Genomic DNA, 57,671 nt, shown 5'->3' with positions numbered 1-57,671 from the left:
CTCCAGCGTGCGTGCGTTGACCGAGGTGTGGACTGGCGACCGCACACCAAGGGAGGTTCTTCAGTCGCGAGAGCTGCGTGTGGACGGCGCTGTGCAGGATGCGGAAAACCTGTGGCGCTGGCTTGGCACGAGTGCATTCGCCGGTACCCGGAGCGCTGCAATCCAGCCTTTGCAATAGCCATCTCGAAATTGCGATAGAGCATCAGCAGCTTGTCCGCCTCCGGATGGCCCGGCGCCAGGGGATGAGCTTCCAGTTCGCCGAATGGCGCGGCGAAGTGCTGTTGCTGCAGGGGGCTCGCAGGCTGCAGTGCTCAGGCAGTCTGCATCAGGCTGCGCAATTGGAGAATCGCCTGCGCAATCGGGGAGGTTGGCAGGCAGGGCAATCGCTAGCTTAGGGCCCATCCAACAACAAGACCTCGCTTAAGGAAGGCTTATGCAATTCAGGCTTGCCATCTCCCATCGTGTGCTCTGCGCCTTTGAGTCGACTAAGGGAAACCTTTAGCCGGGTTGAAGTTTTCCCCCCAACGGATGCTGTTCATCTCGATATCGGCGCGGCGCCTACTCACTTACCTTGGGTAGACAAGAGGCGTGTCGTCTTGGCTGGCTGTTCCACTGAGCCCGCCTGGCGCTTTACCCCATAACAACAATAGGTCTGACAATGCTCGAACCCATCGTTCTTTATATCCCTGATGCAATCCGCCTTCCTGTGCAAGAAGGCTCGGTGTTCGGCTGCCGGCATTTTTAGTTTTTAGTTCGAATCTGCTCCTATAAATACAGTGCCCAGCACATACAGATGTGGAGAAGTTAGATGTATCAGGTAAAGCAATGTTGCCGTGGGCTCGGTATTGCCGGCGTGTTGGGAATTATCTGTTCGCCATTGACAGCCTATGCCGATGTTGTTGATGACAGTCACTTGAAAGTGGATACGCGAAACTTCTACTTGCATCGTAACTACACCAATACCAATGCGCCGGTTTCTGAAGTGCATAGTTGGTCCCAGGGTTTCGATGCGCAGTTTACCTCCGGTTACACCGACACGGCCCTGGCAATCGGCCTTGATGTGGATGCGCAGTACGCCGTGCGCCTGGATTCGTCGGGCAATGACGGTTCGCTGCCGTACAGCGTCCGCGACCAGCAGACGGCCGATGACTACAGTCGCGCCGGTGCAACTTTCAAGATGCGCTACAGCAAGACCGAGTTGAAGGTCGGTGACCTTCGTCCACAACTGCCGGTGGCGTCCGATGACCCCAGTCGGCAACTGGATACGATCTATCAAGGGGCCGTGGTCGAGTCCAGGGAAGTCGATGGGTTGACGATGACCGGTGGCCGGTTCTGGTCCGCCGTGACACGGGAATCTTCCAACCACGAGAAGCTATACAAGTTTGGTTCCACCGATAATCTCGACAGTGACGGCCTGGACTTCGGCGGCGCAACTTACGACATTACCAAAAACTTGCAAGCCAGTTATTTCTACGGCGTGTTGCACGATATTTATCAGCAACACTATTTCGGCCTGATGCATATGGCTGACCTGGGTAGTGGCTACAAACTTAAAACCGACTTGCGCTACTTCAATAACAATGAAGATGGCAATGCGTTGAACGGTGAGATCGACAACCGTTCCTACGGTGCCTTGTTCACCTTGCTCAAAGGCGCCCACATGTTTGGCCTCAGTTACCAGCGCATGCTCGGTGACAGCGTGTTCCCAACGATGAACGGTTTTATCCCGCAACCTTACCTGGTGCACTGGTCGTCCCTGGGGTTTGTCCGCCCGGATGAAAAGTCCTGGGGGGCGCGCTACAGCTATGACTTTGCCGGAATGGGCGTGCCGGGGCTGAAGCTCTACACCCGCTATATCAAGGGTACCAACTGGGACCGTGGCAACAACCTGAGCGACAACCAGGAAAGCGAACGCTTTCTGGGGCTCAGCTACGTGGTCCAGAGCGGGGCGCTGCAAGGCCTGGGGCTGGACCTGCGCAACATCGACGTGAAACAGAAGTACGGCTACGACTACAACGAATTCCGTGTCGCCACGACCTACACCTGGAAGTTCTGGTAAGCCGCGTCCACCCGGGATTTGCCCCCATAACAATAAGAGGCCTGACCATGTTCGAACCCTTTGTCCTTTGCATCTGCCCCGCAACTTTCCAGTCGTTGTTCTGCGCACCGCTGCGCGCATGAGCGGATTCCAAGAGGAGCAAACACTAGTGAATATCCAGGTCGATAACGCGGTCCTGCAGAAGAAGAAAACCTACATTTACGAGTGGTATGTGGTCGGCCTGTGCATGATCGCCTACATCTTTTCATTTGTGGATCGGCAGATCCTGGCGCTGATGATCGAGCCGATCAAAGCCGACCTGCAGATCAGCGACACCCAGTTCAGCCTGCTGCACGGGCTGGCCTTTTCGTTGTTCTACGCGTTCATGGGCATGCCCATCGCCTATCTGGCCGACCGCTTCTCGCGACCGAAGATCATCGCCGTCGGCGTGGTGTTCTGGAGCCTGGCGACGGCGGCCTGCGGTCTGAGCAAGAACTTCCTGCACATGTTCCTCGCCCGCATTGGCGTCGGTGTCGGCGAGGCAGCCCTGTCGCCCTCGGCCTACTCGATGTTCAGCGACATGTTCCCCAAGGAGAAACTCGGCCGCGCGGTGGGCATCTACTCGATCGGCTCGTTCGTCGGTGGTGGTCTGGCCTTCCTGGTGGGCGGCTATGTGATCGCGATGCTCAAGGACATGAACACCATCGAGGTCGCCTTTCTCGGTGCGATGAAGGCCTGGCAGCTGGCGTTCTTCATTGTCGGCCTGCCCGGCATCGTGGTCGGCCTGTTGATCTGGCTTACCGTGCGCGATCCGGCGCGCAAAGGCCTGCAGGTGGATGCGCAGGGTCGGGCCAGGAAGGTCGGGATGGGTGATGGCTTGCGCTTCCTCGGCCGCCATCGCGCCACCTTCACCTGTCATTACCTGGGCTTTTCATTTTACGCCATGGCCCTGTTCTGCTTGATGAGCTGGAGCCCGGCGCTGTACATCCGCAAGTTCGGCCTGTCGCCGATGGAGGCGGGCTACATGCTTGGCACCGTGCTGTTGGTGGCCAACACAGGCGGGGTGCTGTTCGGTGGATGGCTCACCGATTATCTGGCCAAGAAAGGTCATCAGGACGCTGCCATGCGCACTGGCGTCATCGGTGCCCTCGGCATGGCGGTGCCGGCCGTGCTGTTCTCTCAAGTCGATCAACTGTGGCTGTCGGTGACCCTGTTGGTGCCAGCGATGTTCTTCGCCTCGTTCCCGATGCCGGCGTCCACGGCGGCGATGCAGATCCTCGCACCGAACCAGGTGCGCGCACAGGTCTCGGCCGTGTTCCTGCTGATCAGCAATCTGCTGGGGTTGGGCCTGGGCACCACGCTGGTGGCGCTGTTGACCGACCGCTATTTCGGATCGCCCGCGGCGGTAGGGTCGTCGATGTCGCTGGTGATCGCCGGTGCATCGGCGTTGACCGTGCTGCTGCTCTGGCGTGGTTGCCGTCGTTTTCGCGAAAGTTATGCCCGGGAGTATCCGACCCGGGCTTGATTGGTCATAGTCCACGATCGGCGCCCCGGCCTCGCTCCTGTCAAAGGGAGCGGGGCCGAGACGCTCCACGTCAGGAGAACCCTTGATGTTGAATGACGTACACCTGCTGGAACGGCATAGCCTGCTCAGTTCGGCCGACTACCGCGAGATCAAGGACAAGGTCAGCCAATACCTGTGCCCCCACAGTTTCAATGTGCTGCGTGACGAGCCGATCTACACCCGGCTCAATGGCGTATTCTTCGGCGATTCGGCGCTGCTCGACCTGCGTTATGGCGCGCCGGTGGAGATCACCATCGGCGACATCGCCGATCAGTACCTGTTTCGCATCACCTTGCAGGGACATTGCGAAGTGGCCCACGGGCGGCGCAGCGCGGCGATGCAGTCGGGCTACCTGAGCGTTTCCTCGCCGTTCGCGCAAAGCCGCATCGTCACCGATGGCGAGTGCCGCAACCTGATCCTGCGTGTCGACCGTGATGCCCTGGAGACGCAGCTGCAACGCCTGCTCGGCCGCAGCCTGCGCCAGTCGGTGATCTTTGATGTCAGCGTCGACCACCTGGGCGCCGGCGTCGTCAGCCTCTATCACACCCTGGACTACATCTGCCGGCTCTACGGCAGCGGCGTTGACGGTTCGCGCCTCGCCAGCGGCCTGTCCGAATACCTGATGCAGTTGCTGCTCACGCAGCTGCCGCATAACTACTCCGCGGATCTGTTGATCGATTCGCGCGTGCCGCTGCCACACCACGTGAAAAAGGCCCGTGACTACATCGAGGAACACCTCGACGAACCGATCAGCCTGACGACCCTGAGCGAACTGTGTGGTGTCTCGGTGCGCACCTTGCAGAACGGTTTCAACCAGTTCCTCCGGCAGGCGCCGGTCGAGTACATCCGCGACCGTCGCCTGGCGGTCATCCACGAGTCGCTCAAGCAGGGCAGGGCCGGCGAAACCGTCACCGATATCCTGTTGCGTCATGGCATCAACAGCTTCGGGCATTTCTCCAGCGCTTATCGGCAACGCTATGATTGCCTGCCGTCGGACACCCTGCGGCGGCGGAAGCATTGAGACACCTGCGCAATCGGTCATTCGGCTGCGCAATCGGAGGAGTCTGTGGCGGTGCGGCTCGATAGGATCGAGTCTCTGACAAAAAGGAGTATCTGCATGAATATTACCGTGCTGGGTGGTGGTCACGGCTGTTACGCCGCTGCTGTCGAAATGGCTGAAAAGGGGCACCAGACCCGCCTGTGGCGTCGAGATTCCACAGCGCTCAAAGAGCTGCTGGCCATCGGCAGGCTGACCATCAAGGACTACCGGGGCACTCGCCAGTTGTCAGTCGGCCAGAAGGGCGACAAGTTGTCGTTCACCGACGACCTGGCCGAAGCCCTGGGCGACGCGCAACTGGTGATCATCCCGCTGCCGTCGACCTCCCACGAAGACCTGGCCAGACATGTTGCGCCGCACCTGCACGACGGTCAGGTGGTGTTCCTGCCGCCGGGCACCTTTGGCAGTTTCGTGTTTGCCAAGGCCATGGCCGATGCGGGCAACCGGAGCAAGGTCGCCTTCGCTGAAACCGGTACGCTGCCGTACCTGGTACGCAAACATGGCGCCAGCGACCTGGTGATCAGCGGCTATGCCACCCGCCTGCCGACCGGTGTATTCCCCAGCAACCTGTCCGAGCATGCTTTTGCGGTGCTGCGTGAAGCCTACCCGAGCGTCGAACCGATTGAAGACGCCCTGAGCGGTGCGTTGATGAACGCAGGCCCTATCATCCACCCGCCGCTGATCATGATGAACGCCGGGCCGCTGGAGCATTTCGAGGCCTGGGACATTCACAACGAAGGCACCCAACCGTCGATTCGTCGCGTGACCAACCAGCTTGATGCCGAGCGCATGGCCGTGCGTGAAGCGCTGACCTACGGCGCGCCGCACTTTCCTCTCGCCGACCACTACAACACCACCGAAGGTGATGAGTGGATGTACGGTCGCGGTGCCCATGGCAAGTTGACCGACAGCGGTGACTGGCGCGAGGACATCGACCTGCAGAAGCATCGCTACATGCTCGAAGACACCCGCCTGGGCCTGTCCTTCCTGGTGTCCGTCGGCCGCTGGGCCGGTGTGCCGACGCCGGTCGCGCAGGGCCTGCTGAGCATTGCCTCGGTCGTCGCTGCACGGGATCTCTACGCCGAAGGCCGCACCCTGGAAAACCTCGGTCTGGCCACGCTGAGTCGGGTGCAGATGACCGAACTGCTGACCAGGGGCTACAACTGATGAACGCCGCGCTGCCCCAAGTCAGCGTGGTCGGCGCCGGCCGGATGGGTGAGGGCATTGCCCTGGCGTTCATTCATGCGGGCCTGCCGGTCACCCTGATCGATATCAAGGATCGCGCCGAGGATGAGCGGTACGGCTACTTCGAACGTGTGCGCAACAACATCCGCAGCGAATTGCAGATGCTGGTACGCCTCGGCATGCTCCGGCTGGAACAGGCCGACATCGCGATAGCCCGGTTGACGCTGCAATCCAGATCCCAGGCCACAGAGGTATTGCGCAGGTGCGACCTGGTGTTCGAGGCGGTGCCGGAAGTCATCGCGGTCAAGCAAGAGACCTTCGCCTGGGTCAGCGAGCATGTGCCGGTGTCGACCATCATCGCGTCGACCACCTCGACTTTCCTGGTCACCGAACTGAGCGAAATGGTCAGCACGCCTGCGCGCTTCGTGAACGCGCACTGGCTCAATCCCGCGTACCTGATGCCGCTGGTGGAAGTCAGTCGCAGCGAAGCGACCTGCCCGCAGGTGGTCGAACGGCTGCTGCAACTGCTCAAGCGCATCGGCAAGGTGCCTGTGGTGTGCAACCCGGTGGCTGGCTACATCGTGCCGCGCATTCAGGCATTGGTGATGAACGAAGCGGCACGGATGGTGGAAGAGGGCGTGGCCAGCGCAGAAGATATCGACACGGCGGTACGCGTCGGCTTTGGTTTGCGCTTCTCGGTGCTGGGCCTGCTTGAGTTCATCGACTGGGGCGGCGGCGACATTTTGTACTACGCCTCGCGTTACCTGAGTGGAGCGCTGTCACCGCGTTTCGAGTCACCACAAGTGATCGCCGACAACATGCAAAACGGCCGCAATGGCTTGCGCGATGGCCAGGGTTTCTACGACTACCGTGGCATGGACGTGGACGCCTACAAGCAGCAGCGTCTGGGCGACTTTGTCCGCAAGCTGGAGTTGTCGGGGCTGACGCCTGCGTTCGATGGCGCCTTGAAGCAGGCCTGAGCATCAGGGCCCGGATGCCGGGCCCTGACACGCTTGACGATTTTCCGGTCCTACAGGCAGTACTGGCTGGTGGGCAGCACGTCGATCTTGTCGAAATCGATGAAGCGGCTGCAGCTGTCCATCATCGCCGCCAGGTTGCGCTGGAATTTCGCTTCGTCGCCCGCCGCATCGAAAAAGGCCATGGGATCGGTCATGGCCGCTGGCGGAAAACATTCTTCGACGATGGCATCGATCCGTGGCGCGCCGTGGGTCAGTGCCGACAACACCAGGTTTTGCACGTACTGGAAGTTGGCTTGGGTGTCCACGGCCACCGTCGTGTGATGGTTGCGCCAGATGTCCAGCCAGGCCTCGGGAGTCAGGCGTGGAGGGCGGGTCAGCAGGGCCAGTTGGGCAAACCCGTGGGTACGCTCACCGGGTGTTGCAGGGAAGCGGATATTGGCGATGGCGACCGACTCACAGACCAGGTAGGCGGCCATGCGCGCCGTTGCCGCGCTGATCAGGTTATCGAAAGGGCGACGAGCTGGCCCGTTGGCACTGTCCAGCCACAGCGACAGGCTGCCATCGGGCAATGGTCGGTTGTTTTCCTGGCGCAGGCCGGCGGCGGGTTGCACATCGGCATCGGCCAGGTTCAATTGCACACCACGGGCACCGAGTGCCTGCAATTGCCCGGCGACCTCACTGCGCAAGCGATGGGCGAAGGTATCAGGACTGACTTGGGTATCACGCCACAGCAGATAGATGACTTTTTCCATAGCTATCAAGCTCCTCGTTGCGGTTGATGGATGGAGCGGCGGTCGTGCTGCCTGGTCCATCCGGATGACCGAAAATCCCTGGCGTCATAGTCAATCAAGGTCAGCTTTGGGTAATACCTCAAACAGACTACTGACCCACGCTATGAGGGCAACGGCTGACGCTTCTGGTTCGGGCTCGGCGCCGGGCAGGTCCGCAGAACAGCAGCTAAGCTCTCTTGCGCTGGGGCGGCGCTGGAAGTGTTGCCTCGGGATGTCCATTTCCGGCAAGGGAGCCATCCGCCATGAGTGCCGAACAGAGTCATTACAGTCCGCCGACCCTGCTGGTGGTCGATGACACGCCCGACAACCTGATGCTGATGACGGATCTGCTCAAGGATCGCTACCGGGTCAAGGCTGCCAATAGCGGTGAAAAGGCTTTGCGCGTACTACAGGGCGACGCACTCCCTGACCTGATCCTGCTGGACGTGATGATGCCCGGGCTGTCCGGCCATGAAGTGGCGCAGCAGCTCAAGCGCGACCCGCGTACCCGTGACATTCCCATCATCTTTCTGACGGCCATGGCCGACACCGAAGACGAGATCCATGGCCTGGAACTGGGGGCTGTCGACTACATCACCAAACCAATCAGAGCGGCGCTGGTCCTGGCGCGGGTGGATACCCAGCTCAAGCTCAAGGCGGCTGCAGACTTCCTGCGCGATCACAACGACTATCTGGAGAAGGAAGTGGCGCGTCGGACCCGCGAGGTGATTGCGATCCAGGATGTGGCCATCCAGGCCATGGCTTCACTGGCCGAGACTCGCGATAACGAAACGGGCAACCATATCCGGCGGACCCAGCATTACATCAAGGTGCTGGCCGAGCATCTGCGTGCTCATCCGCGCTTCAGTCACTTTCTCACCGAGGACACCATCGAGTTATTGTTCAAGTCGGCGCCGCTGCACGACATCGGCAAGATCGGCATCCCCGACCATATTCTCCTCAAGCCGGGACGCTATACCGAGGAAGAATTCGAGATCATGAAGACTCATACGACGCTGGGGCGTGACGCCATCCAGCATGCCGAGGATCAGCTCGGCATTCGCGCCGAGTTCCTCAGCCTGGCCAAGGAGATTGCCTACAGTCACCAGGAAAAATGGGACGGAAGTGGGTATCCGCAAGGGCTGGCGGGTGACGACATCCCCGTCAGCGCCCGGTTGATGGCAGTGGCGGACGTCTATGACGCATTGATCAGTCGTCGGGTCTATAAAGCGGGGATGCCCCACGCGCAGGCCGTCGAGATTATTCGTCAGGGGCGAGGCACGCACTTCGACCCCGATATCTGCGATGCCTTCCTCGATTGCCTCGAACAGTTCCAGACCATCGCCGAGCGCTTCGCCGATACCGACCAGGATATGGCCGGCAAGCGGGCTGCCCTGGAGCGTATCGGCCAGGCTCCGTGAACCCGCAATTGCCCCTTCGTCAGTGTTTTCATCAGGTCCACGAGGATAGTCATGGCCGGATTGCGTACCCTGCTTGAGCGCCTCGCGCTGCTTCACAAACTGATCCTGGGGTTCTCGGCGCTGCTGCTGTTGGTGCTGGTGCTCGGCGTGCAAAGCCTGCGCACCCAGCAATCGCTGAAGCAGGACATGCAGAACCTCTATCTGCAGGAACTGGTCGGCATGGAGCACTTGCAGGAAGCCCGTGTGCAATTGCCCCATATGATGCAAGCACTGCAGCGTGCGGTGGGCACCGACAGCGCGCAGATTCGCGTCGAATCCCTGCAGCAACTGCATGATATCCGCGAAGGCCTGCAGCAGGCCGTGGCCCGCGCCAAAGTGACCTTAAGGCGCGCGGACAATCTGGCGCGCCTCGCCGAGCTCGACCTGCTGCTGCAACAGTTGCAGCGTCATAGCGACCAGGCCTTTCTATCGATCGACCAGGGCCAGCAGAACAAGGCGTTGGTGCTGCTCAATAGCAGTGAATTCCAGCAACTTGCCCGGCAGGCCGACGGCCTTTTGTACGCGATCGTCCAGATCAAGGAAGCCTCGATTCGCGACACGGCCAAGGACATTGCCGAGTTTGCCGAACACAGCACCAGGCTGACCTACGTACTGTTGTTCGGTGGTTTGTCGCTGGCGTTGCTGTTGTCCTGGGTCGTCAGCCAGTCGATCCGCAATCCACTGAACCGGGTGCGGGTGGCGGTAGACCAATTGGCCGCGGGGCAGCTCGATCAACCGATTCCCCACACCGACCTGAACAACGAAACCGGCGATCTGGCGCGGGCCATCGCCAAACTGCAGACCGAATCCCAACAACTTGAGCGTCAGCGCTGGATCAAGGCGCATACCGCCCAATTGCAGGTCGATCTGCAGCAGGCAGAAACCCCGGCCGAACTGGCGCAGGTGTTCCTGCAATGCATGGCCAGCCTGCACGGAATCTGCCAGGGGGTGCTGTACAGCGCGCAGGAGGATTCCGGCACGCTGCTGTTGATGGGGCGTTATGCCACCGATTCCGAGCGTCCACCCGAGGCGCAAGTCATGTTCGGCGATGGCCTGTTGGGGCAGTGCGCGGTGGATCGCGTGCCGCGTCAGTTTCAGGCGATGCCGGAGCAATACTGGCGTTTGCGCTCGCCCCTTGGCGAGGTCCCGGCCCGTTGCCTGCTGCTGCAACCCATTGTCCGTGGCGAGCGGTTGCTGGGGGTGCTCGAACTGGCCGGGCTGGAGCCCCTGGGCGAGCGTGAACTGCTGCTGTTGCAGGAAGCCACCCCACGTTTGGCCGCAGCCATGGCGATTCTGGAGCGCAATCAGGCGGTCAAGACCCTGTTGGCGGAAACCCGTCGCCAGGCCAATGAAATGGCGGAACAGGCGCTGCAACTGGAGCAGCAGGCGCAGGCACTGGAAACCCAGCAATCGGCGTTGCGCGCCACCGAGGCCTGGTATCGCGGGATTATCGAAGCGGCGCCGGACGGCATGCTGGTGGTCGATGCCCAAGGACAGATCCTGCGCACCAATCGCCAACTGGATCAGCTGTTCGGCTATAGCGCCGGTGAGCTGCTCGGCGAGTCCATCGATCGTTTGGTGCCGTTGGCCAGCAGAGGGCGCCACGAGGCGCTGCGCAAGGGCTTCATGGCCCACGGCGCCACTCGCCAGATGGGGGCCAACCTGGACGATCTGCAAGGCGTGCGCAAAGACGGAAGTCTGTTCTCGGCAGAGATCAGCCTGTCGCATCTGCCGAGCCTGGAAGGTGACGGCGTATGCGTGTGCGCTTCGGTGCGCGACGTGAGCGAACGGCGTCAGCTGCAGGCGGCACTCAAGACCAGCGAGGCACAGTTGCGCGCAGTACTCGACAGCAGCCCGGTGGCCATGGTGATCAGGGACGTCGATGGCCGTCCAACCTACTGCAATCCGCAGTTCGACAGTCTGTTCGGGACTCGTCTGGCTGAACTCGAAGGTGCGGATCCGGCGCAGTTCTGGGTCGACCCGCAGGCACACCAGCGCTTTCTCGAAGCGGCGGCGCAAGGTGCGGTGCTGAACTTCGAGACCACCCTGCAGCGCGCTGGAGGCGAGCGCTTCGACGTACTGGTTTCGGCCGTCACGATGACGCTGGGGGAGCGGGGCATGGGGGCCAACTGGTACTTTGACATCACCGACCGCAAGACCGCCGAGGCCGAGGTGCAGCGTGCACGGGAGGCCGCAGAAGAGGCGACCCGGGCCAAGAGCAACTTCCTGGCCACCATGAGCCACGAGATCCGCACACCGATGAACGCCATCATCGGCATGAGCTACCTGGCATTGCGAACCGAGCTCGACCACCGCCAGCGCAATTACATCGAAAAGGTCCACCGCTCGGCGGAATACCTGTTGGTGATCATCAACGACATCCTCGACTTCTCCAGGATCGAGGCCGGGAAAATGCACCTGGAGAACATTCCCTTCCACCTCGAGGCCGTGCTCGACGGCTTTGCCAGCATGATCGGCCTCAAAGCCGAGGACAAAGGCCTGGAATTGCTGTTCAACACCGATGCCGAGCTGCCGACCGCCTTGATCGGCGACCCGTTGCGCCTTGGCCAGGTGCTGATCAACCTGGGCAACAATGCGACGAAGTTCACCGAGCAGGGCGAGATCGTGCTCGGCGTAGAGCACCGGGGCGCGGCAGGAGAGCAGGCGCAGCTGCATTTCTGGGTGCGCGACACCGGGATCGGCATGAACGCCGAGCAATGCTCGCGCCTGTTTCAGCCCTTCAGCCAGGCCGATAGCACCACCACCCGCAAATACGGTGGCACCGGGTTGGGCCTGGCCATCTCTCGGCATCTGGTGGAATTGATGGGCGGGCGCATTTGGGTAGAGAGCGAGCCGGGCCTTGGTTCCACTTTCCATTTCGAGGTGAGCCTGGGGGTGCAGCGCGACAGCCATTTACGGCGCATGGTGACCGCCGACGAATTGCTGGGCAACCGTGTGTTGGTGGTCGATGACAACGCCAGCGCGCGCGAGATCCTGTCCAGCATGGCGCGCAGTTTTGGCGTGGAGGTGGACGTCGCGCAAAGCGGCCGGGCCGCACTGGCCATGCTGGTGGACGCCGAAGCGAAGGTGCTGCCCTATGATCTGGTGCTGATGGATTGGCGTATGCCTGGCATGGACGGTGTGGAAACGGTGCGGCAGATGCAGGCCGCCAAACTGGCGCAAACGCCGTCGGTGATCATGGTCACGGCGTTCGGTCGCGAGGAAGCCCGCGAAGAGGCCAGTCGGTATGGCATTCATTTGCCGGTGGTACTGACCAAACCGGTGACGCCGTCCACTTTGCTTGAGGCGCTGGGCACGGTGCTCGGCAAGATCCCCCAGGCCAATACCCGGGCCAGCTCGCGACTCGGCCAGAGTGCCAGCGCCATGGCCAGCCTGCGTGGCGCGCGACTGCTGTTGGTCGAAGACAATGAGCTGAACCGCGAGCTGGCCTGTGAACTGCTGGAGAGCGCCGGGATCGAGCTGTGCCTGGCCGTTCACGGCGCAGAAGCGCTCGACCAACTGGAGCGTGACGCAGACTTCGATGGTGTGTTGATGGACTGCCAGATGCCGGTGATGGACGGTTACACCGCGACCCGCAAGATACGTGAGCAGCCACGCTGGGCGAATCTGCCGGTGATCGCCATGACTGCCGACGCCATGGCGGGGGACCGCGAGCGGGCGCTGGCCTGCGGCATGAACGACCACATCTCCAAACCCTTGAACGTCGACGACATGTTTGCCACGTTGGCCAAGTGGATACATCCGCGAGCTGACCGAGGCGCGATGTCGGCCGACGTTTCGCCGGTCACCACGGAGTCAGCGGCGAGCCTGCCAGCCAGCCTTCCCGGCATTGATTTGAAAGCGGGCCTGGGCACCTGCATGGGCAAGGTCGAGCTCTATCTGCGGCTGCTGCGCAAGTTTCGCTCCAGCCACCAGGCTTTTTGCGCCGAGTTCCTGGCTGCCCGAGGCCAGGACGATACTTCGGCGACTATCAGGCTGGCCCATACCCTGCGCGGAACGGCGGGCAACATTGGTGCCGTTGAAGTGGCGAATGCAGCCGCCGCACTGGAACAGGCGTGTCTGAACGATGGGACGAGCGATGGGGCGGAGCAGGACCTGGCTGACCGGCTGGTGGAGGTCGAGCGTTGCCTGACAACGGTGCTGGAAGGCTTATCGGTGCTCGGCGAGCCGACATCGTCCGCAGACCCATCAAGCGTGCCACCGGGCAGCGAATGGCATGCGCAATTGGCCCACGTCCGATCTTTGCTGGCCGAGAGCGACACCCAGGCGCTGACGGCCTTGCTCAAACTGCAGGGGCTGGCTTCAGACCCGCGGATGACCGAGCAATTGCTTCGGGTTGTGCGGCAAGCGGAGTGCTTCGATTTTGATCAGGCGCTGGAGCTGCTTGAAAACCTGTCCTGAGGAATCAACGCAACTTCAGCGGATCGACCATCTGCGCCGCGATGGCCATGCCCACCAGGTCCGGCAGCGTGTTGGCCTGCATGCGTTTCATGACGCGCGCGCGATACAGATCAACGGTTTTTGCACTTACGCCCAGTTGCTCCGCGATTTCGCGGGTGGTGTAACCCTGCACCAGTGGCAACAGGATATCGCGCTCGCGCGGGGTCAGGGTCAACAAGCGCGCCTGCAAGGCTTCGTGGCCCTGGTTGCCCGAACGGTTGGCGGCACAGTTGCTGAGCGCCTGTTGCACGCTGTCCAGCAACAGCTGTTCGTTGTAGGGCTTCTCGATAAAGTCATGGGCACCGGCCTTGAACGCGCGCACCACGATCGGCACATCCGCATGCCCGCTGACGAAGATGATGGGCAGGTTCAGTTGGCGCACACGCATTTCTTCCTGCACGTTCAACCCGCCCATACCGGGCATGCGAACGTCCAGCAGCACACAAGCATCGAGGCTTGCATCGCAGGCATCGAGGAACGCGACGCCACTGGTAAACGGCAAGGCCTTGAGCCCGACCGACTCCAGTAACCAGACCGTCGATTCGAGCATGCCCTGGTCATCATCGACCACGTACACAACGTGCTCCGTTACACCTGCCATTACCTGATTCCTATTGTTGTTTTGTTGGGCCGGCAAGCGGCAAGCGGCAACACATCAGCAGCCCGACAGGCTGGCGCCGGGCATTCAATTCGCCACCGAAACCTTCGATGATGCTGCGGCTCATGGACAGACCGAGCCCCAGGCCATCGGCCTTGCTGGTGTAAAACGGGGTAAATATCTGTTCCAGTTCCGGCTCGCTGACGCCCGGCCCCTGGTCTCGCACACTGATTTCCACGCAGGCGCCACTGCCATGCTCCACGGCCATCACGATCACAGAGGGTTGCCCGGGATGTTGCTCACGGTTGGCATCGATGGCATTGCGCAACAAATTGAGCAGCACCTGTTCCAGCAACACGCGGTCGGCATAAACGGGTGGCAGATTATCCGGCAGTCGATCCTCGATTGTCACTTGGCAATTACTCGCCTCCCAGGCACACAAACGCACGGCTTCGCGAGCGACGTCGGTCAAGTTCAGCGCCTGCATGCGACGCTGTCCCTTGCGCAAAAAGGAGCGTAACCGTCGGATCACTTCGGAGGCGTGGGTGGCGTGATGGGTAATGCGTTCCAGGCCCTGGGTCACTCTGGCAGCGGCCTGGGGATTGGAATCCAGCGTTTGCAGATAGCGCTGGCTTGCATTCGCATAGTTGACCACGGCAGCCAGCGGCTGGTTGATTTCGTGGGCGATCCCCGAGGCCAGTTCACCGAGAGTGACCAGCCGTGCGGTGTGTGCCAGTTCGTCCTGATGACGGCGCTGTTGCACTTCCCGCAGCTCGCGCTCGGTCATGTCGCGCGCGACCAATGAGTAATAACGCTCACCGCCGGCGGAACGGTGCGCCAGCAGTACCAGCGACACCGGCACCGATGTGCCCCCGCCCGGTGGTTGCAAACGCGCATCGGTGCTCCAGACACCGTCGCGCTCGGCGCGCCTCCAGCCATCGCGTTGCAGGCGCGCAAGGTCGCCGCTTGCGAACAACGTGGCCAGGGCCGGCATGGGTTGTTGCTCATCAATCCCGAGGATGCGTCGCGCGGCTGGATTGAGGTAAGTGACCTGGCCCTCGGGAGCGATGAACAACACCGGGTCAATGTTGGCCTCGACCACTTCGGCCAGGCGTCGCTTGTTCTCCTCGGCCTGCACCCGGGCCGTGATGTCCCGGGATATGCTGACGATTTCGACCACCGCCCCGGTGTAGGTTTCGCGGATCGCCCGGCTGGCGGTTTCGAACCACAGGTAGTGGCCGTCGCGATGGCGAATGCGATAGGTCATGGTGTGATAGCCATCCTGCTCCAGCGCATCGCGCGCGCGCTGCACCAGAGCGGCCAGGTCCTGGCTATGAAACAGGCCCTGGGCCATTTGCCCGCGCAACTCTTCGGGCCAGTAACCGAGCAGGGTCCAGGACGCCGGTGATGCATCGATAACGCGACCTTCGGGAGTGTGACGGGATATCAGGTCAGTCGTGTTTTCGATGATCAGCCGGTACAGCCGTCGTGCGGTGGCCGCTTCACGCTCCGCCAGCACTTGCGCCGTGGCGTCGCGGCAACGGGCGAGCACTCGGTTGTCCTGGGGATCGGGAATGAACGTCCAGATCAGGATCTGCGTTTCAAACTGAGCCTCGACACCTTCGACGGCGCGTTGCTGGTCCAGGCAGGCACGCACCAGCACCCGATGATTGACCGGTAAAAAGCCCAATACATCGGTCAGTGACTTCTCGGCGAGCAGCGCCATCAGTGCCGCGTTGAACTCCAGCGGTCGACCTTGCGCATCGAGCAACAGGCTCGGTTGCGGATCGTGACCCAACAGTGGCGAACCACGCAGCAGGCCGTTGACGCTGCTCAGCAGCGTCGTCAGCAAATCCTGCACCCAGCCCAGCCAATCGAGACTCACGCCCTCGCGCACTTCCACCAGCAACAAGCCCGGCTGCCCCGGCTGCAAGGCCAGATCAAATACCTGGCCATGGCTGATCGCGGCCCGGCGCAACCGGCCGGACAACCAGCAATCGAGTTGACGGACTTGAGCCAGGTCCAGGCGGCCTGCCTCGAGCAGATGCTCGAAGAGCAACTGGTCGCTGGCCAGCGCCGGGTCGCCAAGTCCCGGCGGTAAATGCTGGGCGGCGCCCTCATGGCTGTAGATCCGTGCATTGGGCTGCCAGCTCAGGTAAACCGCCCGCTGCACCTCAGGGCAATCCTGCAGCGCCCGACACAACGCATCGGCCCGGGTGGCCAGAGACACACCCTCGCGCTGCAGGCGCAACCAACTGTGCAATCGAACGGGCGTCAGGGTCATTGCGGGTCCACTTTCTCAGGGAAACCAAGCATATACCAGCCTTGGAGCGTTGGCGGCATTGATTCGGACTTAATAGAAATATGTATAGTACAAATACTATACGACGTAGGTTCTACTTCCATATCAATGACGCAGTGTTATATAAAATCATCCGGACTTTGAAGGTGACTGCGGCGACTACGCTGCAAGGTCAACCATAGAGCTAACAATCAGCCATCGAGTACCCGCACATGTCTATCTATGACCAAGGCCTAGGCCCTTCGGCTGTCAACCACATTGCCTTGTCTCCGCTGAGTTTCATCGAGCGCACTGCCAGCACTTATCCCGATCACCTCGCCGTCATCCACGGTTCGATTCGCCGCACCTGGGCGCAGACCTACACCCGTTGCCGACGCCTGGCCTCGGCGCTGGCCGGTCGCGGTATCGGCAAGGACGACACGGTGGCGGTGATGCTGCCCAACATTCCCGAGATGCTTGAAGTGCATTTCGGTGTGCCGATGATCGGCGCCGTGCTCAACCCGCTCAACGTGCGCCTCGATGCCGAGGCGATCGCATTCATGCTGCAGCATGGCGAAGCCAAGGTGTTGATTACCGACCGCGAGTTCCATGATGTGATCCAGGCAGCGCTTGGCATGCTGGATCACCCGCCTTTGGTGATCGACGTCAATGACCCGGAATACGGTGAAGGTCAGGCCGCGAGCGACCTTGACTACGAAGCGCTGTTGGCCGAAGGCGACCCGGCATTCGACTGGCAATGGCCGGGCGACGAGTGGCAGGCCATTTCGCTGAATTACACTTCAGGCACCACCGGCAACCCCAAGGGCGTGGTCTACCACCATCGCGGCGCTTACCTGAGCGCATTGGGCAACCAGATGACCTGGGCCATAGGCAACCATCCGGTGTACCTCTGGACCCTGCCGATGTTCCATTGCAATGGCTGGTGCTATCCATGGACCATCACCGCCCTGGCGGGTGTGCACGTTTTCCTGCGCCGGGTCGATCCACAAAAAATCCTCACGCTGATCCGCGAGCATCAGGTCACTCACCTGTGCGGTGCGCCGATCGTGCTCAATGCACTGGTGAACATGCCCGAATCAGCGAAAGCGGCCATCGATCACCCGGTCAATGCCTTGGTCGCGGGCGCTGCGCCACCGGCCAAAGTCATCGGTGCCGTCGAAGAGATGGGCATCAAGGTCACCCATGTGTTTGGCCTGACCGAAACCTATGGCCCGGTGACGGTCTGCGCCTGGCACGCCGAATGGGATGAGTTTTCCCTGGAGGAGAGGGCGCAGATCAAGTCGCGACAGGGCGTGCGCTACCCGACGCTGGAAGGCTTGATGGTCGGCGATAGCACAACGCTGGAGCCAACCCCGCGTGACGGCCAGACGATCGGTGAGATCTTCATACGCGGTAACACCGTCATGAAGGGCTACCTGAAGAACCCGAGCGCCACTGCCGAAGCGTTCGAAGGCGGCTGGTTCCACACCGGTGACCTGGCCGTCTGGCATCCTGACGGTTACGTCGAAATCAAGGACCGGCTCAAGGACATCATCATCTCGGGCGGCGAGAACATTTCCACCATCGAGCTTGAAGGGGTGCTCTATCGCCACCCGGGTGTGATGGAAGCAGCCGTGGTCGCCCGTCCCGATGAGAAATGGGGCGAAACGCCCTGCGCCTTCGTCACCTTGAAGGCTGATCACCAGGACGTTCGCGAGGCTGACATCATCAGTTTCTGTCGTGAGCATCTGGCCGGATTCAAAGTACCGCGCACAGTGGTCTTCACGCTCTTGCCAAAGACTTCCACAGGCAAGATCCAGAAGTATGTGTTGCGCGAGCGGGCCAAGGCGCTCTGACCCGATCTGACATTGCATCCATCTGGCAGCAGGTGTTTGACCTGCTGCTGCGGGTTCGTGCAGGCCGAATTCGGCTGTGCCCTGCCCATGACACAACCGTGCCAACGAGGTTTACGTTATGCCCGAATTCAAAGTCCCGCTGCGCGACATGCGCTTTGTGCTGCACGAAGTGTTCGATGCTCCGGCCATGTGGGCGCGTCTGCCGGCCTTGACCGACAGCATCGACACCGATACGGCAGACGCCATTCTTGAGGAGGCGGCAAAAGTCACCTCGCACCTGATTGCGCCCCTCAATCGCAGTGGCGACGAAGAAGGCGCGCAGTGGCATGAGGGCCGGGTCACCACCCCCATCGGTTTCAAACAGGCTTACGCAACCTACATCGAAGGCGGTTGGGTGGGACTGTCCGGCAACCCCGGGTTTGGTGGCATGGGCATGCCGAAAATGCTGGCCGTGCAGTTCGAAGAGATGCTCTACGGCGCCAACTCAAGTTTTGCGCTGTATTCCGCATTGAGTTCCGGTGCCTGCCTGGCGCTGGACGCCCATGCCAGCGACGCCCTGAAAAACCTCTATCTGCCGCCGATGTATGAAGGCCGCTGGGCCGGCTCCATGTGCCTCACCGAGGCCCATGCCGGTACCGACCTGGGGCTGATCCGCACCCGCGCCGAATCTCAGACTGACGGCAGCTACAGGATCACCGGCAGCAAGATTTTCATCACCGGGGGCGATCAGGACCTGACTGAAAACATCGTTCATCTGGTACTGGCCAAACTGCCGAACGCGCCTGCTGGCCCGAAAGGCATTTCGCTGTTTGTCGTACCTAAAGTCCTGGTCCATGCCGACGGTTCCCTCGGCGCGGCCAACGCCGTGAGTTGCGGTTCGATCGAACACAAGATGGGCATCAAGGCCTCGGCCACCTGCGTGATGAACTTCGACGGCGCCAGTGGCTGGCTGGTCGGTGAAGAGAACAAAGGCTTGGCGGCGATGTTCACCATGATGAATTACGAACGCCTGTCGATTGGCATTCAGGGCATCGGCTGCGCCGAGGCGTCCTACCAGAGCGCCGTCACCTATGCTCGCGAACGCGTTCAAGGTCGGGCGCCCACCGGTGTCTTGGCCCCGGACAAACCGGCCGACCCGATCATCGCTCACCCGGATGTGCGGCGCATGCTGCTGGGCATGAAAGCCATGACCGAAGGCGGTCGCGCATTCGCCTGCTATGTCGGGCAACAACTGGATCTGTCGAAGTTTTCCGACGATGCCAGCGAGCGCGATTGCGCGCAGATCCTGGTTGCGCTGCTGACGCCAGTGGCCAAGGCGTTTTTTACCGACACCGGCCTGGAAAGCTGCATCAACGGCCAGCAGGTCTTTGGCGGCCATGGCTACATCCGCGAATGGGGTCAGGAACAATTGGTCCGTGATGTGCGCATTGCACAGATCTACGAAGGCACCAATGGCATCCAGGCATTGGACCTGCTCGGACGCAAAGTGCTGGCCAACGATGGCGTCGCGCTACGCCTGTTCGCTCGGGAAGTGCGCCACTTCGCGCTGCACCACGAAAGCGCGTATGGCAGCGAACTGCTGAAGGCCCTGGAGCGTCTGGAGGGCCTCAGCAACTGGCTGCTGGAGCGGGCCAAAGCCAACGGCAACGAAGTCGGCGCAGCCTCCGTGGAGTACCTGCACCTGTTCGGCTATGTCGCCTACGCCTACATGTGGTCGCGCATGGCCGCCGTGGCCCGGTCCAGACTTGACCGGGACCCGCCGTTCTACGCTGCCAAACTGGCCACCGCCGAGTTCTACTTCGCCCGCCTGCTGCCACGGACGCTGAGCCTGGAAGCCAGCATCCGCGCCGGCAGTGCGCCCCTGTACGGCCTTGCAGACGAACAGTTCTGACGATTGAGCGTTGCGCGGCGCCTTGCCACTCCCCAGGCCCGCGCTTTTTATTCACTGGCCCTCTCAAAGTACGGCAGGAAAGCCTGATGAATATGCAAACAAGTACAACGCAAGGTCACTTGAACTGGGACGACATGCGCTTCTTTCTCGAGGTCGCTCGTGCCCGCACCGCCAGCGGTGCAGCCCGCCGCCTGGGGGTGGACTACACCACGGTAGCGCGACGCATCCGCGCCCTGGAGCAGAGCCTGGGCGCCATGTTGTTCGAGAAATCGCGAACCGCAGGCTTCGTGCTGACCGTGGAGGGGCAGCGCCTGGTCTGCCACGCCGAAACCCTGGAAAGTACACTGCTGGTAGCCTGCGAACAGGTTTTCGGCACCACCGGAGGGCTTGCCGGGCACCTGCGCATCGGCTGTACCGAAGCCTTCGGGTCCTGTTTCATCGCAGCGCAGATGAGCCACTTCCTCGAGCACTATCCGAATATCTCGGCGGATATTTTGCCGGTCCCGCACTTCGTCAACCTGTCACGGCGCGAGGCGGACATCGCCATCACCCTGGAACGGCCCGAGCGCGGTCCGTACGTGTGCTCGCGGCTGTGCGATTACCGCCTGCGTGTGTATGCGACGCCGGAGTACCTGGCCAGTCATCCGCCGATTGGCTGCCGCGAGGATCTGGCCGGTCACCCGTTCGTGACCTACGTCGATGATCTGGCCTTCAGCTTCAAGCTGCTCTACCTGAACGACCTGATGCTCGGCGCGCGCAGCCGCCTGCGCAGCACCAGCGTGGTCGCCCAGTACCATGCGGCTCTGGAAGGGCGCGCGCTGGCGATCCTGCCTTGCTTCCTCGCCGGTCCCGACCCGCGCCTGTGCGAGGTGCTGCCGGATCAGGTGGAGGTCACGCGACAGTTCTGGATGTACTACTGTGAGGACCTGCGCAACCTCAAGAGGATTACCCTGGTGGCCGACTACCTGCGCACTTGCGCGAAGCTCAATCGTCCGCTGCTGATGGGCGAGTCACACCAGATGGTCTACCCGCCGTTGCTCTGAGTTGCAGGTCTGGGCATCGATTGGACCCTAAAAAAATAAAAATCAGGTGTCTTTATGCTTCTCGAACATGCGTTGTTAACCGATGCCAGCGGCAAGCCGATTCACCAGCATCACAAAAGTTTTTCAACCGAGTGGGATGAAATCAGCGACTGGTCGGATCGCATGTATATGCCCTACCGTGTGGCACCCAAAGGGCAGGCCATCAAGCCGCACGCCACCATGCATTCGTCCAGGATTGGCGAGTTGACGCTGACTCGTTTTGCCTATGGCGTGCCGGTGAGCGTCGATGAATTTTCGCCCGAAGCGGGGAATGCGCTACTGCTCACCACTATTCGCGGCAATGCCCGGCACTGGACCCGGCGTTCCGTCACCGAGGATACGGCAATGGGTGAATCATTCGTTGCCGATTGCAGTCGTGTCGAGTACCGGATCGACCTCGACCCTGATCACCTGCAACTGAATCTGACCATTCCTCATGCCGTTTTGGAGCGGATGGCGCTGCAGTGGTTTGGGTTCGTGCCCGATGATCAGTTCTGGAGACACAAGTGCGTCATCGGCGGAGTCGGGTCGAGCTGGCTGAGTTTGCTGGAGTACACGGTTCGTTGTATTGCCGAAGCTCCCGCACACATGGCTGAAGGGCGTATGGGTACTCACCTGGAGCAAAGTCTTTGCGTTCATATGCTGCAAGAATGGGCTGGCCGCGCCGGGCAGGCAGGGCTTGATTTGAATAGTCCACTGAACCGGATTGCACCCCGTTATGTCAGGGCTGCCGAAGAGTTCATGAGTGCCAATGCTGCGAGCCTGCCGACGATGGGTGAGATTGCCAGTGCGGTAGGGACCAGTGTGCGGACATTGAGTGGTGCCTTCGCGCGTTTTCGCGGCATGACGCCCGGTGCGTTCCTGCGTGAGCAGCGATTGCAAGGGGCGCACCGCGATTTGCTGGCGGCGGACCCGCAATCGGGAACCACCGTTTCGGCCATCGCCTTTCGCTGGGGTTATCTGAACCTGGGTGAATTTGCGGGGATCTATCGCAAGCGTTTCAGTGAATTACCCTCCCAGACCTTGCAGCGCCGGCTGCGCTAGCGATTCGAGGCGGTACGAGGGCACCGAGAGCGGTGTCCAGCCCGCTCTCGGTGCCATTCACTGTGGGTCAGAACACCCACAACAGCCTTAGGTTAACCCGCTGGTTTTCCTTGAAACCGTTGTCGACCGAGACGTCCTGGCCGTAGTTGAGCAGGGCCTGGAAGGAGGGGGTTATCCAGTATGACGAGCCGACACGGTATTTGCTGGTGTCGGGTTCATCGTTCTGATCCTGACCGTCAATGCGCGTCTCACCACCCCAGAGTCGAGACGCACCGACATGCACCGAAAGCTTTGGTGTCACGGCGTACCTCAGGTAGGTCTGGGCTTGCCACTGCGGCTTCTGGCGCAACGTCAGGTCTTGACTCGTGAGGTCGTCATTTTTGCCAAAGAAGGTCACATCCGCGGTGAGGTCCAGGGAAAGTTTTTCAGTGAGACCGGTCACATAGCCTGTCTGCAATGTCATCTTCCAACGGTTTTCGCCAAGGTTGAGTGCATCGTTGCGGTCATAGTTACCGGTCGGCACGTACAGGTAGGGTGCAATACCCCAGTAACGATTTTTCGCCGGGTCATTCACGAGCCATAGAGTGGACGCCAGAATCAGATCGCCCATGCCACTGGTTTGTCCCAGCGAGTCGTTATCGCGTGTTCCTTCCAGGCGGCCGAAGGGCAACAGGAACTGTGTATTGATCGTGTAGTCGCCCAACTGCTGGTAATGCGCGGCGCGCAGTATGCCGATATCCGAGTCGAGCCCCGCTTTGATCGCAACCTTGTGACCATCACTGTAAAGCGACCGCCGCTGCGCATGCTGCAGGTAAAGCAAGCCGATATTGCTGCCGGCTGGAAGCGCAGCGGTGTATTCGCCGGCGTCCACATCGATGGCCTGGGCGTTGCCCGCCAGAATCGCCAGCACGAGGCCGGCACCGATCGTTGAAGTGTCAAGTGCGCGCACCAAGGGCCGAACGCGCGCAGGGGTACGTGTGGAGATCTCCATGAATCACCTGTTTTGTTTTTGTTGGTTTTTGGAGAGGAATTTTTTTCGTGCAGCATCGCCTGGAGCCCCGGGGGGCTCTCATGCGATCTGCATCGAATCAGTGCCGGGTCAGCGGGTCAGATAGCGGTAGGCCGCCGTTTCGAAATCCAGATAGGCATTGACCGAAACGGAATCGGCGAACGGCAATATCTGAGTGGCCCAAAAACCGCCGATGCCGTTCTTGCGGTCGATCCAATAGAAAAGATTGGCCAATCCGGCCCACGCCAAAGAACCAGCAGGGCGACCGGTGGGGGCGTCTTGATCGTTGATCATGAAACTCATCGCCCACGACTTGGGCATGCCCGGGAAGAACTCTGCGGTATTGGTGAGACTGGGGATAACGCCGGGGAGGGCTTTTACTTTCAGGTTTTCGAGACCATTTTTTTCAGCGAAACGAATCGTTTCCGGTTTGAGAATCCGTCCGTGATCCCCCTGTCCATCGTTAAGCCAGGCACGGATAAACTGACAGTAATCCTTCACGGTCGAATACAGGCCATGGCCTCCCATGTGCACTTCGGGAGCCTGTGGCAGGATGAAATCCTCAAGTGCGCAAAGCGATCCATCCTCTGCGCGTTGGTGCAGGCTGGCTCGCCGCTGGAGCATCGACGGGGTCATGGTAAAGGCGGTATCGGTCATGCCCAGCGGCTCGAAAATACGCTGCTGCATGACTTCACCCAGACGCTTGCCGGTGATGGCCTCGACCACCAGGCCGGCCCAATCCATGTTGGAGCCGTATTCCCACTGTTCACCAGGCTCAAACAGCAAGGGTGTTTGAAGCGCCGCCAACGACCCGCTGATGATGCTGGGTTGTCCTTGTTCCTGGGCTAGTCGGTTGTAGTTTTCGTTGAAGAACTCATAACCCAGACCTGCCGTATGAAGCAGAAGCATTCGAGTGGTGATGTGTTTTCTGGGGGCGCGAAGGCGAGGCGTTCCGTCGCTATCAAACCCCTCGAGCACCTTCAGTTCGCCGATCATCGGCACATAGTTCCTGGCAGGCGCATCGAGATCCAGTCGGCCCTCTTCGAACAACTGCAGCACCGCCGTGGCGGTTATCGCTTTGGTCGTGGAAAACATGGCGAAAACGCTGTCGGTCGTCATGGCAGGGGCTTGACCGAGCGTCCGTTGACCTGATGCACCCTCATAGACCAGACCGTCACGCCCGACTATTGCCGCGACTACGCCTGGGACGCGCTGCGATCCAGCCGTGGCAGCATCGAGCAAGTGGTTGAGTGATGATGTAAAACCTGGATTCATTATTTTTATTCTCCTTACACCCGACCCATAGCCCGCTGGGCTGGAGCTTATGGTGGGGTGTGCAGTGGCAGGACTGATTGGCCCGACGTGATGCGATGAACATCGGGGCCAGTGGAGAGTAAGAAAATAAAATCCGAGGGTTTGTCGGCTGCCGGCAGAGGGTGTCGGAATCAGGTACTTATTTAAGTGCTTGGGAGGAGGGCGATGCGTGAATGACGGCCGCCTCAGTTGCCCGCAATGCACCCTGCAGGGTACTCATCACCATCTCATGCAGCAGCTTGCGGCGTGCTCCAATGCCGGCCTTGGGCTGCCCAACCCAGGCCGGTAGTTGATTGAGCAAGGACACGATGCCGCTTACGGTCGCGCGTCGGGTGACGCTAGCCGGTTTACCGGTGAGTTGGTCTATGGTCTCCACCAGATGCTGCTCGTAGCGTCGGCGCAGGGTCAGAATCGAGGCTTGCTGTTCGCAGCTCAAACAATGGAGGTCGTACTCAGCCAGGCGGAAATGCGCGGCCATACGCTCGTGGAGCCGCAGGTGCGCCTCAAGCAGGCCGTGCAGTCGTACAGTGGGGGCGGATTTGCGACGGGTCACCAGGCTGGCGCCGTCAAGCAACGCTTCGTAGAGCTCCTCGATCAACTCAAACAGCAGTTCCTCTTTGCTATCGATGTGGTTGTAGAGGGAGCCAGCGGTGATCCCCAGGCAAGTGGCCAGGTCGCGCATGCTGACTCGGCTGAAACCATGCCTGGCGAACAGTTCGACAGCCTTGTGCCGGGTTTCCAGGTAACGCGTGTTGCGTTCTTCGTCGACAGGCACGGCAAAAAGGGTTTTGGAGGGCTGCATGTGACTCATCGACCTCATACGCGAAACTGTCCCAATAGCCGATTGAGCTGACCCGCAAGTTGGCCCAGTTCCTGGCTCGCCTCGTTGGACCGGTCTGCTGCCTGGGCACTTTCGTGGGCCAGGGAGGCTGCGCGGGTCACGTTCTGGTTGATGTCCTCGACCACGTGTGACTGCTCCAGGGTGGCGCTGGCGATCGAGGCGTTCAGTTCAGTGACATTGCGCAGTGCACCGAGTACCTGGTGCAGGCTTTCAGCCGTTTGGTGGGCCTGTTCCACGGTTTGTCGAGCGGCTTGGCTGCTGGCATTGATGACATCTACTGCAGCTTGCGAGTTGCCGTGCAGGCGTTCGATCATGTCCTGGATTTGCGCGGTGGACTGCTGGGTGCGCTGGGCCAGCAGGCGCACTTCGTCTGCTACCACAGCGAAGCCACGACCCTGTTCGCCAGCGCGCGCCGCCTCGATGGCGCGGATCACTTCCAGCACGCTGCCGATCTGGGTGCTTTCCCGGGCCAGGCTCTGGATCACCTCGACGGCCTGGCCGATGGTATCGGACAACTGGTCGATCTGGAGCAGGCTGATGTCGATGTTGTGCTGGCCCCGACGTGCCTGTTCTTCGGCCTGGCGAACTTCGTTGGCAGCGTGCTCGGCGTTCTTCGCCACTTCCTGCACGGCGTAGGAGACCTCGTGGATGGCGGCGGCCACCAGTTCCATCTGCTGCGATTGCTGCTGGCTGTGGTTCTGGCTATCGGCGGCGATTTCGCCGAGCGACTTCGAAGCCTGGTCCAGGCTGTCAGCGGACTGTATGGACTGACCGATCACGCCACGCAGCTTGTTGGTGAACACGTTGAAATGGCCGCTCAAGTCTGTCAGTTCATCGCGCCAGCGGTTATCCAGATTGCGGGTCAGGTCGGCTTCGCCGCTGGCGATGTTCTCCATCGCATCGACCACCCGCGCCAGTGGCGAGGCGATACTGCGGGCAATCAGCAGGATCAGCGCACTGAGCAGCAGGGCGATCGTCAGCAATATGACGCAGGCCTGAATCAGCTGGCGGCGGAACTCGACTTGCACGTCGTCTATGTAGATCCCCGAGCCGACAATCCAACCCCAGGGCTTGAACAATTCGACGTAGGAAACCTTTTCCACCGGCGCGTCGGAACCCGGTTTGGGCCAGCGGTAGTGCACCAGGCCGGCGCCATCGCGTTTGGCCGTGGCGACCATTTCGTCGAACAGCGCCTTGCCGTCCGGATCGAGTGTACCGGCCATGCGCTTGCCCTCGAGCCCGGCATTGGGGTGCATGACCATTCGCGTGTCGAGGTCTTCGAGCCAGAAGTAATCCTCGCGGTCGTAGCGCAAGTCGCGCATGACCGCGATGGCCTGCTGCTGCGCCTGCTCACGACTGAGGCCCTGGCCTTCCAGGCTTTGGAAGTGACGCAGGATGCCGCTGGCGGTCTCGACCACGTGGCGGGTTTTCAGCGCCTTGGCGGTATAAAGGTCGTTATAGCTCTGCTTGAGCATCAGGCCGGCGAGTATCAGCAGCATCAGGATGGATGTCAGCAAAATCAGCCACAGACGGCGGCTAATGGAAATATTGCGCAAGCCGGGCATGGGCAGCTCCACAAGGGGCAAGACAGGGAATAACCGGACGCGGCAGTCGCGTCCGGCTGGAGGAGGTCAGAGCGCGTAGTGGCTCAGTTCGCGGGCGATCAGCAGGCGCTGGACTTCGCTGGTGCCTTCGTAGATCTGGGTGATGCGCGCGTCGCGGTAGTAGCGCTCTACCGGGTAGTCTTCCAGGTAACCGTAGCCGCCATGGATCTGCATGGCGCTGGAGCACACGCGTTCGGCCATTTCCGAAGCGAACAGCTTGGCCTGGGAGGCTTCGGACAGGCACGGTTGCCCGGCGCTTTTCAGGCGCGCCGCATGCAGGATCAGCAGGCGGGTGGCGTTGAGCCGGGTGTGCATGTCGGCGAGCAGGTTGGACACGCTCTGGTGCTCGATGATCGGCTTGCCGAACTGGACGCGTTCGCGGGCATAGCCCAGGGCTGCCTCGAAGGCGGCGCGGGCGATGCCCAAGGCCTGGGCGGCGATGCCGATGCGGCCGCCTTCCAGGTTGGACAGGGCAATGGCCAGGCCCTTGCCGCGTTCACCCAGCAGGTTGGCCTCGGGGATGGTGCAGTTGTTCAGGGTCACCGCGCAGGTATCGGAGGCCTTGATGCCCATCTTGTGTTCGCTGCGGTCGACCACGAAGCCGGGGTTGTCGGTCGGTACCAGGAAGGCCGACAGCCCCTTCTTGCCCAGTTGCGCATCGGTCACGGCGAAGACGATGGCCAGCCTGGCGCGCTTGCCGTTGCTGACGAACTGCTTGGCGCCATTGAGTACCCATTGACCGTCGCGCAGTTCGGCACGAGTGCGCAGGTTGTGCGCCTCGGAGCCAGCCTGTGGCTCGGTCAGGCAGAAGCAGCCGATCGCTTGACCACTGACCAGCAGCGGCAGCCAACTGTCCTGCTGCGCGGGGGTGCCGTATTTCAGCAGGGGGCCGCAGCCTACCGAGTTGTGGATGCTCATCAGCGCGCCGAGGGCACCGTCGCCGGCCGAGATTTCTTCCACCGCCAGGGCGTAGGCCACATAGTCGGTGTAGCTGCCGCCCCAGGTGTCCGGCACGACCATGCCCAGCAGGCCCAACTCGCCCATCTGCGCCACCACGGCGTCATCGATCCAGCCGGCCTTCTCCCAGGCCTGGGCATGCGGCGCGACTTCGCTGCGGGCGAAGTCGCGCGCCATGTCGCGGATCATGCGTTGTTCTTCGGTCAATTCGATATCGTGCATTGCAAAGTCTCCTGCCGATCAGGCGGTGCGTACGGGCTTGCCGCAGGCGCGTTGAAACTCGTTGAAGAAGGCCTGCACCCGGGCAGGTTCCAGCTCTGCCAGGGTTGGCGGGTTCCAGCGTGGGCGCTTGTCCTTGTCGATGATCAGGGCGCGTACACCCTCCATCAGGTCGCCCTTGTCGAACCACTGGTAGTCCAGGTGCAACTCCAGAGCGAAGCACTCGGCCAGGCTCAGGTAACGACCACGGCGCAACAACTCAAGCGTCGTGGCCATCGCCAGTGGCGAGCGGCTGTCGAGCAGTTTCACCGTCTGTTCGGCCCAGTCTTGCAGCTCGGGGCGTTGTTCTCGCTGCAGCGCGGTACGAATGGCCGGGACATCGGGCAAGGCGAAGTACTCGTCGATCGCCTGGCGACAGGCCTTGAGCTCGGACCCGGCAAGACGCTCTGTAGCCATGTCGGCAAGCAGGTCCTGCAAGTCTTCGTCGGGCGCAGCGGTCCAGTTCAGGTGGTCGAGACAGGCATCCAGCTCGGCCAGCCGTTCGCTGGGCAGGTAGTAGTCGGCAAGGTTCGCATAGAGGGCATCGGCGGCACGCACCTGGCAGCCGGTGATGCCCAGATAGGTTCCCAGTTCCCCCGGCAGTCGCGGCAGGAAATAGCTGCCACCGACATCGGGGAAAAAGCCGATGCCGACTTCCGGCATGCCCATCCGCGTGCGCTCGGTGATCACCCGCAGCGAGGCGGCCTGGGCCAGGCCCATGCCGCCGCCGAGGACGAAACCATCGAGCAGCGCCAGCACGGGCTTGGTGTAACCATGCAGGTATTCGTCGAGGGCATACTCTTCCTCGAGGAACAGCTCGTGCTGGTTGTCGCCGGCCTTGTAGCTGTCGTACAGCATGCGGATATCGCCACCGGCGCAGAAGGCCTTTTCACCGGCGCCGCGAATGGTCACGGCGACGATCTGCGGGTCCTGTTCCCAAGCCCACAGGTGCCGGCATAGCAGGCGCACCATGGGCAGGTCCAGGGTGTTCAACGCGCTTGGCCGATTCAGTGTCAGGTGGCCGACGCGGTTGCGTACGCTGGCCAGCACCGGGGCTTGCTGCTCGCTCATGCTCAGGCTTCCCCGCGGAACAGTTGGATGATGGCGGAGAAGTCCAGGCCGCCATTACCTTGCAGGCTGAAGGTCTGGTACAGCTGCTGGGCTACAGCACCGAGCGCGACCGGTTGACGCGCGTGCCTGGCCGCTTCTGTGGCCAGGCCCAGATCCTTGAGCATCAGGTCGCTGCCAAAGCCGCCGCTGTAGCCGCGTGAGGCCGGCGCGTTTTCCAGTACACCCGGGAACGGATTGTTGACCTCCGAGCTCCAGCAGCGACCGCTGGAGGTATTGATGATCCCGGCCAGCACCTTGGCTTCCATGCCCAGGGCCACACCCAGGGCCATGGCTTCGGCGACGCCGACCATGGAGATGCCGAGCAGCATGTTGTTGGCGATCTTGGCCACTTGGCCGTTGCCGGCTGCGCCGCAGTGCACGATGTTCTTGCCCATGGCCGAGAGGATCGGCAGGGCCTGGTCGAACACACTGTCCGGGCCACCGACCATAAACGTCAGGGTGCCTGCCGCCGCGCCGCCGGTGCCGCCGGATACCGGCGCGTCGAGCATCGGGTTGCCTTGGGCAAGGGCATATTTGGCCACTTCGCGGGTGCTCAGCGGGTCGATGGTCGAACTGTCGATAAGCAACACGCCTGGGCCGATATTGGCCAGCAGGCCGTCCTTGCCGCGATAGACCTGCTTCACGTGTTCGGCGGTCGGCAGCATGGTGATGATTACCTCGACCCTGGCCTTGGCCACGGCGGCGGGCGAGTCGGCGGCGCTGGCGCCGGCCTCCACCAGGGCGGCGACCGCCTGGGGGAAGGGATCAAAGACGGTCAGGCTGTGGCCAGCCTTGAGCAGGTTACGGGCCATTGGGCCGCCCATGTTGCCGAGGCCGAGAAATCCGATATGCATGTTGGCTACCTTTTACGATAGGGGGCAGTGGCGCAGGAAATCCTGCGCGCGCTTGTCGTCGGCCGACGCAAGGCGCCGGCCGGCAAAGGTCATTTCAGGGTGATGGTGGTGTTCACCGCGCCGCCGGTGTCGTCCTCGTCGAACCAGCGCTGGGTGATCGTCTTGGTCTGGGTGTAGAAGGTCACCACTTGCTTGCCGTAGGGGCCCAGGTCGCCCAGCTTGGAGGCGCGCGAACCGGAGAAGGAGAACAGCGGGACCGGTACCGGGATTGGCACGTTGATGCCGACCTGGCCGACGTCGATCTCTTCCTGGAAGTGACGCGCGGCAGCGCCGGAACGGGTGAACAGGGCAGTGCCGTTGCCGTTCGGGTTGGCGTTGATGACCTCGATTGCCTCATCCAGGTTGGCGGCGTGCATGACGCACAGTACCGGGCCGAAGATCTCTTCGCGGTACACGGACATTTGCGCCGTGACGCCGGAGAAAATGGTCGGGCCAACGAAGTTGCCGTCCTGGTAGCCCGGCACGCTCGGGTTGCGCCCATCCAGTTCAAGCTTTGCACCTTCTTCGATGCCACTGGCGATCAGGCCGTTGACGCGGTCCAGGGCGGCGCAGGAAATCACCGGGCCGATGTCGGTGCCTGGCTCGGTGCCACCGTTGATCTTGAGGGTCTTGGTTCGCTCAATCAGGTCCGGTAGCCAAGCCTGCGCTTCACCGACCAGGATCACCACGGGCAGAGCCATGCAGCGCTGGCCGGCGGCGCCGAAGGAGGCGCCCAGCAGGTTGTTCAGGGTCTGCTGCCGGTTGGCATCGGGAAGGACGATGGCATGGTTTTTCGCGCCCATCATGCATTGCGCGCGCTTGCCGTTCTGGGTGGCGCGGTTGTAGACGTGGGTGCCGACCTTGGTCGAACCGACGAAGGACACGGCCTTGATATCCGGGTGGTCGCAGATCAGGTTCACCGCGTCGACGCCGCCGTGGATGACGTTGAGTACACCCTTGGGTACACCGGCCTCCAGCGCCAGTTCCACCAGGCGCATGGTCACCAGCGGGTCCTGCTCGGAAGGCTTGAGGACGAAGGTGTTGCCGGTGGCAATGGCCATCGGGAACATCCATAGCGGGATCATCGCCGGGAAGTTGAACGGGGTGATGCCGGCGCACACGCCCAGCGGTTGCAGCAGGGTGTAGGTGTCGACGCCGTTGGCCACGTTGTTGGCCAACTCGCCCATCTGCAGGTTGCCGATGCTGGCGGCGTGCTCGACCACTTCCAGGCCGCGGAACACGTCACCTTCGGCATCCGGCAGGGTCTTGCCTTGCTCGGCGGTCAGCAGGGCGGCCAGTTCCTTTATGTTCTCGCGGATCAGTTGCTGGTACTTGAGGAAGACACGGGAACGGGTACCGATCGGGGTCTTGCGCCAGGTCTTGAAGGCTTGCTTGGCGCTGGCGACGGCGGCGTTCATTTCCTCGGCGGTGGCGAAGGGGACGCGGGCCAGGACTTCCTGGGTGGCCGGGTTGACCACGTCACGCCACTGGGTTGTGCGCGATTCGACGAATTCGCCGTTGATGAGAAGCTTGACGCTTGGAATGCTGGAAGAGGTCATTTTCAGTTCTGCCTACTTTCTTTGGGTCGAGTTAAGCCACTCGGCCTGGATGGCCGAGCGGTCGGATTTGGATTCAGAAGGGCCGGCGTACCAGCCTGGGTTCAGCCCTTGAGTTGCGGGAAGTCTTCTTCGAAGTATTCCTGCGGGCCACGTGCGTCGCCCTGGCGGCGCTGCGTTTCCATTTGCCGCAGTTCCACCCGGCGGATCTTCCCGGAGATGGTCTTGGGCAGCTCGCTGACAAATTCGATGCGCCGTACCCGCTTGTAGGGCGCCAGGTGCTCGCGGGCGAACGCGAAGATGCTGCCGGCCAGTTCGTGGCTGCCCTGGGCTTCATGGGCCAGGATCAGATAGGCCTTGGGCACTGCCAGGCGCACCGGGTCGGGGCTTGGCACCACGGCCACTTCCATCACCGCCGGGTGCTCGATCAGCGCGCTTTCCAGCTCGAAGGGGCTGATGCGGTAGTCGGAAGCCTTGAACACGTCGTCGGCGCGGCCGACGAAGGTGATGTAGCCCTCTTCGTCGATCTGCGCGGTGTCGCCGGTGCGGTAGTAGCCGTCGCGCATCACTTCGGCGGTCTTTTCCGGGCTGTCCTCGTAGCACAGCATCAGGCCGAGCGGGCGCACATCCAACGGCAGGGCCACTTCGCCTTCGTTACCCGGCACGCCATCAGGGTCGAGCATGGTCACCCGGTAGCCCGGCAGCGGACGGCCCATGGACCCCGGCTTGAGCCGCTGGCCAGGCGTGTTGCCGACCAGGGCGGTGGTTTCCGACTGGCCGAAACCGTCGCGCAGCAACAGGCCCCAGGCGTGCTGGATCTGCTCGATGATCTCCGGGTTGAGCGGCTCACCGGCGCCCACCAGTTCACGCAGGCGCAGGCGTGTCTTGTAGCTGGCCAGGTCTTCCTGGATCAGCATGCGCCACACGGTAGGCGGCGCACACAGGCTGGTGACGCCGTAGCGTTCCAGCACGCCGAGCAGGGCTTGCGCGCTGAAGCGTGCGGTGTTGTGGATAAAGATGCAGGCACCGGCATTCCATGGTGCGAAGAGGCAACTCCAGGCGTGCTTGGCCCAGCCCGGTGACGATATGTTCAAGTGCAGGTCGCCCGGCTGCAGGCCGATCCAGTACATGGTCGATAGGTGGCCGACCGGGTAACTCTGGTGACTGTGCAGCACCATCTTCGGCTTGGAGGTGGTGCCGGAGGTGAAGTACAGCAGCATCGGGTCGGTGGCGAGCGTTTGGCCCTCGACTTCGAACTGTTCGGAATATTCGCTGGCAGCGCTGTGCGGGGTCCAGCCGGCGGGGGACGGACCAACGCAGATGCGGCTGCAGTCTTCACCCAGCCCGACGAACTTGTCGACATGGGCGCTACCGACTACCAGGTGGCGAACCTGGCCACGCTCGATGCGGTCGCGCAGGTCATCGGGGGTCAGTAGGGCGGTGGCGGGAATGACCACGGCGCCGAGTTTGAAGGCGGCCAGCATGGTTTCCCACAGGGCGACGTCGTTACCGAGCATCAGCAGGATGCGTTCGCCACGGCGCACGCCGAGGGCACGCAGGTGATTGGCCACCTGGTTGGAACGCGCGGCCAGTTGCTGGAAGCTGTAGCGTTGTTCGCTGCCGTCCTCTTCGACGATCCACAGGGCATTGGCCTGATTGCCCTCGGCCATGGCGTCAAAGTAATCCAGCGCCCAGTTGAATTCGCTCAGCTGCGGCCAGCGGAAGTCACGCACGGCGGTGGCGTAGTCGGTACGGTGGGCCAGCAGGAAGTCACGAGCGGCCAGGAAGGGTTGGCAGTTGTTGTTCATTGGAGTCTCCCGAGACGCGCGCGGGTACCTGAAAGTGGGGAGACGACGGCAAGCAAGAATGGCTTCACGGTGGGTGCCCTGTTTATTTTTATTGGGACTGACCTGGTTCATGACCAAGCGGTTGAATCGAGTATAGGCAGGCATAAATCAAATAAGAATGCTCAAAAAGTCTCGTGCGTTGTGCAAAAAAACACAGGCTGGCGGCATCCCCGATGCGCCAGAAATGCACAAGGCGGGTGCTGCCCGCACCGTCAAGCGATGTGAGCGGCACCCGCCTTGTGCGGGGCCTTACCAGAGCGCCAGGGTATAGCTGAGGATCAGGCGGTTCTCGTCGAGATCGTTGCCGAAGTGGGCGGTGCGCACCGTAGCGTTGCGCCACTTCAGACCGAGGTTTTTCAGCGGGCCGCTCTGCACCACGTAGCCGATGTCGGTGTCGCGCTCCCATTCGCGACCCTCAGGCCTGCGGGCGCCCAGATCGATGCTGTCGCCAGCCAGGTAGCGGGTCATGAAGGTCAGGCCGGGAATGCCGAGCGCCGCGAAGTTGTAGTCGTAGCGCGCCTGCCAGGAACGCTCGTCCTTGTTGGCGAAGTCGTTGATCTGCACGAAGTTGACCAGGTAGGCGTCGCTGCCATTGACGTAGGCAAAGCCGGTGTCGCCACTCATGCGTTGGTAGCCCAGACCGAAGGCATGGCCGCCGAGGGCATAGGTGAACATGGCGCCGAAGGCGTTGTTGTCGATGTTGCTGTTACCGTCGTCGGTGGAGCGGGCGTAGCGCAGGTCGCTCTTGAGCGTCTGGCCTGCGCCCAGCGGCAGCACGTGGACCAGACTGAACTGGTGTTGGTGGTAGAAGTCTTCCAGGCCGCCGTAGTTGTAGCCCGTGTTCAGCCGGTCGTTCCACTGGTAGGCAAGGCCGGCGAAATTGAAGGCGTCACTGCGGGCCTGGCCACTGACAATGCCCTTGGCGCCGGTGGTGGTGATCGCCATTTTCTCGTAGTCCGAGGAGTCGCGCTGGTTGACCCGATCCACGCGCCCGGCATCAACGCTCAGGCCTTTGATCTCCTGGACGTTCAACTGCCCACCGCGAAATGTTTGCGGCAACAGGCGCGAGTCATTGGCCAACAGCACCGGCAACTTCGGGGTCAGGGTGCCAAGCTTGAGCACGCTGTTGGACGCTTTGAACTTGGCCGTCAGGCCCAGTTCGCCATACTCGTCCTTGGCGCGTTTGGGCGGCTCGTTATCGCGCTTGAGCAGGCCAGAGCCGGAGCGATCGGGACTGGAATCGAGCTTGACGCCGAGCTGGCCAAGAGCGTCGATACCGACGCCAATCATGCCGTCGGTATAGCCGGATTCGTAGCGCAGAAGGAAACCCTGGGCCCATTCTTCTTGCTTGGACTGGGCGGCATTGGCCTGGCGGAAGTCGCGGTTGAAATAGAAGTTGCGCGTTTCCAGCCTGGCCGTGCTGTCTGCGAAGAAATCGGCGTGAGCCTGTGCGGCGAGGCCGGTGCCGGCCAGGAACAGAGTGAGGGTGGTGGGTTTCATTGGTTGCCTTTTGTTGTTTTTGTTGTCGACGAGCCGCTCCCGCGCCGCTTGGCGTTGGCGAGGGAGGGGCGCCTCTGGGGTGTCCTGCGCCGAGCGGCGCAGGTCGGGCGTAAAAAAGCGCGAAGCAAAGGAGCGGACTCGCGCTCGGGGCGTCAACCCCGGAAAAAGCAGCGTCAGTGACTGCTGGCCATGGCAGCTCCAAGGCCGGTCTGGGCACGAACGAACTGGTCGGCATAGGCGGCGCGCTCGCGGTCGGCGCGTTCGCTGCGGTCAAGCCTGGAAGCGACCACTATGACCAGGAAGGCCAGTGGCATGGAGAACAGCGCCGGCTGGTCGTAAGGGAAGAGCGCCTGGGCATGCCCCAGTACGCCGACCCACACCGACGGCGAGCCGATCACCAGGGCCAGCGCGCTGACCAGGCCGGTCAGGCCGCCATAGAGGGCGCCGCGGGTGGTCAGGCCGCCCCAGTACATGGCCATGATCAGTACCGGGAAATTCGCCGAAGCGGCGATGCCGAACGTCAGGCCGACCAGGAAGGCGATGTTCTGCCCCTCGAACAGAATGCCGAGGGCGATCGCAACGATGCCCAGGCAGATGGTGGCGATACGCGACACGCGCATTTCCTGTTTCTCGTCGGCGCAGCCCTTCTTCAATACCGAAGCGTAAAGGTCATGGGAGATGGCCGAGGCACCGGCCAGGGCCAGGCCAGCCACCACTGCGAGAATGGTGGCGAAAGCCACGGCGGAGAGGAAACCGAGAAACAGGTTGCCACCCACTGCCTTTGCCAGGTGCATGGCTACCATATTGCTGCCGCCAATCATGGCCCCTCCGAGCTTGCCATCGACGTAGTACTGAGGATCGGTGCCGACGATGACGATGGCGGTATAGCCCAGGACGCAGACCACCAGGAAGAAGAAACCGATAAACACCGTGGCGAACAGTACGGATTTACGCGCTTCCTTGGCATTGGGCACCGTGAAGAAGCGCATCAGGATGTGCGGCAGGCCGGCAATGCCGAAGACCAGCCCAAGGGATAAGGACACCGCGTTGATCGGGTCGGCCAGCAAGGTGCCCGGGCCCATGATCTGCACGCCGCTGGCATGCACGGCCACAGCCTGGGCGGCCAGCGTCTCGAAGCTGAAATCGAAGCGACTCAGGGCCATCAGCACCAGGGTCGTGCCGCCCGCCAGGAGCAGGACCGCCTTGGTGATCTGTACCCATGTGGTGGCGAGCATGCCGCCGAAGATGACATAGACCAGCATCAGCAGTCCGACTACCACCACCGCCGTGCGGTAATCGAGACCGAACAGCAGTTTGATCAGTTGACCGGCACCGACCATCTGCACCACCAGATAGCAGCACACCACGGTCAGCGATCCGAGGGCGGCGAAGCTGCGCACGCGGGTTTGATCGAGGCGGTAGGAGACGATGTCGGCGAAAGTGTAGCGCCCCAGGTTGCGCAAGCGTTCGGCCATCAGGAAGGTGACGATGGGCCAGCCGACGAAGAAGCCGATGATGTAGACGAAGCCGTCGTAGCCCTTGGCGAAGACCAGGCTCGACAGGCCCAGCAGAGTTGCCGCCGACATGTAGTCACCGGCGATTGCCAGGCCATTCTGGAAGCCGGTGATGCCGCCACCGGCGCTGTAGAAGTCGGCGGCGGAGCGGGTGCGTCGTGCCGCCCACCAGGTGATCAGCAGGGTGGCGAGGACGAAGACGAAAAACATGCCGATGGCGTGCAGGTTGAGCGGTTGCTTCTGCGCAATGATGGGCTCGGCATGGGCCAGCACAGGGCTGAGGGCGAGAAGGGCGAACAGGCGTTTCATGCGCGGGACTCCTGCAGGATCTGCGAGCTGAGTACGTCGAAGCGGGTGTTGGCGCTGTGCACGTACCAGGCGGTGAGTAGCCAGGACAACAGGATGATCGTCACGCCGATTGGCATGCCGAGGCTGAGGTGGCTGCCGTCGTAGAGCGGCAGGTGCAGCCAGGCAGGGGCGAAAGCCACCACCATGATGAAGCTGTAATAGATAGCCAGGACCGCGCCGCTCAGCGTCCAGGCCAGCAGTGCACGCTGGCGCGCGAGGCGGTGGAACTTGGGGTTGGCCCTGACCAGTGCACAGGTCTGGACGTGGTTCGGATGGTCGGTCGTCATGGTGCGGCTCCGCATTTCTAGTTGTTTTTGTTGTTCGGCCTTTTGAGGGGCGTACGGGTACCCGGGCAGCGACCCCATGCGGGACGCCACCTGAATGCTGATGTGCTGGAGTTATTGCCGCCCGGATGACCTTGCGGTGGAGAGAGGGCGGTGCAGGAGGGCGAGCCCGATCCTCTGCGCGGCGAGCAGCGGATCGGGCCAACGGCAGACGAGAACCGTGGCCGCGATTGCGCTGTTGCGCAGCTGTTTGAGTCCGGCGTGCATGCCGGTGTTTATCCATGCGCTCATGCTGTCAGCCCTCGGTATTTATTATTGGGGTGGGGGGCTTTCCTGGCCTGAAAACGACGCTGGCCAAGTTGGGTGAGATGCGAGTATATAAGTGCATATTTCCCATATGTATTGGCAGAAAAGCCCGATGGATATGCAAAAAAGCACAACGCAGAACCCACTGAACTGGGACGACATGCGTTTCTTCCTCGAGGTCGCCCGTGCCCGCACCGCCAGCGGTGCAGCTCGCCGCCTGGGGGTGGACTACACCACGGTGTCGCGGCGCATCCGCGCCCTGGAGCAGTGCCTGGGTGCTCTGCTGTTCGAGAAGTCGCGAACCGCAGGTTTTGTCCTGACCGTGGAGGGGCAGCGCCTGGTCAGCCATGCCGAATCCCTGGAAAGTACGCTGCTGGTAGCCTGCGAGCAGGTTTTCGGCACCACCGGGGGGCTCGCCGGGCACCTGCGCATCGGCTGTACCGAAGCCTTCGGGACCTGTTTCATCACTGCGCAGATGAGCCACTTCCTTGAGCACTACCCGCATATCTCGGCGGACATTTTGCCGGTCCCGCATTTCATCAACCTGTCACGGCGCGAGGCGGACATCGCCATCACCCTGGAACGGCCCGAGCGCGGTCCCTATGTGTGCTCGCGATTGTGCGACTACCGCCTGCGTCTGTATGCGACGCCGGAGTACCTGGCCAGTCATCCGACGATCGGCTGTCGCGAGGACCTGGCCGTTCACCCGTTCGTGACCTACGTCGAGGATCTGGCCTTCAGCTTCAAGCTGCTCTACCTGAACGACCTGATGCCCGGCGCCAACAGTCGCCTGCGCAGCACCAGCGTGGTGGCTCATTACCACGCAGCCCTGGAGGGGCGGGCGCTGGCGATCCTGCCTTGCTTCCTCGCCGGCCCCGATCCCCGCCTGTGCGAAGTGCTGCCCGGTGAAGTGGAGATCACGCGGCAGTTCTGGATGTATTACAGCGAGGACCTGCGCAAGCTGAAGCGGGTCACTCTGGTGGCCGAGTACTTGCGTGCTTGTGCGGAACTGAATCGCCCGCTGCTGATGGGCGAGTCACGTGTGATGGGCTATCTACCGTCACCCTGAGGGTGGAGTTGTGCAGCCAGAAGTAAAGCGAAGTAGTTGGTCAGATGTGTTTTCGAAATCAGAGGCTACTCACACCACCGCAGTCAGCTATGAACACTCAATCGTCATGGTTTTACTGCGTGATCACTGTCAATGTGGGGAGCGTCCGCCGGTTTCTTCTGCGGAACGATAAAACTCACTGTCGTACTGGTGAGGATTTTGTGAGTCGGGTCGGCCACTTCAAGAAGAACCTTGTGAGTGCCGGGCGGCAGTCCAACCAGGATGATCGGGTCTTCGCTGGTGTGCGCCCATGTGCCTTTCCAGTCGTCGACGGTCACGTGGAGGTGACCGAGACGTGGTGATACTTCAACAGCTGCCTTGCCAAATACCGGCATGATCCTGGCGTGTTCTGTTCGATACTGGATAATGACAACACCGCGGGCGAGTGGCTCGGCAAGCGGCGGGTAGGCAATGAGTTTTGGCGCAGTCTCGGATGCCAATGGAAGTATTGCCGGTGGGGAATCGGTGTCTGCTACCCCTTGTCCGTACACGGCTGTGCAAAAGAAGACACCCAAAGCCAGGGCCAATAGATTTCCGGGGGCGAGGGACATGGTTTTTTTCCCGCGTGATTTCATTCAAGCCTAGATCAACCCGAGTATCTCCCAGTGTTTATTTGAAACTGGAACCACTCACGTATCTCATCCGTGCCATCCAGGCATGTTGACCATGGACGACTCAGCGCTTGTAACGCAGCGCGTCCACCACTACGCCGAACGCTGACGAATGCTCACGGCGATTGGGGTAGTAAAGGTGGTAACCGGCAAAAGGCTGGCACCAGTCTTCGAGTACCCGCACAAGGCTTCCGTCGGCAAGCTCCCTGGCTACCATATCTTCTGGCAGGAACCCCAGCCCGCATCCGGCGACAGCAGCGCGCAGGATCGGCACGCTGCTGTTGAACGTCCATTGTCCTTCGACACGTGCCTTGAGTTCGTGACCGTCCTTCTCAAAATCCCATTGCATCAGGTTCCCGTGGGTGGGCAGGCGCAAATTGATGCAATTATGTGCGGCCAAATCCCTTGGCTCTTTCGGATACGGCCGCTGTTTGAAGTAGTCGGCAGACCCCACTACGGCGATGCGCAACGGGGGGCCGATCGGGACGGCGATCATGTCCTTGGCCACCTGATCGCCCAGACGCACGCCCGCGTCGTAGCGCTGCGCGACGATGTCGCAGAGGGCGTAGTCGACGGTGATTTCGACCTTGATGTCCGGGTAGTCGGGAAGCACCTTCAACAGCTTGGGCCAAAGGATGTTGTTCGCCGCATGTTCGGAGGCTGAAATCCGCACGTTGCCTGCCGGGGTATCGCGAAACTCGCTGACCGCAGCCAGTTCAAGTTCAATTTCGTCGAAGCGCGGCGCCATGGACTGATACAGCCGCTGGCCAGCCTCTGTGGGGGATACGCTGCGCGTGGTTCGGGTCAGCAGGCGAACGCCGAGCCTGGTTTCGAGAGCGCGCATGGTGTGGCTCAGCGCGGACTGCGAGACGCCCAGCTGTGCGGCGGCGCGAGTGAAGCTGCCTTCGCGGGTAATGACCACGAAGGCTTGCAGATCGTTGAGATTGGCGCGGGACATTGATGAGAGCCTCTCATGCGGAGCGCGGGATTATTCCATGTAATCAGGTTCCGCATGGATGCGCGACCCCAACGAGCCAGTCACAAGGTTCTTGCGTAGAACGGCGTCAACTTGTCAAGTGCAGCGTCCACATACTTGGGAACCCAGTAGGTTTCGATGTGCGTTGCGCCGTCGATGATGAACAACTCTTTGTCTTTCGTACCGGTGGCCTTGGGGAACGCATCCTGGGTCATGTACAGGCTGTCGGCCTTGCTACCGGCGATCATCAGCAATGGCTGATTGATCAGTTCGATCTGGTTGGTGGCGTCGAAGCGCATCAGGTCCAGCAAGCTGCTCGTGGTGTACTTGAAGGTCGAGTCTGGGTGGGCATGGGTCTTCCAGTAGTACTCATAACCCTGGCGATACAGCTCGAACGGCAGTTTGGCGATCTGCTCATCGGTGAGGTTGGCATCGCCCGAATAGAGCACTTCACCTCCGGCCGCTTCCTGGGCGCGGGCAGCGGAAGCCTGTTGCAGGCGTTGCTCGATGGTGCCCAGTTGCGAGTCGTTGTAGCCATTGCGACGCACCCGGCCAGAGTTGAACATGCTCACGGTCGCCACCGACTTGAATCGCTTGTCGGTTTGCGCGGCGGCCAACGAGTAGCCACCGCCACCGCAGATGCCGAGCAGGCCCAGACGCTTGCCGTCGACGCCAGCATACTGGGTGATGAAGTCCGCCATGCCGTGGATATCCTCGATGCGGTACGCGGGCTTGTCGATGCTGCGCGGTTGTCCGCCACTTGCGCCCTGATACGCGGCATCGGCGGTAATCGTGATGTAGCCTTGTTCAGCCAGTCGCTGGGCATACAAACCGGCGACTTGCTCTTTCACGCCGCCATTGGGGTGCGCCACCACCACCGTCGGATAAGCCTTCTTCGCATCGTAGTTGGCAGGGGTGTAGACGTTGGCAGCGATGTCCAGGCCATTGAGCTTGTAGCTGACCGGATGGATGTTGACCTTGCCGGGTTCATTTTTGGTAATTGCACCGTCGTAAGCCAAGGTGAACGGGTTCTTTTTGTAGTCGGCGGCGCCGGCTTCGCCAGCAGAAATACCGACCATGGCGGCCATCAGCGAGGCTTTCAAAATTGTATTTCTCATAAGTGTCTCCGAAGCATTAAAAGGCGCGTTAAAAAATGTGCTGAAGCCGTCAATCCAGATGCTTTTCTGTCAGAAACCCGGACACCAGGTCCGCGATCTGCACGTTGTTCAGATCCGACATGGGGAAGTGGGTATTGCCCTTGATGCCAATCTCCGGCAAGTGGATCAGCCTCACGTCACCGCCGTGTTTGTTGACGGCATCGCGCCAAAGCCGGGCCATCGTGAGGCGGGCGCGCCAGCTGTCCTGGGCGGGCAGGTCGACGGCTTGCTCCGGGATGTTGTCGCCGTAGAGGATCAGGATCGGAATGCGCGTGAGCGCCATGAACTGATCCATCGGAACCGCTGCGCCTTGTACCGTGTCGAACGCGCTGGGAATCGGCGCGGGTACTTCACCCTGCGGGAAGACGAAGCTGCTGCCCGGCTCGAAAGCCACGATGGCCTTGACCTTGTTGTTCTTGATCGCCGTCAACCAACCAGGCCCGCCACCCTGAGAGTGCGTGAACAGGATGCCGGGGCCGATTTTGTCGAAGACCGCCGACACGCCATCGGAGACCACGCCCATGTCGAATGGACCAGTGTTTGGCGTCATCGCGCGGAAGAACTGGTCGCGCGTTTGCGCATCCCGGGCAACCTGCACACCCTCGAAATAGTTGGGCCACAAGCCGATGCGGAACTGGTTGAACCAGAGCTGCTCGTCCGGGACAGGCTTGACCGTTGCTTCGACCATGCTGCGGCCGGCATCGCCACGGCGCGGCTGGTCGATCAGATACACGCCGAACTGGCGCCGCAGAAAAATATTCTGGAAGCCTTCGCGGCCATCCGCGGTGGTTTCCCAGGTCTTGGAAAACTGGCCTGCGCCGTGCCACATGACGATGGGCAGTTTTCGCGCATCGACCGGGATTTGGTAGAAGGTGTAGGCATGGTCGCCGTGGTAAGTCTGGCCGTCTGGCGTCATGGGTTTGCGCGGGTTGAACGTACCCGGTGCGGTGATCATCGTCCCGCCGGCGGCGAAGCTGCCTTGCTCCTGAATCATCAAGGGGGCGGCGGCATTGGCATGGCTTGCACAGGCGGCAAGCACGCTCAGCAGGGTGATGTTCAGCAGGTTTTTTCCAGTCTTCATGTTCAACCTCCCGAGGCAGCAAGTGCCTGTGTCAGGGCTGTGCTTGCACGTTTGGCGGATTGTTCATCGCCGTGCTCGGCCAGTACCTCGATGACTTGGCGCAATTGCTCCACGCTCAACCCAACCCGCAGGCTCGCCCGCATGTGCGAGCGCAACTGCGACTCCACACCCGGCGTTGCGGCCAGAGCGCCGACGGTCGCCAGCTCGCGGCTTTGCCAGTCGAGGTTGTCGCGCTCGAAGATGTCGCCGAACAGATGGGTTTGCAGAAACCGGTTGATGACCGGGGCGAAATCGAACACCGGCCCCTTGACCGGGCCACCGGAAATTCGGGTTTGATTGGCCGTTCCTGCTGCGAGCAATGCCTCACCGGTTGCAATGGCACGGCTGGGTTCGCGTCCAGGCGCATCCTGGATGCCGCGTTGTTGGCGCGCTTGCACCACCGTCATCAGTTCATTCAACGCATTGAGGCTGCGGGGGAAGCCGACATAGGCGTAGAGCTGCACCAGGATTTCCTTGGCTTCGCTGACCGTCAGGCCGGCGTCCAGGCCTTGGTTCAAGGCAGCATTGAGCCTGGGCATGTCACTGGTCGCCATGAACGCTGCGATCATTGGAATGGCCTGTTGCCTGGCCGACAGCGTTTGTGCCGCAGGTTGTGTGCTGGTCATGGGTTGCGATGCCTCGGCGTTCTGAGTGGCCACACCCGACATCAAGCCAAGGCCCAGACACAGGGCTATCAGCGCGGGGAGGGCACCGGTCTTGCGATGTGCAATCGGTGTGTCAGTGGTCATCGTGAAAGCTCCATCCATTGCTCATCACTGCCTGGCAGGCGGTGCTCGAGTGAGGTTGATTTACAACAAACAGCTACAAGCCCTGCGCGGGCGATTGACCTTCGTACTGCGCATCCGAGACTTTTTCCGCCCAAGTGACAGCCTTGCCGTCCTCGGCTTCGGCGATGGCGATGTGAGTCATTCCGTGGGTGGCCGTCGCGCCATGCCAGTGACGTGTTTGCGGCGGGATCCAGACAATGTCGCCCGGACGGATTTCCTGACGTGGGCCGCCCTCTTGCTGCACGTAGCCGACTCCGGCGGTGACGATCAGCGTTTGCCCCAGCGGATGGGTATGCCAGGCCGTGCGGGCGGCGGGTTCGAAGGTCACCGTGCCACCGCCGATGCGGGCAGGGGAGTCCCCCTTGAACAGGCCATCAACCCGAACCGTGCCGGTGAAGTTTTCCGCAGCGCCCTTGACGGAGGGCTGGGAGCCGGCGTGGGTGATGCGGATCCCGTTGGAGGACTGGGCGCAGGCTTCCCCAGCCATGAGCGATAAGGCAACCAATGGGGCGATCAAGGGATTCATCAATGTTGCTCCTAAAGGCGGGTCAGCCAACTGCGAGGCAGCCGTCGTGGGTGTTGAAGGGGATGATGGTTTTCCCTCTCAGGTCGTGGGCCGTCAGGAACGAGCGCACAACGGGCGGGATGGTTTCACCCCAAATTCCCGCTTTTGATGGTCAGGCTGCACGTCAGTGGTATCGGCTGGGTGCAGGACCGCTGGGGAAACAGTAAGCGAGCTAACGGATGAGCACTAGACGGGTAAATCGGCAAGGGTTCATGAGGCTTATTCATCAATCCGGGCAAGTGCGCCATGTCACTCAACATCGCCGGAGAGCGTTTGTTTAACGGTGTTCAAGGTTACTTCATGCAAGCTACAAGACCTTGCGCCGTTGCCTACGGATACGCCAGAATCCGCCGGCTTGTGCGCCTCGCAGGCCGTCGGTAACTTGATTCGTGTCACTGCCCATCAGTGATCGGGTTTAGTCGCCCGTTGGTAATTGAAGTCGCACAAGTGTCCGTCAGACAGGTATTTACACCTGTATTTGATGGTGGCTGTGCGCAGGGCACCTTCGGGTGCGCCGGCTTCTTCAATTCCCCGGTCGACTAACCTGCGTACAGCTGCCACCCCTTCGTTTAGTCGCGAAGTGGTGACCGCATCACTCAGGAATTGAAGATCATGTTCAAGGTAACGCCAAACCCACCGGAGGCCGATCCGGTCTCCCCACCTGAACCCGACTCAAGCAGGCTCAACGAAGCCGCCCCCGATTTTCACATCCCCTCGATAGCCGATATCAAAGCCACACCGCGTGCCCCCTGTACCCTGTTCACCGTGGACCCGCAGGCGAGTCCCGAAACCTTGATGGTTTATCTGGTCGAAACCCTCGCGTCGGTCGATGTGATGGTCCATCAGTTGGTGGATCACCTGGACGGTGGGTCGCGCAATGCGCTGCTGGGCATTTCCAACAGCGTGATGCTGGCGGAGATCACGGCGAATCGGGTGCTGGATCAAATCGACCCGTAGGAGCGAGCTTGCTCGCGATGGAGGGTAACGATGACGCGGGAAACCAGACTTACCGCGGCGTCCTTGGGTTTTTCGCGAGCAGGCTCGCTCCTACAGGGGGCGGCATGTGATTTGGAAGTGAAAGCAATGGACCCGCCAGGGTGGCGGGTCCGAAGGGGGGATCAAAGCTTCGGCAATTGCCCGATGCGGCCCATCATTTCGGTCACGATCTGCAAGTCCAGCAGGAACTGCTCGGTGGTCTTGAACTCGTTATCGTTGTGACCGGTGTATTTGACGTCCGGCATGGCCAGGCCGAATTGCACACCGTTGGGCAGCTCATGCACGGAGGTGGCGCCGGCGGAGGTGCCGAACTTGTGTTCCATGCCGAGGTTTTCGCTGGTCACAGCGAGCAAGGCCTTGACCCATTCACCCTCGGGGTTGCGGTACATCGGTTCGGCGATCGACAGGTCGAAGGTTGGTTCGATGCTGGTCTTCTTGCTCCAGGCGTCCAGCTTTGCGGCGATTTCGGACTTGAGCACATCCGGCGTCTTGCCCTTCGGCACGCGTAGGTTGACCGCGAGTTTGAAGGCTTTGTCATCCATCCCGACATAGGTCAGGGAGGTGGTCAGCGGGCCCATGAACTCATCGGAAAAACCGACTCCCAACTTGCCACCCAGGTAATCCAGCCCCCAGTTATCGGCAGCGTAGCGCGCGGCGTCGGTGATCTGGTTGTGCTTGAGCGCGACCTTGCCGTCGAGACCATTGATGAAGTCGAGCATCCTGGCCACCGGGTTGACGCCGGACTCGGGCTCGGAGGAGTGGGCGGACACACCGGTGACCGTCAGTTTGACGTCCTTGCCGTCGACCTTGGCGGCGACCTCGAAGTTGCCGCCATTGCGCTTGGCATACTCGGTGCCGGCCTTTTGCAGGCTGGCGGCCAGTTCGGCGGGCTTGTCGGTCACCAAGGTCGCAACCGATGTCGATGGAATCTGGTTGGTGGCCAGGCCGCCGGTCATCGAGGTGATCTCTGCGCCCTTGCCTTGCGCGGTGCGCTTGGCGAAGCTGGCCATGACCGTGCCGTAGCCTTTCTCGGCGATCACCACCGGGTAGCCGCCATCCAGCGCCAGGTTGTAGTTGGGTGTGGGGTTGCGTTCGAAGTAGTAGGGGATGGCGTCGCCCGTGGTCTCTTCGGTGGTATCCACCAGCAGCTTGAAGTTGCGGGCCAGCGGCAGCTTCTCCTCCTTGATGATCTTCATGGCGTAGAGCGCCACCACGATGCCGTTCTTGTCATCCTCGGTACCGCGGCCATACATGCGATCGCCGATCAGGGTGACCTTGAACGGATCAAGGCGGGTGCCGTCCTGCAGCACCCAGTTTTCCGGCGTCACCGGCACCACATCGGCATGGGCGTGAATGCCCACGACTTCATCGCCGCTGCCTTCCAGGGAGATCTCGTAGACGCGGTTGTCGATGTTGCGAAAGTTCAGGTTGAACGCCTGGGCCAGGCCCTTGATCTTCTCGGCAATCTTGAGGAATTCGGGGTTGTCGTGCTGGTCGACACCGTCCACGCGCACGGTCGGAATGGCCACCAGCTCCTTCAGGGTTTCGGTGGCCACGCTGCCGTATTTCACCCGGGCATAGAGGCCGAGCAAACGATGGATTTCGTTTTGCTGCCCGGCGGTAAGCGTCTTGTTGTCGAGGAAGGCACGGATGGCCGGGCCGAGGTCGTCGGTCTTGGCGATATCGCTCTTGGCCAGGCTTCCCAGGAACTGCCTGAAATCCTTGACCGATGCATCACTGAAGGTCTTGAGGATGATCGCGTTCTGTTGCGGGGTGATGTTGGCGTGGGCAGCGGTGGTGAACGACGAAAGGCTGGCGAGCATGAGGGTGGTCGCAGCCAGGTGCTTGAGGGAGAAATCCATTGCTGGGGGCATTCCTTTGCAGGCGGTTCGTAGGAAATATCTGATCGACTGATCAGAAACATCTCAAAGCTAACACCGCGAGCGTGTGAAACGGGAGCCCCTGAAGTGGGATCTGTCGCACAGAAATGCAAAAGCGGCGCAGAAATGAAAAACCGCTCTATCAATGCTTACATTCCGCCATCACCACTTTGCAGGTACTTGGCGTACCGCCGGATCGGCCGGAATAGCGTATGCAATTACTCAGGGATTTCTGGCGAGCCATGTCCAGGGTGTCGCCCCAGGCGAGGCCTCCTTCGCCGACAGTGGGGAGGGCTTTTGCATAGCAGGTCGAGCCGACGCTGGGGGCAGAATGCTGAGCCGTGCTGGCTTTGCCTGAACAGCCGGCTATCAGCGCCAGATCGACGGCGAGCAGGGATAGCAGGATCCATGACGAGCATTGACGCACAGTGTGTCCCGTCATCCCGGTTCCCCTGTAGCAAGAGGCGCATTTGAGATCGTACCTGGCCGGATCAGGGCTCGGGCACTCTCTTACTCTGAGCCTATCCTTGCGGCATCGATCCTGCTGCTCCTTTCGTCCGCTTTCCCAAGTTCGGTGTGTCCGGCCGTCCGAGAGCCGGGCCGAGGTCGCTACAGACCACTGAACATGCTGATGATCACGGCATTGACCAGGTCAATGAAAAAACCACACACCAGCGGCACGATCAGGAAGGCCTGGTGCGCCGCGCCGTACTTTTGCGTCACGGTCGACATGTTGACGATGGCCGTTGCCGTGGAGCCGAGGGCAATCCCGCCGAATCCGGAAGCGATCACGCTGGCTTCGTAATTGCGCCCCATAAAGCGGAAGACCACAAAATACGTATAGGCGACCGTCAGCAGGATTTGCAGGGTCAATGCGCAAAGAATGAACATCAACGCGCCGCTGAGTTGCCATAGCTGAAGCCCCATCAGGGCCATGGTCAAAAACATGCCCAGACAGATATCGGAGATCAGCGACAGGCCCAGGCTGGCACCGCTCCAGGTTTTCAGACGCTGGTCACCGACAAAGGCCAGAACGAGGTGGTGAATGACGATGCCCGCGAACAGGCAGCTGACAAACTTGGGCAGGGTGATGCCGGCATCGACCAGCAGCAGGTTGAGTCCATAGCCGAGCATCAGGGTCAGGTTGAGCCACATCCAGGCCCAGAGCACGTCGTAGTAGTCCAGCGCCTTGCTCGGTTGTTGTTCGAGAATGCCGACTTCCAACTCCGCATCCCTGGACGGCGTCAGTTGATAACGGCGTATCAGCTGGTTGGCGATAGGGCCGCCGATGACGCAAGCGGCAATCAGGCCGACGGTGTTGCTGGCGATGCCCAGTTCGTGGGCGTTGCTGATGCCCAGTTTTTCGACGAAGAGCGGTGCCCAGGCCAGGGTCGTGCCCACCCCACCCGTGAGGGAAATGGAGCCCACCATCAAGCCCGCCTTGGGATCAAGCCCAAAAGCCTCGGCCACGCCCATGCCCAGCGAGTTCTGCAGCAGAATGAACACAGCGGCGAGTAACAGCAGGATCAGCAGCGGGCGCCCGCCCTTGAGCAGTTGGCGCATGTCCGACTTCAAGCCGATGCCGGCAAAGAAATAGAGCAGCAGGGTGTCGCGAATTTGCAGATCGAATTCGATCTGGATATTCAGGCCAAAGTAAAGCAAGGACGTAACCGCCGCACAGACGAAGCCGCCGACGACCGATTCGGGGATACAGTATTGACGGAGAAAGGCGTTGTGCTGGACGAGGGTTTTGCCAAGGAAAAGCAGGAGGATGGCAAGGGTAAAACTCACGAGGCCGTGAACCTGGAAGAGCTGTGAAGTCATTTAAGGCCTACCTAAAACTGAAAAGTCATTATCAGGATTCGGTCATTCAATGTTTAGACCTGGATCAATGAACGGTCGAAACAGCCTTGCTCGTCCAGATGGCTTCCCAATCATCAGGTGCGTCTGTACGCCAGGAGTGAGGACAGCCTAGCCTAAAGGGGAACCCCCATCCGGGTTGGCATAGGCCGCCATCACGCTCCCGATGACCAGTCAGACGGTGACTTCAGCGCTTGATCAGAGAAATCTTCGTTCCCTCGATACTGACCCCCGCCATTAACCCTTGCTGGTCGAAGATAAACGCGTAGGCGTCGTCTTTGAGCGTCGAGCTGGACAGGTTCTTCGCAACCCCTTCATCCACAAACACAACTGTTGGCCCTACACCGATTTCCCAACCCTTGGTTTTGGCTACATAGTCCACGGCTTTATCGGTCATCAGGAAAACCACATAGCCGTACGACTGGGCGCCGGCCTGCAGCCCCCATGAACCGCTGACGGAGTTGTAGTAGTTCTCGACTTTCGTGCCCTTCATTAAAACGCCTTCGCCATAACTGCCGCCGAATACAAGTCCTGCCTTGATGATGTTCGGGAAGACCAGCACAGCCTTGGCTTGGTGCGAGATGGTTTCGGAGAATGGATTGGTCTTGTAGAGCGCCTGCAACGCTTGCCGAGCGTCGGCATTCAGATCCTCGGCGGTGGCCGCTGCGGCATTGTTCAGGAAACCGGCCGATGCCAATGTTGCAATCGCGAGGAAGAACGACAGGAAGAACCGCATTGATTGAGTCATTTGCGTACTCCGCTGAGGGAGCAGGGGGATGAGAGCAGCGGCAAGTGCCTGCGTCATGCAGGAACCGAATCCACTGAGGTTATCCGGCGCGCCCTGAAATGTGTGAATTGCAGGCCTCGCTCGTGAATGAAGCCGGCCCGGGGGGCACTGATCATTTGCGCTGCCATCAGCTGTTATGACCGTTGAGTATCGGCCGGGTTCGCTGTCAGTTCTGCTTCTGGCTGCCAGTTTCACTTTATGAAGCGGTTGAATCCCGGTTGAAATCGATTCATCACGCGCTCAATGCAGGCAGCAAAAGGCCCGCGCAATGGCGGGCCTTCTGTTTGGGGTCAAATCCTTTTGTGCTTCCAATCTGCGCTCCATTCTGTGAGCGTTTCGTGAAAAGCATGTCGTCGTAGCAATGAAAAAGCCCGGCGTCGGCCAAGCTCTCTGTAGATGGGCCAAATCCATTTGGCTGATCCCATTGTGATTGGTGGATGTGACGGCGACATGACAGGGCTGACAGGAAAAGCAGATCGAGGCTTCAGTGCTGACAAGCTGTGGAATCGAACGGTCCATGCACTTTTATAAAGCGCCATGCCTAACAACGTGCACCAGTCGGAAGCGCCGCAAAGCGCTATCGCCTGCGGTAGCTCCAGCGTCGTGACAATCCCCTCAGGCTCAAAAGTCAGTGTTTCCAGATAGTTGAAGTCTCTGTGTCGCTGGCTGGCACAAAGGCTGCAAGGCTGACTTCAGGTCCACCTGGAACGCATTCGTGTGGACAGCCCCCTCGGTCAACGACGATCGATTGGCCGAACAGGTCGTGGGCAGCATCGGTGGATCAGGCATAGATGCCTGGTTTGAACACCGCAAAAGAACAGGCAAAGACGCCTGGAACCGAAAGGTTTCAGGCGTTTTTTTTTGCTTTTAAAACCGTGATTGGCTCGGGCTGGGTGCTTTCTATGAATTCCAATGTTGCCACGTTGAACAAGATGCAAACGCTGATCGTGATCGGTAATGGCATGGTCGGACATCATTGTGTCGAACAGCTGATCGAGCGGGGAGCGCTTGACCATTACCGGCTGCACGTCTTCAGTGAGGAGCCGATGCGCGCCTATGACCGTGTGCATCTTTCCGAGTACTTCTCCGGTCGTGATGCCGAGTCGCTGGCGCTGTCCGATGCGTCGCTTTACCAGACGCCCGGCGTTACGCTGCATTTGGGTGTGCCGGTATTGGAAATCGACCGCGTCCGTCGCCAGGTGGTCACCTCGCAAGGTTGCGTCTCGTATGACAAATTGGTTCTGGCCACCGGTTCTTATCCGTTCGTTCCGCCAATCGAAGGCGCCGAAGGTGAATCGCGCCTGGTCTATCGCACCCTGGAAGACCTCGATGCCATTCGGGCTGCGGCGGCCAATGCCCGGCGCGGCGTGGTGGTCGGCGGTGGCTTGCTGGGGCTGGAAGCCGCGAACGCATTGAAGAGCCTGGGCCTTGAAGCCCACGTGGTGGAATTCGCGCCGCGCTTGATGCCGGTACAGCTGGATGACCTCGGTGGCCAGGCGCTCAAGGCGCAGATCGAACGATTGGGCGTCGGTGTACACCTGTCCCGCGCCACGCAATCGATCAGTGCGGGCGAGCAGTACCGCTATCGCATGAATTTCGCCAATGATGAGTTCCTCGAAACCGACCTGATCGTGTTTTCCGCCGGTATCCGCGCTCAAGACGCGCTGGCTCGTCGATGCGCGCTGGAGATCGGTCCGCGCGGTGGTGTGGTGATCGACGACACGTGCCTAAGTTGCGACCCGAACATCTACGCCATCGGTGAATGCGCTTCATGGAACGGCAGCCTGTTCGGCCTGGTCGCACCGGGCTACCAGATGGCGCGCAGCGTCGCGGCCCGTCTGTGCAACGAAGTCGCCGAGCCGTTCACCGGTGCTGACATGTCGACCAAGCTCAAGCTGCTGGGGGTGGATGTCGGCTCCATCGGCGACGCCCACGGCAACACCCCGGGCGCGCGCAGCTATCAATTCATCGACGAAACCAGCGCCAGCTATCGCCGCCTGGTGGTGGATGCGAGTGGCAAACACGTCCTCGGTGCAGTGCTGGTCGGTGACAACAGCTATTACGACACCCTGCTGCAATACATGCAGAACGCCATCGCCTTGCCGTCGGAACCGGCCAGCCTGATTCTGCCGTCCTCCGAAGGCGCGCCGACCCTGGGCCCGGGTGCGCTGCCCGAGTCGGCCACGGTGTGCTCATGTCATAACGTCACCAAGGGCTCCATTTGTTCGGCCATCGACGGCGGCTGTACGGACCTGGGCCACCTCAAGTCGCAGACCAAGGCTTGCACCGGCTGCGGCGGTTGCGCCGGCCTGCTCAAGCAAGTGTTCGAGCATGAGCTGATTGCCCGCGGCGTCAGTGTCGACAAGAGCCTGTGCGAACACTTCGCCTATACCCGTCAGGAGCTTTATGCGCTGGTACGGGTAGAGGGAGTGATCACCTTCGAAGAACTGTTGGCCAAACATGGCCGTGGCCACACCGGTTGCGACGTCTGCAAACCGGCGGTGGGCTCGATCCTCGCCTCGTGCTGGAACCAGCCGATCATGGACACGTCGCTGGTGCCGTTGCAGGACACCAACGACACCTTCATGGCCAACATGCAGAAAAACGGCACCTATTCGGTGGTGCCACGAATCGCCGGGGGGGAGATCACGGCCGACAAGCTGATCGCGATTGGCGTGGTGGCGAAGAAATACGACCTCTACACCAAAATCACCGGCGGGCAGCGCATCGACCTGTTCGGCGCTCAGTTGCATCAGTTGCCGGACATCTGGGCCGAGCTGATTGAAGCGGGTTTTGAGACCGGGCACGCCTATGGCAAATCGACCCGGACGGTGAAGTCCTGTGTCGGCAGTACCTGGTGCCGTTATGGCGTACAGGACAGCGTACAAATGGCCCTGACCATCGAAGACCGCTACAAGGGCCTGCGCTCGCCGCACAAGCTCAAGTTCGCCGTCTCCGGATGCACCCGTGAATGCGCCGAGGCGCAGAGCAAGGACGTGGGCGTAATCGCCACCGAGAAAGGCTGGAACCTCTACGTGGCCGGTAACGGCGGCATGCGCCCGCGCCACGCCGAGCTGTTTGCCACCGACCTCGATGACGCGACCCTGATTCGTTACATCGACCGCTTCCTGATGTTCTACATCCGCACCGCCGACAAGTTGCAGCGTACCTCGGTCTGGCGCGAGAGCCTGGAAGGCGGCCTCGACTACCTCAAGGACGTGATCATCAACGACAGCCTCGGGCTGGGTGAGGAGCTCGAGTCGCAGATGCAGCTGGTGGTCAACCGCTACGAGTGCGAATGGGCCAATGCCCTTAAAGACCCGGAAAAGCTCAAGCGCTTCCGCACCTTCGTCAACGATCAACGCCCGGACCCGGACATCCATTTTGTCCAGGAACGCGGTCAGCGCCGGCCGATCATGGCCGCTGAACTCCACCTTATCCCTGTCATTGAGGAGATTGTCTGATGAGCCAGTCCGATACCCAGCGAGCCTATTCCAGTTCCTCCCTGGTCCATCCCGATGTCTGGCAAGCGGTGTGCAGCCAGGATGATCTGGTGAGTAACTCCGGCGTCGTCGTCTGGCTGGACGGTGCACAAGTGGCGCTGTTCTACCTGCCGGCTGCCGAAGGCAAGACCCTCTATGCCATCGATAATCATGACCCGCAATCCGGGGCGAATGTCATCGGTCGCGGGCTGATCGGCAGCATCAAGGGCGATCTGGTAATTGCCTCGCCACTCTACAAACAGCATTTCCGCCTTGAGGACGGCAGTTGTCTGGAGTACCCGCAGCAGCGCTTGCGGGTCTGGCCTGTGCGCCTCAACGGAGGCCAGGTGGAGGTCGCGGTGGCCTGACCACATGGATTTCGACGCGGTCTGAACGCTCACTCAATTAATGATTCATGCCTGGCTCCGGCGGAGTCGATGATCAATGACAAACAGTATCGGAGGCTCGTATGAAAACAGCCGCACAACTGCTCAAGCTCAAGGCCGTGCAGAACCGACGGGTGCATAGCATCGCGCCAGACCAGACGGTGCTTGAAGCGTTGAAGATGATGGCCGAAAAAAATGTCGGTGCGTTACCTGTCATGGAGCAGGGGCAGGTGGTCGGCGTTATCAGCGAACGCGACTATGCGCGCAAGGTCGTTCTGCAGGGGCGCTCTTCGGTCGGTACGCCGGTCCGGGCCATCATGAGCGCGCCCGTGGTGACAGCAGACAGTCAGCAGAGTATTGAGCGTTGCATGGCGGTCATGACCGACAGTCACCTGCGCCATCTACCGGTGGTGGAGGGCGACCAACTGATTGGCCTGTTGTCGATTGGTGATCTGGTTAAAGAAGCCATCGTCGAGCAGGCCGAACTGATCCGGCAACTGGAACACTATATTCGCGGACATTAAAGCGACCGGGGCAGGGTGAATCGAAGGCTTGTGAGTACATGCTGTTTTCAGATGTGCCGGGGGTCGGGCGGGAATTAATCAGGGAGCATATGACATGGCCAGGTTGAGCACGGCACAACGTATCGTCATCGGCTTTGCAATTGCGCCGTTGGTACTGACAGGTTTGGTGTTGTATGCGTTGCACGATCTGGCAACGCTAAAGGAACAGGCCATGCTGATCGTCAAACGGGACTGGCCGAAAATCGATCCGATCATGGTCATTGCCACAGGTGTACGGGACAACGCCAGGAACACCCGGGACTTGCTGATCGACAAAGACAATCAGCAAGTGCAAGAGGCCATCGATGCCACCAAAAAGCGTATCAGCCTGGCACTGAAAACCCTCGAGCCGCTGTTCGATCTGCCGGAAGGCAAGACCGCCTATGCTGCCCTGAAAAAGAATCGCGAGGCTTACGTCGACGCATTCACCCAGGTGCAGGTGTTGATCCGGCAAGGCGCTTTTGATGCCGCGATGGCGCAGTTGAAACAGCACGTCGTTCCCGCCGAACAGCAGGTTTATAAAAGTCTGGACGCCTTGATGGCGCTGCAGGGGCAGATCTTCGCCGATCGTGAAAGATCGGCGCAGGCCCTGTACGAAGAAGCGTATCTGAACATGTTGGGGCTGCTTGTATTCTGCCTGGCCTCGGTCATCGCCGCGGCGGTCATCGTGACGCGCAGTGTCACCCGGCCCTTGGGTGGCGAGCCCGATGATGCCGCGCGGGTCTTGAGTCAAATCGCGCAGGGCGACCTGACGATTCAAGTGCCAGTGAATGCAAATGCCGACGGTAGCGTGATGATGAACATGCACCGGATGCAGCAAAGCTTGAACGCGATGGTCAAGCACATCGCCGTGTCGGTCGATCAGGTGGCCAGTTCGTCCGAAGAGCTGAGCACGGTCAGCAGTCAGACCAGCAGCAGTTTGCAACTTCAGGGCCTGGAGATCGAACAGGCTGCGGCGGCGGTCAATCAGATGACGGCGGCCGTCGACGAGGTCGCACGCAATGCCGTCAGCACCAGCGAGGCGTCCCGGGTTTCCGAGCAGACCGCACAACGCGGCCGTGAGCAAGTTCAGGAAACGGTGGCCTCGATAGGTGCGCTGGCGGACGGCATGATGGATACCTCCGAACGTGTTCAGCAATTGGCCGGACGTGTACAAGACATTAGCGCGGTACTGGACGTGATTCGCAGCATTGCCGAGCAAACCAATTTGCTGGCCCTCAATGCAGCGATTGAAGCGGCTCGTGCCGGTGATGCCGGGCGTGGTTTTGCGGTAGTCGCCGATGAGGTGCGGGCGCTGGCTCATCGCACTCATGTGTCGACCCAGGAAATCGAGCAGATGATTGGCAATATTCGGCTCGATACCGGGCATGCGGTGACCGCAATGCAAAGCAGCGGTCACCTGGTGCAGACGACCCTGGAAGTCGCGCAACGCTCCGGCGAGGCACTGGAGGAGATCACCCGGTCGATTTCGCAGATCAATGAACGCAACCTGCTGATCGCCAGTGCCACGGAGGAGCAGGCCCTGGTGGCGCGTGAGGTGGACCGCAACCTGGTGGGCATTCGTGACTTGTCCGAGCAGATCGTACTGGGTGCCCGACATACCCACGCAGCCGGCCAGGAGCTGGCGCAGATGGCTGGAGCGCTGCACCAGACGGTGGCGCGCTTTAAAATCTAGGCAGATTCGTTTTGCTTGTAGCAAGAGGGCCTCAAGGAGGCCCTCATCGCTAAAGCCAGGTTGTACTCAGTTCGCCTTTATCGGCACCGTCACGGTTTTGCCGAAGGCCGATTTGATGGTCGCCGTCGGGCTAGGCGAGGGGCCACTGCCGGCGGTGGTCACCGCTATGTTCCAGCGCGCGCCTGTCGGTGTCTGCGTCAGGACGGCGGCGCCAAGGTTCACCGTACCGGTCGTGGTCGTGGCCGTTGCCGTGATGGTATTGCCCGTGCCACGGGAGGTGGTGCCGGACAGGACCCAATACCAGCGGCTGTTGCTGCGGGCGGTGACGGTCGCGCTGGTGACGATCAGGTTCTCGTTGATCGCTGCCGAGACCGCCACGGACACCATCGCCGGTTCCGACTCCGCGTTCCTGGCATCGCTGGCGCTATAGGAAAAGGTCGCGGTGAACGGCGCGGGGACCGTGGCCGGTGGTGTATAGGTCACACGCAGGCCATCGGTGCTGACCACGCCCTTGCCGGAGTCCGGTTGCTCCAGACCTACCACTTTAAGTGGCACGTTACCGTCAGGGTCGCTGTCGTTGGCCAGCACGTTGATGATCACCGGTTGGCCGGTGTTACTGATGGCGCTGTCGGGGTTGGCAATCGGTTTTTGGTTATCGCCGTCCTCTTCACGTCTATCGCCAGTGCGGAAGGTCGGCAGCGCGGCGGAATTGACGTAGGTGACGCCGTCCCAGCCGGGCAGGGGGGTTGGCATCAACTGGAACTGGCCGGGGTGCTCGACATCCCAGCGCAGCAGCATGGAGGTATCCTCGTGCTGGGTGTTGTGGCAATGCTCCAGGTAGGTCCCGGCAAACTCGCGGAAGCGGATCGCCATTTCCACGTCCTGCGAGCTGTCGATGCCTTCGCCGATGTTATAGACGTCTTTGCGTGCCCATTTTTCCCATTCCGGCGGCGCCTTGCCGTCACGGTTGAGGACGATGCCTTCTTCGAAATGCACGTGCACCGGGTGGCTCCAGCCGTTGCCGCCGTTCCTGATTTTCCACACTTCCAGGGTGCCGTCGCCGGAGAACCCGGCAGGGGTCGGGCCGGTGGCCAGTTGCGGAGCGGCGCTGATGATTCGAGGGTCCATCTGGAAGCCGAAACCGCCGTCGGTCTTGATGGTCCAGGGTTCTTCGTCGGTGCCGTCGGAGCGGCCGAAGATGAACTCGCGATGCCGCGCCGCGTTGAGCTTGGCCTGCACCGCCGGGTCGTCACGGTTGAGGGGCAGCGTGATCATGCTTTTACCCACCGGCTTGCCCGGCTTGGCGGGTTCGAAGTCGGCGGGGTTCATGCTCACGTCCTGGCCGGCATAAGGCTGGACCACCATCTGCATGAACTTGCCGACCACCGGATCGCCGGCGTCCCACTCCAGCCCTTTGCTGCCCAGCTTGAGCACCGCCTTGTACCTGCCGGACAGGACATCGGCCAGACTCAGCGGTAAAGCCTCCGGCCCCTTGCCGTCGTGGTGCTCCATCAGGTTGACGAAGTACAGCTTGTCGCCGGTGCTGATCCCGTGTTTCGAGAAATTGATGATGATGTCGAAACGCTCGGCGATGCCCATGCTGGGCAGGATGGCGTTGTGGTCCTGCACATCGCCGTCGGCGTCCAGGTCCATGCTGCCGTCGAATGGCACGGCGTGTTCCATGAGGTTGCCGTCGTTGGCGATCAAGTGGAACGGCACGCGGGTGTAGGACAGGCCGGAGCCTGTCGGGCCGGGGAATTCGCCACCGGTGCCGACGATTTCACGCACCAGCGCGATCCTGAAGAAGCGCGACACCGAGCCGTTGAGGATGCGGAAACGATAGCTGCGCGCCCGCACCTTCAGGCGCGGCTGGTACTGCCAGTTGACCAGGAGCTGGTCGCCGAGAAAACCATCGGTGTTGAACGGGTTGAACCACAGCTGGCCATTGGCGTCCCAGGCCTTGTCAGCCAGTAGCAGGTTGACGTCATAGTCGCGGTTGCCCCAAGGCAACGCCGAACCGCTGGGCAGGCGCAGGTTGACGCCGTCTACAAACGCTTCGTTACCGCGATCCAGGGCGCTGTAGTAGTTCATCATCACCGCGTTGCCCTT

The 57,671-nt window shown here is 61.2% G+C and carries 44 protein-coding genes and 2 pseudogenes (1 of these 46 running past the window's edge); 18 read left to right on the top strand and 28 right to left on the bottom strand.

The annotated features are described in order from the left end of the window. From ABIE16_RS15070 to ABIE16_RS15045, 6 genes are all read left to right on the top strand, one after another. Positions 1-178 carry the 3' end of a winged helix-turn-helix transcriptional regulator gene (locus ABIE16_RS15070; RefSeq protein ID WP_090456076.1) on the top strand. 518 nt of this gene lie to the left of the window's left edge, so 178 of the gene's 696 nt are visible here — the last part of the coding sequence; its start codon lies beyond the left edge, outside the window; the stop codon is at positions 176-178. Positions 179-808: 630 nt separating this feature from the next. Then, a complete protein-coding gene (locus tag ABIE16_RS15065) occupies positions 809-2,059 on the top strand; it encodes an OprD family outer membrane porin (protein WP_159390165.1) in 1,251 nt (416 codons plus the stop codon). Positions 2,060-2,207: 148 nt separating this feature from the next. Beyond that, complete coding sequence (locus ABIE16_RS15060; RefSeq protein ID WP_218497573.1) at positions 2,208-3,563, top strand: spinster family MFS transporter; 1,356 nt, start codon at positions 2,208-2,210, stop codon at positions 3,561-3,563. A gap of 85 nt (positions 3,564-3,648) precedes the next feature. Beyond that, positions 3,649-4,623, top strand: coding sequence for a helix-turn-helix domain-containing protein (locus tag ABIE16_RS15055; RefSeq protein ID WP_429521455.1), 975 nt, complete (start codon positions 3,649-3,651; stop codon positions 4,621-4,623). A 96-nt stretch (positions 4,624-4,719) separates the two neighbouring features. Then, positions 4,720-5,826, top strand: a complete 1,107-nt coding sequence (locus ABIE16_RS15050; RefSeq protein ID WP_090456066.1) for an NAD/NADP-dependent octopine/nopaline dehydrogenase family protein — start codon at positions 4,720-4,722, stop codon at positions 5,824-5,826. Continuing rightward, entirely contained in the window at positions 5,826-6,824 is a 999-nt protein-coding gene (locus ABIE16_RS15045; protein WP_429521454.1) for a 3-hydroxybutyryl-CoA dehydrogenase, read from the top strand. Before ABIE16_RS15050 ends, ABIE16_RS15045 begins: the two co-directional genes overlap by 1 nt. A gap of 50 nt (positions 6,825-6,874) precedes the next feature. Here ABIE16_RS15045 and ABIE16_RS15040 read toward each other — a convergent pair whose 3' ends face one another. After that, a complete protein-coding gene (locus tag ABIE16_RS15040; protein ID WP_429521453.1) occupies positions 6,875-7,576 on the bottom strand; it encodes an EthD domain-containing protein in 702 nt (233 codons plus the stop codon). A gap of 281 nt (positions 7,577-7,857) precedes the next feature. Between ABIE16_RS15040 and ABIE16_RS15035 the strand changes: the two genes are divergently transcribed. Then, positions 7,858-9,015, top strand: coding sequence for an HD-GYP domain-containing protein (locus ABIE16_RS15035; RefSeq protein WP_154908518.1), 1,158 nt, complete (start codon positions 7,858-7,860; stop codon positions 9,013-9,015). A 51-nt stretch (positions 9,016-9,066) separates the two neighbouring features. Continuing rightward, positions 9,067-13,476, top strand: coding sequence for a response regulator (locus ABIE16_RS15030; protein ID WP_429521452.1), 4,410 nt, complete (start codon positions 9,067-9,069; stop codon positions 13,474-13,476). Between the two features lie 4 nt (positions 13,477-13,480). Here the strand turns inward: ABIE16_RS15030 and ABIE16_RS15025 are convergent, their stop codons facing one another. Further along, positions 13,481-14,116: a response regulator transcription factor gene (locus tag ABIE16_RS15025; protein WP_102672425.1), complete on the bottom strand. Its 636-nt coding sequence runs from the start codon at positions 14,114-14,116 to the stop codon at positions 13,481-13,483. A gap of 10 nt (positions 14,117-14,126) precedes the next feature. Next, entirely contained in the window at positions 14,127-16,397 is a 2,271-nt protein-coding gene (locus tag ABIE16_RS15020; RefSeq protein WP_429521451.1) for a PAS domain-containing sensor histidine kinase, read from the bottom strand. 230 nt (positions 16,398-16,627) lie between these two features. On the opposite strand from ABIE16_RS15020, the gene ABIE16_RS15015 reads away from it, so the two are divergent. The 4 genes from ABIE16_RS15015 (at position 16,628) to ABIE16_RS15000 (ending at position 22,267) form a co-directional block, all read left to right on the top strand. Then, positions 16,628-18,250, top strand: coding sequence for an acyl-CoA synthetase (locus tag ABIE16_RS15015; protein ID WP_429521450.1), 1,623 nt, complete (start codon positions 16,628-16,630; stop codon positions 18,248-18,250). A gap of 118 nt (positions 18,251-18,368) precedes the next feature. Then, positions 18,369-20,141, top strand: a complete 1,773-nt coding sequence (locus ABIE16_RS15010) for an acyl-CoA dehydrogenase C-terminal domain-containing protein (RefSeq protein ID WP_429521449.1) — start codon at positions 18,369-18,371, stop codon at positions 20,139-20,141. An 86-nt stretch (positions 20,142-20,227) separates the two neighbouring features. After that, positions 20,228-21,184, top strand: coding sequence for a LysR family transcriptional regulator (locus tag ABIE16_RS15005; protein ID WP_090456048.1), 957 nt, complete (start codon positions 20,228-20,230; stop codon positions 21,182-21,184). Positions 21,185-21,238: 54 nt separating this feature from the next. Then, on the top strand, positions 21,239-22,267 hold the full coding sequence (locus ABIE16_RS15000) for an AraC family transcriptional regulator (protein WP_429521448.1): 1,029 nt from the start codon (positions 21,239-21,241) through the stop codon (positions 22,265-22,267). Positions 22,268-22,334: 67 nt separating this feature from the next. On the opposite strand, the gene ABIE16_RS14995 is transcribed toward ABIE16_RS15000, so the two are convergent. From ABIE16_RS14995 to ABIE16_RS14935, 13 genes and pseudogenes are all read right to left on the bottom strand, one after another. Beyond that, positions 22,335-23,258: a transporter gene (locus ABIE16_RS14995; protein WP_349736916.1), complete on the bottom strand. Its 924-nt coding sequence runs from the start codon at positions 23,256-23,258 to the stop codon at positions 22,335-22,337. 108 nt (positions 23,259-23,366) lie between these two features. After that, positions 23,367-24,551: a serine hydrolase domain-containing protein gene (locus ABIE16_RS14990; RefSeq protein WP_340317468.1), complete on the bottom strand. Its 1,185-nt coding sequence runs from the start codon at positions 24,549-24,551 to the stop codon at positions 23,367-23,369. Positions 24,552-24,729: 178 nt separating this feature from the next. Then, positions 24,730-25,410, bottom strand: coding sequence for a TetR/AcrR family transcriptional regulator (locus ABIE16_RS14985; protein ID WP_429521447.1), 681 nt, complete (start codon positions 25,408-25,410; stop codon positions 24,730-24,732). Continuing rightward, the gene (locus ABIE16_RS14980; RefSeq protein ID WP_429521663.1) at positions 25,407-26,102 is read right to left on the bottom strand and encodes a methyl-accepting chemotaxis protein; all 696 of its coding nucleotides are present in this window, start codon (positions 26,100-26,102) and stop codon (positions 25,407-25,409) included. Before ABIE16_RS14980 ends, ABIE16_RS14985 begins: the two co-directional genes overlap by 4 nt. Positions 26,103-26,225: 123 nt before the next feature. Beyond that, positions 26,226-26,906: pseudogene (locus ABIE16_RS14975) on the bottom strand (cache domain-containing protein); the annotation flags it as partial. Positions 26,907-27,062: 156 nt separating this feature from the next. Beyond that, complete coding sequence (locus ABIE16_RS14970; RefSeq protein WP_090456037.1) at positions 27,063-28,214, bottom strand: acyl-CoA dehydrogenase family protein; 1,152 nt, start codon at positions 28,212-28,214, stop codon at positions 27,063-27,065. Between the two features lie 18 nt (positions 28,215-28,232). Next, positions 28,233-29,321 (bottom strand): enoyl-CoA hydratase/isomerase family protein, encoded by a 1,089-nt coding sequence (locus ABIE16_RS14965; protein ID WP_154861919.1) that lies wholly within the window; start codon positions 29,319-29,321, stop codon positions 28,233-28,235. A 2-nt stretch (positions 29,322-29,323) separates the two neighbouring features. Further along, the gene (gene mmsB, locus ABIE16_RS14960) at positions 29,324-30,214 is read right to left on the bottom strand and encodes a 3-hydroxyisobutyrate dehydrogenase (protein WP_090456035.1); all 891 of its coding nucleotides are present in this window, start codon (positions 30,212-30,214) and stop codon (positions 29,324-29,326) included. An 89-nt stretch (positions 30,215-30,303) separates the two neighbouring features. Beyond that, the gene (locus tag ABIE16_RS14955; protein WP_429521446.1) at positions 30,304-31,812 is read right to left on the bottom strand and encodes a CoA-acylating methylmalonate-semialdehyde dehydrogenase; all 1,509 of its coding nucleotides are present in this window, start codon (positions 31,810-31,812) and stop codon (positions 30,304-30,306) included. A gap of 101 nt (positions 31,813-31,913) precedes the next feature. Further along, positions 31,914-33,617, bottom strand: coding sequence for an AMP-binding protein (locus tag ABIE16_RS14950; RefSeq protein ID WP_429521445.1), 1,704 nt, complete (start codon positions 33,615-33,617; stop codon positions 31,914-31,916). A gap of 288 nt (positions 33,618-33,905) precedes the next feature. Continuing rightward, complete coding sequence (locus ABIE16_RS14945; protein ID WP_429521444.1) at positions 33,906-35,156, bottom strand: OprD family porin; 1,251 nt, start codon at positions 35,154-35,156, stop codon at positions 33,906-33,908. 173 nt (positions 35,157-35,329) lie between these two features. Continuing rightward, complete coding sequence (locus ABIE16_RS14940) at positions 35,330-36,979, bottom strand: cation acetate symporter (RefSeq protein WP_090456028.1); 1,650 nt, start codon at positions 36,977-36,979, stop codon at positions 35,330-35,332. Further along, entirely contained in the window at positions 36,976-37,305 is a 330-nt protein-coding gene (locus tag ABIE16_RS14935) for a DUF485 domain-containing protein (RefSeq protein WP_090456027.1), read from the bottom strand. Before ABIE16_RS14935 ends, ABIE16_RS14940 begins: the two co-directional genes overlap by 4 nt. A gap of 394 nt (positions 37,306-37,699) precedes the next feature. Here ABIE16_RS14935 and ABIE16_RS14930 point away from each other — a divergent pair, with 394 nt between their 5' ends. Continuing rightward, complete coding sequence (locus tag ABIE16_RS14930) at positions 37,700-38,677, top strand: LysR family transcriptional regulator (protein WP_090456025.1); 978 nt, start codon at positions 37,700-37,702, stop codon at positions 38,675-38,677. A gap of 104 nt (positions 38,678-38,781) precedes the next feature. On the opposite strand, the gene ABIE16_RS14925 is transcribed toward ABIE16_RS14930, so the two are convergent. The 7 genes and pseudogenes from ABIE16_RS14925 to ABIE16_RS14895 all read right to left on the bottom strand — a co-directional run. Next, on the bottom strand, positions 38,782-39,267 hold the full coding sequence (locus ABIE16_RS14925) for a DUF6130 family protein (protein ID WP_218497524.1): 486 nt from the start codon (positions 39,265-39,267) through the stop codon (positions 38,782-38,784). 124 nt (positions 39,268-39,391) lie between these two features. Beyond that, positions 39,392-40,285, bottom strand: a complete 894-nt coding sequence (locus ABIE16_RS14920) for a LysR family transcriptional regulator (RefSeq protein WP_218497522.1) — start codon at positions 40,283-40,285, stop codon at positions 39,392-39,394. Positions 40,286-40,365: 80 nt separating this feature from the next. Continuing rightward, the gene (locus tag ABIE16_RS14915) at positions 40,366-41,421 is read right to left on the bottom strand and encodes an alpha/beta hydrolase (RefSeq protein WP_429521443.1); all 1,056 of its coding nucleotides are present in this window, start codon (positions 41,419-41,421) and stop codon (positions 40,366-40,368) included. Between the two features lie 49 nt (positions 41,422-41,470). Then, a complete protein-coding gene (locus ABIE16_RS14910) occupies positions 41,471-42,541 on the bottom strand; it encodes an alpha/beta hydrolase (protein ID WP_349736927.1) in 1,071 nt (356 codons plus the stop codon). Between the two features lie 2 nt (positions 42,542-42,543). Further along, positions 42,544-43,329: a carboxymuconolactone decarboxylase family protein gene (locus ABIE16_RS14905; RefSeq protein WP_429521442.1), complete on the bottom strand. Its 786-nt coding sequence runs from the start codon at positions 43,327-43,329 to the stop codon at positions 42,544-42,546. A gap of 73 nt (positions 43,330-43,402) precedes the next feature. Beyond that, positions 43,403-43,894 (bottom strand): (R)-mandelonitrile lyase, encoded by a 492-nt coding sequence (locus ABIE16_RS14900; RefSeq protein WP_429521441.1) that lies wholly within the window; start codon positions 43,892-43,894, stop codon positions 43,403-43,405. A gap of 40 nt (positions 43,895-43,934) precedes the next feature. Next, positions 43,935-44,030: pseudogene (locus ABIE16_RS14895) on the bottom strand (flavodoxin); the annotation flags it as partial. A 515-nt stretch (positions 44,031-44,545) separates the two neighbouring features. Here ABIE16_RS14895 and ABIE16_RS14890 point away from each other — a divergent pair. After that, on the top strand, positions 44,546-44,890 hold the full coding sequence (locus tag ABIE16_RS14890; protein ID WP_340317437.1) for a DUF6124 family protein: 345 nt from the start codon (positions 44,546-44,548) through the stop codon (positions 44,888-44,890). A 161-nt stretch (positions 44,891-45,051) separates the two neighbouring features. Here the strand turns inward: ABIE16_RS14890 and ABIE16_RS14885 are convergent, their stop codons facing one another. From ABIE16_RS14885 to ABIE16_RS14870, 4 genes are all read right to left on the bottom strand, one after another. Beyond that, entirely contained in the window at positions 45,052-46,791 is a 1,740-nt protein-coding gene (locus ABIE16_RS14885) for a dipeptidase (protein ID WP_429521440.1), read from the bottom strand. Between the two features lie 160 nt (positions 46,792-46,951). Next, positions 46,952-47,251, bottom strand: coding sequence for a DUF4189 domain-containing protein (locus tag ABIE16_RS14880; RefSeq protein ID WP_150813963.1), 300 nt, complete (start codon positions 47,249-47,251; stop codon positions 46,952-46,954). A 167-nt stretch (positions 47,252-47,418) separates the two neighbouring features. Continuing rightward, on the bottom strand, positions 47,419-48,633 hold the full coding sequence (gltS, locus tag ABIE16_RS14875) for a sodium/glutamate symporter (protein WP_150813964.1): 1,215 nt from the start codon (positions 48,631-48,633) through the stop codon (positions 47,419-47,421). Between the two features lie 223 nt (positions 48,634-48,856). Next, a complete protein-coding gene (locus ABIE16_RS14870) occupies positions 48,857-49,417 on the bottom strand; it encodes a lipid-binding SYLF domain-containing protein (protein WP_340317428.1) in 561 nt (186 codons plus the stop codon). Between the two features lie 941 nt (positions 49,418-50,358). Between ABIE16_RS14870 and nirB the strand changes: the two genes are divergently transcribed. The 4 genes from nirB to ABIE16_RS14850 all read left to right on the top strand — a co-directional run bounded on the left by nirB (position 50,359) and on the right by ABIE16_RS14850 (position 55,562). Further along, entirely contained in the window at positions 50,359-52,920 is a 2,562-nt protein-coding gene (gene nirB, locus ABIE16_RS14865; RefSeq protein ID WP_429521439.1) for a nitrite reductase large subunit NirB, read from the top strand. Continuing rightward, the gene (gene nirD, locus ABIE16_RS14860) at positions 52,920-53,306 is read left to right on the top strand and encodes a nitrite reductase small subunit NirD (protein WP_218497510.1); all 387 of its coding nucleotides are present in this window, start codon (positions 52,920-52,922) and stop codon (positions 53,304-53,306) included. Before nirB ends, nirD begins: the two co-directional genes overlap by 1 nt. Positions 53,307-53,407: 101 nt before the next feature. Next, complete coding sequence (locus ABIE16_RS14855; protein WP_218497508.1) at positions 53,408-53,848, top strand: CBS domain-containing protein; 441 nt, start codon at positions 53,408-53,410, stop codon at positions 53,846-53,848. Positions 53,849-53,942: 94 nt separating this feature from the next. Then, positions 53,943-55,562 carry a methyl-accepting chemotaxis protein gene (locus tag ABIE16_RS14850; RefSeq protein WP_429521438.1) on the top strand — a complete coding sequence of 540 codons (1,620 nt, stop codon included), beginning with the start codon at positions 53,943-53,945 and terminating at the stop codon, positions 55,560-55,562. 66 nt (positions 55,563-55,628) lie between these two features. On the opposite strand, the gene ABIE16_RS14845 is transcribed toward ABIE16_RS14850, so the two are convergent. Next, on the bottom strand, positions 55,629-57,671 hold a 2,043-nt coding region (locus ABIE16_RS14845), incomplete at its 5' end, for an Ig-like domain-containing protein (protein WP_429521437.1).

The sequence above is a fragment of the Pseudomonas sp. 2725 genome, from assembly GCF_050434585.1.
Lineage (GTDB): Bacteria > Pseudomonadota > Gammaproteobacteria > Pseudomonadales > Pseudomonadaceae > Aquipseudomonas > Aquipseudomonas jessenii.
The sequence above is the reverse complement of the archived record's forward strand: the minus strand, read 5'-3'. Positions and strand labels throughout refer to the sequence as shown.

Excerpts from the sequence above, each read along its gene's own strand:
- ABIE16_RS15055 (WP_429521455.1), top strand. The coding sequence starts at position 3,649 with ATGTTGAATGACGTACACCTGCTGGAACGGCATAGCCTGCTCAGTTCG.
- ABIE16_RS14970 (WP_090456037.1), bottom strand. The coding sequence starts at position 28,214 with ATGCACGATATCGAATTGACCGAAGAACAACGCATGATCCGCGACATG.
- nirB (WP_429521439.1), top strand. The coding sequence starts at position 50,359 with ATGAATTCCAATGTTGCCACGTTGAACAAGATGCAAACGCTGATCGTG.
- ABIE16_RS14930 (WP_090456025.1), top strand. The coding sequence starts at position 37,700 with ATGTATTGGCAGAAAAGCCCGATGGATATGCAAAAAAGCACAACGCAG.
- ABIE16_RS14855 (WP_218497508.1), top strand. The coding sequence starts at position 53,408 with ATGAAAACAGCCGCACAACTGCTCAAGCTCAAGGCCGTGCAGAACCGA.
- ABIE16_RS15040 (WP_429521453.1), bottom strand. The coding sequence starts at position 7,576 with ATGGAAAAAGTCATCTATCTGCTGTGGCGTGATACCCAAGTCAGTCCT.
- ABIE16_RS14995 (WP_349736916.1), bottom strand. The coding sequence starts at position 23,258 with ATGGAGATCTCCACACGTACCCCTGCGCGCGTTCGGCCCTTGGTGCGC.
- ABIE16_RS14900 (WP_429521441.1), bottom strand. The coding sequence starts at position 43,894 with ATGAATCCCTTGATCGCCCCATTGGTTGCCTTATCGCTCATGGCTGGG.
- ABIE16_RS14965 (WP_154861919.1), bottom strand. The coding sequence starts at position 29,321 with ATGAGCGAGCAGCAAGCCCCGGTGCTGGCCAGCGTACGCAACCGCGTC.
- ABIE16_RS14940 (WP_090456028.1), bottom strand. The coding sequence starts at position 36,979 with ATGAAACGCCTGTTCGCCCTTCTCGCCCTCAGCCCTGTGCTGGCCCAT.
- ABIE16_RS15035 (WP_154908518.1), top strand. The coding sequence starts at position 7,858 with ATGAGTGCCGAACAGAGTCATTACAGTCCGCCGACCCTGCTGGTGGTC.
- ABIE16_RS14955 (WP_429521446.1), bottom strand. The coding sequence starts at position 31,812 with ATGACCTCTTCCAGCATTCCAAGCGTCAAGCTTCTCATCAACGGCGAA.
- ABIE16_RS14880 (WP_150813963.1), bottom strand. The coding sequence starts at position 47,251 with ATGACGGGACACACTGTGCGTCAATGCTCGTCATGGATCCTGCTATCC.
- mmsB (WP_090456035.1), bottom strand. The coding sequence starts at position 30,214 with ATGCATATCGGATTTCTCGGCCTCGGCAACATGGGCGGCCCAATGGCC.
- ABIE16_RS14915 (WP_429521443.1), bottom strand. The coding sequence starts at position 41,421 with ATGAGAAATACAATTTTGAAAGCCTCGCTGATGGCCGCCATGGTCGGT.
- ABIE16_RS14850 (WP_429521438.1), top strand. The coding sequence starts at position 53,943 with ATGGCCAGGTTGAGCACGGCACAACGTATCGTCATCGGCTTTGCAATT.
- ABIE16_RS14990 (WP_340317468.1), bottom strand. The coding sequence starts at position 24,551 with ATGAATCCAGGTTTTACATCATCACTCAACCACTTGCTCGATGCTGCC.
- ABIE16_RS15050 (WP_090456066.1), top strand. The coding sequence starts at position 4,720 with ATGAATATTACCGTGCTGGGTGGTGGTCACGGCTGTTACGCCGCTGCT.
- ABIE16_RS14925 (WP_218497524.1), bottom strand. The coding sequence starts at position 39,267 with ATGTCCCTCGCCCCCGGAAATCTATTGGCCCTGGCTTTGGGTGTCTTC.
- ABIE16_RS15010 (WP_429521449.1), top strand. The coding sequence starts at position 18,369 with ATGCCCGAATTCAAAGTCCCGCTGCGCGACATGCGCTTTGTGCTGCAC.
- ABIE16_RS14980 (WP_429521663.1), bottom strand. The coding sequence starts at position 26,102 with ATGGAACTGGTGGCCGCCGCCATCCACGAGGTCTCCTACGCCGTGCAG.
- ABIE16_RS15025 (WP_102672425.1), bottom strand. The coding sequence starts at position 14,116 with ATGGCAGGTGTAACGGAGCACGTTGTGTACGTGGTCGATGATGACCAG.
- ABIE16_RS15045 (WP_429521454.1), top strand. The coding sequence starts at position 5,826 with ATGAACGCCGCGCTGCCCCAAGTCAGCGTGGTCGGCGCCGGCCGGATG.
- ABIE16_RS15000 (WP_429521448.1), top strand. The coding sequence starts at position 21,239 with ATGCTTCTCGAACATGCGTTGTTAACCGATGCCAGCGGCAAGCCGATT.
- gltS (WP_150813964.1), bottom strand. The coding sequence starts at position 48,633 with ATGACTTCACAGCTCTTCCAGGTTCACGGCCTCGTGAGTTTTACCCTT.
- ABIE16_RS14945 (WP_429521444.1), bottom strand. The coding sequence starts at position 35,156 with ATGAAACCCACCACCCTCACTCTGTTCCTGGCCGGCACCGGCCTCGCC.
- ABIE16_RS15030 (WP_429521452.1), top strand. The coding sequence starts at position 9,067 with ATGGCCGGATTGCGTACCCTGCTTGAGCGCCTCGCGCTGCTTCACAAA.
- ABIE16_RS15020 (WP_429521451.1), bottom strand. The coding sequence starts at position 16,397 with ATGACCCTGACGCCCGTTCGATTGCACAGTTGGTTGCGCCTGCAGCGC.
- ABIE16_RS14890 (WP_340317437.1), top strand. The coding sequence starts at position 44,546 with ATGTTCAAGGTAACGCCAAACCCACCGGAGGCCGATCCGGTCTCCCCA.
- ABIE16_RS14905 (WP_429521442.1), bottom strand. The coding sequence starts at position 43,329 with ATGACCACTGACACACCGATTGCACATCGCAAGACCGGTGCCCTCCCC.
- ABIE16_RS14935 (WP_090456027.1), bottom strand. The coding sequence starts at position 37,305 with ATGACGACCGACCATCCGAACCACGTCCAGACCTGTGCACTGGTCAGG.
- ABIE16_RS14950 (WP_429521445.1), bottom strand. The coding sequence starts at position 33,617 with ATGAACAACAACTGCCAACCCTTCCTGGCCGCTCGTGACTTCCTGCTG.
- ABIE16_RS14920 (WP_218497522.1), bottom strand. The coding sequence starts at position 40,285 with ATGTCCCGCGCCAATCTCAACGATCTGCAAGCCTTCGTGGTCATTACC.
- ABIE16_RS14985 (WP_429521447.1), bottom strand. The coding sequence starts at position 25,410 with ATGAGGTCGATGAGTCACATGCAGCCCTCCAAAACCCTTTTTGCCGTG.
- ABIE16_RS15005 (WP_090456048.1), top strand. The coding sequence starts at position 20,228 with ATGAATATGCAAACAAGTACAACGCAAGGTCACTTGAACTGGGACGAC.
- ABIE16_RS14885 (WP_429521440.1), bottom strand. The coding sequence starts at position 46,791 with ATGGATTTCTCCCTCAAGCACCTGGCTGCGACCACCCTCATGCTCGCC.
- ABIE16_RS15015 (WP_429521450.1), top strand. The coding sequence starts at position 16,628 with ATGTCTATCTATGACCAAGGCCTAGGCCCTTCGGCTGTCAACCACATT.
- ABIE16_RS15065 (WP_159390165.1), top strand. The coding sequence starts at position 809 with ATGTATCAGGTAAAGCAATGTTGCCGTGGGCTCGGTATTGCCGGCGTG.
- nirD (WP_218497510.1), top strand. The coding sequence starts at position 52,920 with ATGAGCCAGTCCGATACCCAGCGAGCCTATTCCAGTTCCTCCCTGGTC.
- ABIE16_RS14870 (WP_340317428.1), bottom strand. The coding sequence starts at position 49,417 with ATGACTCAATCAATGCGGTTCTTCCTGTCGTTCTTCCTCGCGATTGCA.
- ABIE16_RS14910 (WP_349736927.1), bottom strand. The coding sequence starts at position 42,541 with ATGAAGACTGGAAAAAACCTGCTGAACATCACCCTGCTGAGCGTGCTT.